42 protein-coding genes and 3 pseudogenes (2 of these 45 running past the window's edge) are annotated in these 57,671 nt (G+C 64.1%); 17 read left to right on the forward strand and 28 right to left on the reverse strand.

Going from position 1 to position 57,671, the window contains the following annotated elements; all coding sequences use genetic code 11:
* The 4 genes from NV401_RS14825 to NV401_RS14840 form a co-directional block, all read right to left on the reverse strand.
* Positions 1 to 405, reverse strand: the beginning of a protein-coding gene (locus NV401_RS14825) for a DUF4238 domain-containing protein (RefSeq protein WP_261295219.1). It extends 519 nt beyond the left edge of the window; only the first 405 of its 924 coding nucleotides appear in the window; the start codon lies at positions 403 to 405; its stop codon lies off the left edge, out of view.
* Positions 402 to 4,154 carry an ATP-binding protein gene (locus NV401_RS14830; protein ID WP_261295220.1) on the reverse strand — a complete coding sequence of 1,251 codons (3,753 nt, stop codon included), beginning with the start codon at positions 4,152 to 4,154 and terminating at the stop codon, positions 402 to 404. The genes NV401_RS14825 and NV401_RS14830 overlap by 4 nt, the downstream gene beginning before the upstream one ends.
* Positions 4,155 to 4,547: 393 nt before the next feature.
* Positions 4,548 to 4,835, reverse strand: a complete 288-nt coding sequence (locus NV401_RS14835) for a hypothetical protein (protein ID WP_261295221.1) — start codon at positions 4,833 to 4,835, stop codon at positions 4,548 to 4,550.
* 38 nt (positions 4,836 to 4,873) lie between these two features.
* Positions 4,874 to 6,730: a hypothetical protein gene (locus NV401_RS14840; RefSeq protein WP_261295222.1), complete on the reverse strand. Its 1,857-nt coding sequence runs from the start codon at positions 6,728 to 6,730 to the stop codon at positions 4,874 to 4,876.
* Here NV401_RS14840 and NV401_RS14845 point away from each other — a divergent pair.
* Positions 6,729 to 6,890 carry a hypothetical protein gene (locus tag NV401_RS14845; protein ID WP_261295223.1) on the forward strand — a complete coding sequence of 54 codons (162 nt, stop codon included), beginning with the start codon at positions 6,729 to 6,731 and terminating at the stop codon, positions 6,888 to 6,890. The two genes, NV401_RS14840 and NV401_RS14845, sit on opposite strands and share 2 nt — an antisense overlap.
* Positions 6,891 to 7,134: 244 nt before the next feature.
* Here the strand turns inward: NV401_RS14845 and NV401_RS14850 are convergent, their stop codons facing one another.
* The 13 genes and pseudogenes from NV401_RS14850 to NV401_RS14910 all read right to left on the reverse strand — a co-directional run bounded on the left by NV401_RS14850 (position 7,135) and on the right by NV401_RS14910 (position 24,222).
* Positions 7,135 to 7,887: an RlpA-like double-psi beta-barrel domain-containing protein gene (locus NV401_RS14850; RefSeq protein ID WP_261295224.1), complete on the reverse strand. Its 753-nt coding sequence runs from the start codon at positions 7,885 to 7,887 to the stop codon at positions 7,135 to 7,137.
* A gap of 631 nt (positions 7,888 to 8,518) precedes the next feature.
* Positions 8,519 to 11,218: a P-loop NTPase fold protein gene (locus tag NV401_RS14855; RefSeq protein ID WP_315369690.1), complete on the reverse strand. Its 2,700-nt coding sequence runs from the start codon at positions 11,216 to 11,218 to the stop codon at positions 8,519 to 8,521.
* Positions 11,219 to 11,419: 201 nt separating this feature from the next.
* Positions 11,420 to 11,578 (reverse strand): annotated as a pseudogene (locus NV401_RS14860) (GcrA family cell cycle regulator); the annotation flags it as partial.
* A 280-nt stretch (positions 11,579 to 11,858) separates the two neighbouring features.
* Positions 11,859 to 12,430 (reverse strand): annotated as a pseudogene (locus NV401_RS14865) (tyrosine-type recombinase/integrase).
* Positions 12,431 to 12,687: 257 nt separating this feature from the next.
* Complete coding sequence (locus NV401_RS14870) at positions 12,688 to 13,173, reverse strand: metallophosphoesterase family protein (protein WP_261295225.1); 486 nt, start codon at positions 13,171 to 13,173, stop codon at positions 12,688 to 12,690.
* Positions 13,170 to 14,249: an SPL family radical SAM protein gene (locus NV401_RS14875; RefSeq protein WP_261295226.1), complete on the reverse strand. Its 1,080-nt coding sequence runs from the start codon at positions 14,247 to 14,249 to the stop codon at positions 13,170 to 13,172. The genes NV401_RS14870 and NV401_RS14875 overlap by 4 nt, the downstream gene beginning before the upstream one ends.
* 371 nt (positions 14,250 to 14,620) lie before the next feature.
* Positions 14,621 to 15,025 (reverse strand): DUF3253 domain-containing protein, encoded by a 405-nt coding sequence (locus tag NV401_RS14880; protein ID WP_315369671.1) that lies wholly within the window; start codon positions 15,023 to 15,025, stop codon positions 14,621 to 14,623.
* A complete protein-coding gene (locus NV401_RS14885; protein ID WP_261295228.1) occupies positions 14,913 to 15,743 on the reverse strand; it encodes an aldo/keto reductase in 831 nt (276 codons plus the stop codon). The genes NV401_RS14880 and NV401_RS14885 overlap by 113 nt, the downstream gene beginning before the upstream one ends.
* A gap of 158 nt (positions 15,744 to 15,901) precedes the next feature.
* Positions 15,902 to 17,059 carry a CaiB/BaiF CoA transferase family protein gene (locus NV401_RS14890; protein ID WP_261295229.1) on the reverse strand — a complete coding sequence of 386 codons (1,158 nt, stop codon included), beginning with the start codon at positions 17,057 to 17,059 and terminating at the stop codon, positions 15,902 to 15,904.
* Positions 17,056 to 18,849 carry a glycoside hydrolase family 127 protein gene (locus NV401_RS14895; RefSeq protein WP_261295230.1) on the reverse strand — a complete coding sequence of 598 codons (1,794 nt, stop codon included), beginning with the start codon at positions 18,847 to 18,849 and terminating at the stop codon, positions 17,056 to 17,058. The genes NV401_RS14890 and NV401_RS14895 overlap by 4 nt, the downstream gene beginning before the upstream one ends.
* A gap of 10 nt (positions 18,850 to 18,859) precedes the next feature.
* A complete protein-coding gene (locus tag NV401_RS14900; protein ID WP_261295231.1) occupies positions 18,860 to 21,004 on the reverse strand; it encodes a formylglycine-generating enzyme family protein in 2,145 nt (714 codons plus the stop codon).
* A gap of 14 nt (positions 21,005 to 21,018) precedes the next feature.
* Entirely contained in the window at positions 21,019 to 21,981 is a 963-nt protein-coding gene (locus tag NV401_RS14905) for a ribokinase (protein ID WP_261295232.1), read from the reverse strand.
* A 33-nt stretch (positions 21,982 to 22,014) separates the two neighbouring features.
* Positions 22,015 to 24,222: a TonB-dependent receptor gene (locus NV401_RS14910; RefSeq protein WP_261295233.1), complete on the reverse strand. Its 2,208-nt coding sequence runs from the start codon at positions 24,220 to 24,222 to the stop codon at positions 22,015 to 22,017.
* 195 nt (positions 24,223 to 24,417) lie between these two features.
* Between NV401_RS14910 and NV401_RS14915 the strand changes: the two genes are divergently transcribed.
* Genes NV401_RS14915 through NV401_RS14930 form a run of 4 tightly spaced genes read left to right on the forward strand, consistent with a single transcriptional unit; the run spans position 24,418 to position 30,084 of the window.
* Entirely contained in the window at positions 24,418 to 25,239 is an 822-nt protein-coding gene (locus NV401_RS14915; protein ID WP_261295234.1) for an HpcH/HpaI aldolase/citrate lyase family protein, read from the forward strand.
* A complete protein-coding gene (locus tag NV401_RS14920) occupies positions 25,236 to 27,668 on the forward strand; it encodes a sodium:solute symporter (RefSeq protein WP_261295235.1) in 2,433 nt (810 codons plus the stop codon). Before NV401_RS14915 ends, NV401_RS14920 begins: the two co-directional genes overlap by 4 nt.
* 11 nt (positions 27,669 to 27,679) lie before the next feature.
* Entirely contained in the window at positions 27,680 to 28,549 is an 870-nt protein-coding gene (locus NV401_RS14925; protein WP_261295277.1) for a LysR substrate-binding domain-containing protein, read from the forward strand.
* Entirely contained in the window at positions 28,546 to 30,084 is a 1,539-nt protein-coding gene (locus tag NV401_RS14930; RefSeq protein ID WP_261295236.1) for a carboxylesterase/lipase family protein, read from the forward strand. Before NV401_RS14925 ends, NV401_RS14930 begins: the two co-directional genes overlap by 4 nt.
* A 164-nt stretch (positions 30,085 to 30,248) precedes the next feature.
* Here the strand turns inward: NV401_RS14930 and NV401_RS14935 are convergent, their stop codons facing one another.
* The 4 genes from NV401_RS14935 to NV401_RS14950 form a co-directional block, all read right to left on the reverse strand.
* Positions 30,249 to 32,405, reverse strand: coding sequence for a xanthine dehydrogenase family protein molybdopterin-binding subunit (locus tag NV401_RS14935; protein WP_261295237.1), 2,157 nt, complete (start codon positions 32,403 to 32,405; stop codon positions 30,249 to 30,251).
* Entirely contained in the window at positions 32,402 to 33,421 is a 1,020-nt protein-coding gene (locus NV401_RS14940) for an FAD binding domain-containing protein (RefSeq protein WP_261295238.1), read from the reverse strand. The genes NV401_RS14935 and NV401_RS14940 overlap by 4 nt, the downstream gene beginning before the upstream one ends.
* Positions 33,421 to 34,035, reverse strand: coding sequence for a (2Fe-2S)-binding protein (locus NV401_RS14945; RefSeq protein WP_261295278.1), 615 nt, complete (start codon positions 34,033 to 34,035; stop codon positions 33,421 to 33,423). Before NV401_RS14945 ends, NV401_RS14940 begins: the two co-directional genes overlap by 1 nt.
* Before the next feature lie 459 nt (positions 34,036 to 34,494).
* Complete coding sequence (locus NV401_RS14950; RefSeq protein ID WP_261295239.1) at positions 34,495 to 35,208, reverse strand: ArsR/SmtB family transcription factor; 714 nt, start codon at positions 35,206 to 35,208, stop codon at positions 34,495 to 34,497.
* A 138-nt stretch (positions 35,209 to 35,346) separates the two neighbouring features.
* Between NV401_RS14950 and NV401_RS14955 the strand changes: the two genes are divergently transcribed.
* Both NV401_RS14955 and NV401_RS14960 read left to right on the forward strand, forming a co-directional pair.
* Complete coding sequence (locus tag NV401_RS14955) at positions 35,347 to 35,676, forward strand: NIPSNAP family protein (RefSeq protein ID WP_261295240.1); 330 nt, start codon at positions 35,347 to 35,349, stop codon at positions 35,674 to 35,676.
* Positions 35,673 to 36,020: an antibiotic biosynthesis monooxygenase family protein gene (locus NV401_RS14960; RefSeq protein ID WP_261295241.1), complete on the forward strand. Its 348-nt coding sequence runs from the start codon at positions 35,673 to 35,675 to the stop codon at positions 36,018 to 36,020. Before NV401_RS14955 ends, NV401_RS14960 begins: the two co-directional genes overlap by 4 nt.
* 330 nt (positions 36,021 to 36,350) lie before the next feature.
* On the opposite strand, the gene NV401_RS14965 is transcribed toward NV401_RS14960, so the two are convergent.
* Genes NV401_RS14965 through NV401_RS14975 form a run of 3 tightly spaced genes read right to left on the reverse strand, consistent with a single transcriptional unit; the run spans position 36,351 to position 39,882 of the window.
* Complete coding sequence (locus NV401_RS14965; RefSeq protein ID WP_261295242.1) at positions 36,351 to 37,601, reverse strand: arsenic transporter; 1,251 nt, start codon at positions 37,599 to 37,601, stop codon at positions 36,351 to 36,353.
* Complete coding sequence (locus NV401_RS14970) at positions 37,598 to 38,722, reverse strand: metallophosphoesterase family protein (protein ID WP_261295243.1); 1,125 nt, start codon at positions 38,720 to 38,722, stop codon at positions 37,598 to 37,600. Before NV401_RS14970 ends, NV401_RS14965 begins: the two co-directional genes overlap by 4 nt.
* On the reverse strand, positions 38,719 to 39,882 hold the full coding sequence (locus NV401_RS14975) for an MFS transporter (RefSeq protein WP_261295244.1): 1,164 nt from the start codon (positions 39,880 to 39,882) through the stop codon (positions 38,719 to 38,721). Before NV401_RS14975 ends, NV401_RS14970 begins: the two co-directional genes overlap by 4 nt.
* A 480-nt stretch (positions 39,883 to 40,362) precedes the next feature.
* Here NV401_RS14975 and NV401_RS14980 point away from each other — a divergent pair.
* The 3 genes and pseudogenes from NV401_RS14980 to NV401_RS14990 all read left to right on the forward strand — a co-directional run.
* Positions 40,363 to 40,572: pseudogene (locus tag NV401_RS14980) on the forward strand (GMC oxidoreductase); the annotation flags it as partial.
* A gap of 640 nt (positions 40,573 to 41,212) precedes the next feature.
* Positions 41,213 to 42,265 carry a hypothetical protein gene (locus NV401_RS14985; protein ID WP_261295245.1) on the forward strand — a complete coding sequence of 351 codons (1,053 nt, stop codon included), beginning with the start codon at positions 41,213 to 41,215 and terminating at the stop codon, positions 42,263 to 42,265.
* A 42-nt stretch (positions 42,266 to 42,307) separates the two neighbouring features.
* On the forward strand, positions 42,308 to 42,598 hold the full coding sequence (locus tag NV401_RS14990) for a hypothetical protein (protein ID WP_261295246.1): 291 nt from the start codon (positions 42,308 to 42,310) through the stop codon (positions 42,596 to 42,598).
* A 529-nt stretch (positions 42,599 to 43,127) separates the two neighbouring features.
* Here the strand turns inward: NV401_RS14990 and NV401_RS14995 are convergent.
* Together NV401_RS14995 and NV401_RS15000 are read right to left on the reverse strand one after the other, a co-directional pair.
* Complete coding sequence (locus tag NV401_RS14995; protein WP_261295247.1) at positions 43,128 to 43,538, reverse strand: response regulator; 411 nt, start codon at positions 43,536 to 43,538, stop codon at positions 43,128 to 43,130.
* On the reverse strand, positions 43,535 to 43,933 hold the full coding sequence (locus tag NV401_RS15000; RefSeq protein WP_261295248.1) for a response regulator: 399 nt from the start codon (positions 43,931 to 43,933) through the stop codon (positions 43,535 to 43,537). Before NV401_RS15000 ends, NV401_RS14995 begins: the two co-directional genes overlap by 4 nt.
* A gap of 257 nt (positions 43,934 to 44,190) precedes the next feature.
* Here NV401_RS15000 and NV401_RS15005 point away from each other — a divergent pair, with 257 nt between their 5' ends.
* A complete protein-coding gene (locus tag NV401_RS15005) occupies positions 44,191 to 44,742 on the forward strand; it encodes a PilZ domain-containing protein (protein ID WP_261295249.1) in 552 nt (183 codons plus the stop codon).
* Positions 44,743 to 44,806: 64 nt separating this feature from the next.
* On the forward strand, positions 44,807 to 46,933 hold the full coding sequence (locus NV401_RS15010; RefSeq protein WP_261295250.1) for a putative bifunctional diguanylate cyclase/phosphodiesterase: 2,127 nt from the start codon (positions 44,807 to 44,809) through the stop codon (positions 46,931 to 46,933).
* A gap of 416 nt (positions 46,934 to 47,349) precedes the next feature.
* On the opposite strand, the gene NV401_RS18805 is transcribed toward NV401_RS15010, so the two are convergent.
* A complete protein-coding gene (locus NV401_RS18805) occupies positions 47,350 to 47,727 on the reverse strand; it encodes a response regulator transcription factor (protein ID WP_380815923.1) in 378 nt (125 codons plus the stop codon).
* 109 nt (positions 47,728 to 47,836) lie between these two features.
* On the reverse strand, positions 47,837 to 48,793 hold the full coding sequence (locus NV401_RS15015; protein WP_261295251.1) for a GlxA family transcriptional regulator: 957 nt from the start codon (positions 48,791 to 48,793) through the stop codon (positions 47,837 to 47,839).
* A 100-nt stretch (positions 48,794 to 48,893) separates the two neighbouring features.
* Between NV401_RS15015 and NV401_RS15020 the strand changes: the two genes are divergently transcribed.
* The 5 genes from NV401_RS15020 to NV401_RS15040 form a co-directional block, all read left to right on the forward strand.
* Positions 48,894 to 49,292, forward strand: a complete 399-nt coding sequence (locus NV401_RS15020) for a DUF6894 family protein (protein WP_261295252.1) — start codon at positions 48,894 to 48,896, stop codon at positions 49,290 to 49,292.
* Between the two features lie 177 nt (positions 49,293 to 49,469).
* A complete protein-coding gene (locus tag NV401_RS15025) occupies positions 49,470 to 51,269 on the forward strand; it encodes a sensor domain-containing diguanylate cyclase (protein WP_261295253.1) in 1,800 nt (599 codons plus the stop codon).
* Positions 51,270 to 52,313: 1,044 nt separating this feature from the next.
* Positions 52,314 to 54,506, forward strand: coding sequence for an alpha-galactosidase (locus NV401_RS15030; protein WP_261295254.1), 2,193 nt, complete (start codon positions 52,314 to 52,316; stop codon positions 54,504 to 54,506).
* A gap of 177 nt (positions 54,507 to 54,683) precedes the next feature.
* Positions 54,684 to 57,431 carry a TonB-dependent receptor gene (locus tag NV401_RS15035; RefSeq protein ID WP_261295255.1) on the forward strand — a complete coding sequence of 916 codons (2,748 nt, stop codon included), beginning with the start codon at positions 54,684 to 54,686 and terminating at the stop codon, positions 57,429 to 57,431.
* A 58-nt stretch (positions 57,432 to 57,489) separates the two neighbouring features.
* Positions 57,490 to 57,671: the beginning of an aldose epimerase family protein gene (locus NV401_RS15040; RefSeq protein ID WP_261295256.1), read on the forward strand. It continues 826 nt past the right edge of the window; the window shows 182 of its 1,008 coding nt (coding positions 1-182); its start codon is at positions 57,490 to 57,492; the stop codon falls past the right edge of the window.

Raw genomic sequence — 57,671 nt, forward strand, 5'->3', positions numbered from 1 at the left:
CAGTGCCGGATCGTCCTTCGCGAGGAGCGACGCCATGGCCTGCTTCATGTGGCCAACGCCCTCGGGGGTGCGAAACCACTGGGACATCAGGAACCTGCTCCACGCGCTGCGAAGCTTCTGCGGTAGCGCGACCTTGCCCTGCAGGAGCAGCTTATGGGCGTCCGCCGCCTGGTCGTCGAGCGCGGACATAAACTTCTCTTCGATCGCCTGCGCCTTGTCGGGGGCGGCGCCCGGGATCGAATAGAGGTGCTTCTGGTAGCCGATCTCGGCGGGCGCGACGCGCTTGATCGCGATCTTCCCTAGGTACGGGCTCGTGAAACGCCAGAGCTTGCCGTCGTCGCCGGTCCAGCCGTGCAGCAGGAACCGCGGCGTGTAGTGGTGCTTGACCGGTGGGTTCCTGCTCATTCGAAGAGGCTGTCGTCGGCGGCCTCGCGCTCGTCCCACCTCACGATGTTCGCCTCGAGGCGCTCGGACGCCTCCGCCGCCCACTCGCGGACGGTGTCGCTCTCGTTGGTCTTCATGGCAGCCACGAGCGGCCTGCGACGGACGAAGCGCAGTGCGAACGATCCGCTTCCGCCGCCCGAGAAGAAGCGGTGCTCGTACGTGCGCAGCACGGCCACCTTGTCGGGGCTGAGCGCCAGGAGGTCGAGTGCCATCGGCGACCAGTCGAGGCTGGAGCCATCGGCGTGTTTCGTCGTATACGGGATGAAGTTAGCGAGCTTGACCGCGCGCTCTGCCGGAGCCTCGCGCACCCAGTTGAACAACGCGTCCGCGTCGACGTCGACCTCGTTCGGCTCGAAGTCCTCGTCGTTGATGCGCCAACCACCGAAGAAGCCGCCGATGAGGTGTTCGTTGTCCGACTTGGCGACGATCTCGTCGAAGACGACCTGGGGATGGAGCCGTAACAGCGTTGAGGCGATGGGGCCGACGTCCGGATAGCTGTACGGCTTGTCCCGGGCGGCGGCGACCATGGCGCGACAAACGCCGCGGGCCGCCTGCTCGGCGCCGTCGCCGCGCAGCGCGGAATTGGCGATGACGTCGATGCCATGGTCCTGCCGCGCGAAGTCGTCCGAATAAATCTCCGGACGCGCGAGGAGGTCGCGCCCAAGGTCGACGAGCGCCTCGTCGACCTCCAGTCCGTCGCTCCGGTCGCCGTAAATGCGCATGTGGAGCACCTGCATCGCCGGAAGCTGCCCGCCCTCGTGGTCGAACAGTTCCCGCAGGAAGCGCGCCAGCCCCGGAGCGGGGATGGTCTGCGTAACGCCGCCGGCCATCAGCAACGCGAACCGGTCCGGAGCTACCCGTCCCTGCCTCAGCGCGGTCCGGAAGCGTTCGATGGCCGCCTCGTCCAGCGGTACGGCGGTGTGCAGCTCGACGAGGTGCTGCGAGAGCAAGGGGTCGTCGACGATGTCGTCCAGCTTGCCGGACACCCAGTCGGGACTGTGCAGGCGGGCGCCCTGCAGCATACCGTCCAGGATCGACGGATCGCGCTCCTTCGGGGCATGCGTCTCGAGCGCGGCGTAGGCCTGGTGCCACAGAGCTTCCGGATCTCGTGTCGCGCGCGCCAGGCCGACGCCGAACTGCCGGGCGCTGTTGTAGCCCCCTCGGCGCGCCGCGCGCGCGACGTAGGGGTTGAGGTCGACCCCATCGCGCACGAGGCACCTGCCCACGGCTCGCGCAAGCAGCCCAACCTTCCGGAACGGCGACCGATCGCGCCCGCTCGGATGCCAGTGCCTCCAAGGCTCGCCCAGCACGAAGGCCTCAAAGAGGTCGTCGACCGTACGCGGACGCATGTCCCGCTCCAGGCGGATCAGCGCGACTCTGTCCGCCTTGCCTTCGCGCCGCTTTTGAAAGTGGAGCGCGTCGTTCACGTCGCGCCAGCCTTCCTCCCAGAAGCCGTTGCCGCGTACCTGGCGCATCGCCTCCATGGCAAGATCCGCGAAGTCGGCGGAGACGTGTTCGCGGAAGTGCTGCGCGATCACCTGCCGCGCCCTCTCGGCAGGTGCGCCTTCGCCACGGGACACCGTGACGAGACGGTCGTACGCGGCCTTGAACCAGGGCTCATAGCCGTCGCCGTTGTAGGGCCGCCATTCGCTCAGCAGGGAACGCGCGCCGAACTCGAGGTTCAGTGACGAGTTGAAGCGCCCCGAATCCATCATGTGGTCCAGCGCCTCGACGCCGAGCGACCGAACCCGATCGTCCTCGCTGGCAATCATCGCATCTAGGGTGGACAGCCGTTGCGCCTGGTTGGCGTGGGTGAAGGAGAGGATCGGCCAGAACCGTTCGAGCAGATGGTTACGCGCTCGCAGTTCCTCGCTGACTTCCCCGTCCGCGAGCGTGAATGCCGCCAGGACGTCCACGACGCGTTGGAAGAAGCGGGCATCGTGCGCGATCTGCACGAGCAGCTGCGTGTAGTCGCGGCGCCGCTTGTCCGGGACGAGCAGGCGGTCACGGTCCGGCCCCGCGAGTTCGCGCTCGATCGCCGCGAGCGCGGCCTCCGGGTTGCACGGTGCGATGTGCACGAAGGCTCCGCTATCCACGTCGTCGAGGACGCCGGGGCGACCCAGGGTCCCACCGTCGTCCAGGAGGAGCCGCGCAATCTCCGCCGCTTCCGGGACGTCGTGCAGCTGACCGATCCGGCGCGCGAAGGACGCGAAGAGGCGGCGCGGGCCGGAGAGGAATTGACCGATCAGGACCGAAGGATCGCTCTGGCGGATCAAGGGGGCCGCCAGCATGTTGGCGAGCGGCTGCGGCATCACGGCGCGCTGAGGTCCGCGCTTCTGCACGATGCCCCAGTCGAGGAAGCGCGCGACGGCGCGGTGGAACTTGGCCGGCGTCGTCTCCGCGATCCCGGCGAGCGTCGCATACTCCGCGACATGGTTGCCGTGGTCCTTCACGTAGAACGCGTAGACCAGCGAGGCGACCGCAGCGCACAGCCGTGCGTCGTCGTCGGCGGCCTCGCGCTCGACCTGGAACAGGCGGTCTAGGAGCTCGGCGTCGTTCAGCTTGGAGAGATCGACGCCCGGTCGGCTGGCTTCCGCGATCTTCAGGGCAATGCGGGCGTTGCCGCCGGAGAACTTGGCGAGGTGGTCTCGCTCGGCCCGGCTGAGCCGGGGGAAGCGATGCTCGAGAAGGTCGACGAGGACGGTCTCGCTGTTGTCTGTGAGCGACACGAGCAGCCCGGCGGTACCTTCGCCTTTGACGTCATAGTCGATCGTGAGGAGGCTGGCCTGGCTCGTGTCGCGCTTGACGAGCTCCGCCAGCTGGCCGTGCAGCCGCTGCGAGCAGTTGTCGACGACGATGATGGCGGGAGTGCGGCCGGACGCGAGCTGCTCCGTCAGCAGAGCAGGGCTCACATCGGGCTTCAGGCCCGCGTCTGCGTAGATCGCGGAAGAGGATGGCAGTTCGGAACCGCTCTGCAGGCGTTTGTCGAATAACGCCTCCGCGAGGCGGGTCTTGCCCATTCCCGAGAGGCCGATCAGCCGGACCGCGTTCCTCGGCACCGCGAGATGGGCCCGGATGCGCGATATCGCCTCGACGACCGGCACGAATGCCCCGCCGACCTTGGCGCGGCTCGTCTCGTCGAGGACGTACCGACCGCCGGGTTCGGCGGCCCTCGACCAGTTCCCGTGCGGCTCCCAGCCGCCACGCGGCCGCCCGAGTCGCCCGAGCAACCACGCGGCGATGCCGACGTGCTCGTTCGCCCATCGCGCGATCCTGTCCGCGCCGTAAAAGTCGAGCGCGATGCGGTCGTTGTTCGGCACGTCCGCGATCGCCTCGCGCATAGCGTCGATCCGTGTGTCGTAGGCCGACGCCGACGGATCGTCGGTCGAGAAGATGATGTAGGAACCGCGCTTTTTGGCAAGCTCCGTGAAGATCGGCCGCGGCTCGCCGTTGCGCCGCATCTCCTTAGTGATCTTGGCGGGACCCATGGCCTCGGCCTTGGATTGGAAGATGTTCGTGCGGCGGGGCAGCCAGCCCTTCGGTCTGGGATCCCCGGTCCAAGCGATGGACGCGTCCACGCCGCCGTCCCCGGCGGTCTGATTACCGCCGACGGAGATCCCGGTAACCGCGATGCCGCGCACCTTAGCCTCCGTCTCGAGCAGATGCCGCAGGAGTTCGCGCAGGCCCTCGTCGGAAAGGCCGGCGACCATCTCCTTAGTGACGTCGAATGGTCCCAAGGTCAGCGGTCCCGTGCCCGCAATGCCGAGGCGCGATCAAACAGTTCCAACGTGGTCACCTGTATTCGGGGCGCCGAAAGCACTGGCAGCAAAAAAACGAGTCCACTGAGAGATGCAAGCGATCCATGCGGGCATCGTGTCAGCAGGTATAGATGTCCGCAATAGATAGATGGATCATAACGCGGCTCCGCTTCTTGACAACAGCGGTCATTTTGCCGCGGTTGGCCGAACGGCAGGTTTGTCCCAATTCAAGCCCATTTTGGGCAGCTGGCCGGAGCCGCCGAAGCGGTCGGTCCGCCCAAGTGAACGAGCGGCGGGTTTGGGGAAGCGTTGTGTCCGGCGTGAACGTCCGCAACTGGGTCGTTCCTACTGCCACCACGCATCACAACTCACTATCTGGGCGCCTTGGCCCTGGTCGTTGACGGTGAGCCAGATCCTGCCGGCCGTCGTCTCGGTTGCGCAGGCGCGGCGGCTCAGGTTGTACGCCGGGTTCTTGCCGTTCGTTCTTATATCCTTCGCGGGCTTGCCGAATAGGCGCCTTTCCACCATCCATTGGGGTCCGGCCGCTGCGCCATACGTGGTGGGGATGAGCAGCGCCAAAATCATTGCTAGCAGGACGCTGCCTATCGTCTTGAACATGTGCATCGTCAGCACTGCCGGGCGATCGGGTCAGACGGACGCTAGTGCGGCGCCTACGTATTCTCGGCTCCCTCGACTTCCTGCGCCGGCGGCGCCGGAGGAACGGTAGGTGGCTCCGGGTCGGCCACCGTCGGCGTACCGGGGCATTCCAGCGTGGCCGGTGCCGCCACGACGAAATACGGTTTGGCCGAACGTCGTTTCACGGCCTGCCATTCCGCTGCCGAGAGTTCGTCGGCAAGGCCCTTGAACTGTTCGACGGTCGTCTGATCGCTGACAGGGCAACCGAGATAATCCTCGATGAGCCTGTAGGATCTGCTTCTGTAAGCGGCTCCGGGCATCGGCGGCGCGCTTCGCTCGGCGTTGCCGCTCGCCTGGGCTTCTTCCTTCAGCGATCCGAGCTTCATGATCATCGCGCGAAGTCGGTCTGGACGGCGCATGTTCTCCACCCGATCGATGGCGAGCGCCAGCTCGGCGTCGACCCTGGTCGCCGTCAGCGCGGCGACCGCGTCCTCGCCGACGGCCTGGTTCGCCGTGAACTTGGTCTGCAGGTCTGAGATCCGCTTCGCGACGTCTGCAGCGACGTTGGCCGACTCCTTAGTGATCGAGAAGGTCACGAAGCTTGCCTCGAGGACACACTGTCCCCGGCTGCCGTCGGTGTAGACGCGTGCACCGCCGTACCGAACACCGTCCGGCGCGAAGCGGTATGACGGGAGCGCCGTGCCGATCCGCGCTCGGACGTTCGCCGATGGGTCCGCACAGCTTCCTCCCTCCTTCGCGCCCTCGTCAAAGACGATGAACTGCGAGGCATAGATGCGGGAGCCGAAGGTGTCGTCCAATCGCGTGTCGGGCGCTGGCGGCTGAACGATCAGCGCGCGCACCGCCTTGTTGAAGTCGTCGGACTGCGGAGCTTGAGCGCTCAGGTCCGGATGGACGCGGAGCAGCGTGCGTAGCGTGTACCGTCCGAGCTTGCCGTCTTGCTGCTGCCGGTCCAATCCCAGCTGGCTCTGGAGCGCCTTGACCTCGCTTTCTGACAGCGTCGCCCCGCTGGGCGGGGCTGGGGCTCGTGCGGCCGCGGCTTGCGCTTTCGCCGCTTCGTTGACGACGCCGCCCGCGATCTCCTCCTTGCGGCCATCATCCTGCTGCTCGTCCGGGAACAGTTGGAAGGACATGTCCATGATGGACCGGTTACGCGGGCCGGAGATGAGTTGGTCGGCGGCGCTGACCGCGGTGTCAATGATGGGGCCCGCGATCGCCGCGCCTGCAATGTATTGGCTGATCAGCGACGCCGCCTTCTTCACGGTCTCCAGGTTGCCTCGCAGCGCCGCGTCCTTGTCATCGCGGACGTCGTAAAGACGAACCCTGAAGCTCGGGGGGTAGCGGTAGAACCACTCGTTCTGCGAATAGATGATCTGGTTGATGAACTGCAGGTTGCTGTCCGGAGCGACGTCCTTCTGATAGAAGGCGACGATCGGCTTCTGGAGCGTGGCGCTGCCGTTAAAGTCGAGCACGACGGCCACGTCCCGCTTGCATCCCTTGGTGCACTTACCCGCCGCGTCGAACTTCGCGAGCCCGCCCACGCCAACCCGGTGCAGCCGCACGGTGATCGGGTCGCCGTTATCGATCCGGCGTGACCGGACGCACTTGAGCCGGTCAGCGGCCGCCGTGGCCGGATCGCTTTCTCCCACACCCGCCCGCCAGTCGCCCATGGCCGCCGGAGCATATAGCCTATAGGTCTTGTCGGGCGCCTGTCCGCAGAGATCGAGATAGTAGGGCACGCTGGCCGGCACGATCGAGGTCTGGACGCTCGCGGAGGACGATCCCACCGACTCATCGCTGCCAAGGCAGCCTCCAAGCATAAGTATCTGCGGGAGAATCGACAGATTGCGCAGGTATTTAGATGAAAACGCCATGCAAGCCTCCGTGCGGACGGTCAGTCAGGTGCGGTCCACTATGCGCACGGTGGACGGCGGCGGCAAGCAGTTGTCGCTGCATGTCGTAATTACAGCCATCAGCCGCACGATTTTTGCGGACGACTACTTACTGGCGACGCATTTCACACTAATAGATTAACCTCTAACATTTCAAGTATCTTCGCGTGGCAGGAATTCGCTTCGGCCCCGCTTCCGCGCTGCCAATATTCCCGATGCTAGTGCTTCTAGGCGGAAGATCACCCATGGTTCCACGCGCACCCGCTTGCTACCCGCTGGACCCCCCGAGTTTGTCGGAAGCCCCTTCCTCGCAGGAGTTGGGGCTTCCGACAAACCCCGGGGAACATCGTTTCAATGGCGACGCTTGAAGCAGAGCAGAGATCGCATCATTTGATGGCGTGCATTTTCTTCAGCTTCGCAATGATGGCTGGATCAGTCACACGATAGGCGGTGAAGGTGCTCTTGGGACTAGACTTCACGAACGGAGGCGGCGGAAGGTGGCTGAACCCGGTGAAAAAGTCGATGTGTGGATACTGGATGGCACCGCCGACATCGGCGCCGAAGACGTAACCGTCATGCACGAACGACATGCCATCGGGCGTCGTCTCTACGCCGCTATCGATGGTGAGACCGCGCAGGGCGGGAATGAAATACGCGCGACCAACGTGGGCCTTGTCCACGGCGATCGTCCGATAGGGTACCAAGCGATAACCGCCCATACCGAGTCCGTGTGGAGCGCCAGTTGGGACAGCGATGAAGGCCTGTCGAGAGAGCCTGGCGTTTACCCTAGGCGACAAGCTCTTGTAATTGCATTTGGCGCCGCTGTCGGTTGTAAGACCGTTGGCGTTAAACACAACGCTATTGGCGCCAGTCCGGACACGGACCGTGCCTTGTAGCGCGCCGAAGCAGAAGCGTTCGGCACTGACGCGGTATCCAAGCTTTGAGCCGTCTCTCGCGCGCATTTCTACGCCGTTCGGCACGGTATCGGCGGTGGAAACGTAGTAGTGCGTAGACCAAAGTTTTTCGGATGGACCCATCGAACCAGTTGCGGGAGCAGGAAGATTGAAATCGTCAGCAAGCGCAGCCGACGGCGACGATGCGAGCGTCAAAATACCGATCAGTATCGTATGTGCTTTCATGTTCCATCCCCTATTTGACACGCCGGCCGAGTCGGTGGCCTCGCTGACGGTAATACAGTCCGGGACGAAGAATATCGCTAGTCAGTGACAATACCAAGGACGAGGTCCACCGGATGAACGTCATCCTAAGCCAGCGGACTGGTTTGGTCAGAAAGTGAGCACGATATGACGACGCTCGCGTTCGTTAATTCAATCAAGGGGCTGGCGATATGATGGCGGGCAGCTCGATGCCAGGAGCATGTCGACGAGCAGGCGACGTTTTTACTATCGGCGATGTAGGCGTGCACCAACCTGCTGGCGGATGCGCTTGTAGTTTATCGGCTTGCCCGGTCCGGCAACCTGCAGGTGGCGCGCGATCCGCTATATCGCGTGCAGCATGACAGCCCGAACTACGATCAGACAGCGGTCGATCTTAAAGACGGGGCATCAGCTCAATCAAGCGAGGAACAGGTGGGCGGGTGATCACGCCGACGCCAAATGCCTGAGCGAACGGCTGCTCTTCGGCATGTCACGATATCCTCAGCCCCGAAATCGAGTTACGAAAACCAGCCATAGTGCGGAGATGAATGAGCGGCCGAAGTTAGGGAGCAGCGAAGGGGGCGCGAATGGCCGATTGTGGGTCGATCCTACATTAACACTCTATGCGGAAGGAGTATCTCCCGATCGTGTCGAGCGCGCGGACGAGGGCGCCGTGATCCGCGTCGATCTCCCTCTCTTCCAGCGCGGTCAGTCCCATACGCAGCGCCAAGCCGCCGCGCGAATTTGCGATGTCCAGCACGGCTTCGGTCGAGCTCGTCAGCTCGCGGAGCTCTGGTTCGTCGTAGATCCCCCGGTTGAAGGCAATGAGTCCTTCGAGGTCGCCTTCGGCGAGTGCACGGATGTTGGTTGCCAGCCCACCCATATCCTTTGTCGGGAGGCCAGTCTCGCATGCCAGGAGGAGGATAACGGCCCAGTAGGGTGGCACCTCGCTGCCTGCACCTAGATAGTCGCCCACGAGATGCTCGGGGATGGATACCCTAATTAGCCTGTAGATGTTGATCATCCGCTTCACCGCGCGCGGCGACCGAGCGGCGACTGGATGCATGGCCTCTAGCAGACCAATCTCCTTGCCCGTCAGCATTAGCTGCCGGCGCATGCCGGCGTGGGGATCAGCCAAGGAGGGCCTCTTGGGTTCGAGGCTCGGAAAAGCGCCCTGTGCGCCCCCGCCGACGTCCGGATTCTCACGCTCCTGCGTGGCGTCGGACGCATCGGCTGCCGCTTTGGTCTGCAGAAGCGTGTGGAGATACTTCACGTACCCGGCTGACTCAGTCTCTCCCGGGGTCATCGTGCGCACCCAGAACGGGATCTGGAATATCTTCTCAAGATAGTCGGCGGGATCGATGCTGAACTCCCCGTCCGACATCGCGCGGTGTTCCGTCGTGAGTGCCGAACGGAGCCACCGCACATCGACGGCCGCGACGACTACGAAGCATGGGAAGGCGAGCATGAGGTGGATCGCCTCGAGTATCTGCACCACCTGCCGCTCGCTGCAGCGGTCGAGGTCGTCGATGTAGATCACGATGCGCTGGATCTCGCTAAGCTTATCCCCCGAGTTCATGCGCTCGAGGATGTGGTTCAGTTGCTCGAAGCACCGGCGCACGGTTCCAAGAGTCCCCAGCCGCCCACGAAGAGAGGCGAGGTCTGCGGAGTCCTTGAGCAGGTATTTGAGCATCAGAGCGGGTGGGGGAGATCCGGCATCGCCGATGCCACTGTACTGCTTTACTATAGCTTCGCTGCGGTTGATCGAAGCCTCCGCCTCGCGCTTTGCATTCTCCCCGGCCCGGAGCTTTTTCTCCGCGTTCGTGAGCGATCCAACGTTGCGGTCACGCGCTTCCACGAACTTACGGCGGATCAGGGACGCGCCGCGCAGCATCGGCGCTGCGATAGAGAGCGTCAGGTAGGCGAACGGTGCGATCGCCAGCACGGTCGCTGATACATATCCGAGCGGGGCCCCGACCAGGCCAGTGACGGTCGGCCAGTTGCGGACGAGAAGTATGACCATCAGGGCGACGGCAGCGACGACGGCGGCCAGGATTACAAAGGCGCGCCTGGCCACCTTAGACCGGACCCAGGTTCCCGCGAACAGAAGGAACTCGGCCATTGGCGTGCCCGCTTCGGCATACTTCTTCGCGAGCACGCCGCCGGAAGCTGCGTCCACGAGAAGGGCCTCGCGGACGGCGTCGATCGCGATCTTGTCCTTTTCGGCTTTCCCAGCTGGCTTATTGGCGTCTGCGCCGTCGCTGTCCTGTCCAACATCGTCGTCCCCGCCGGACTTCTTGGACGACTTCTTGTCGCCCATCATCTCCGCGAAGGCGTCGGTGACGGCCAGCACGAGGCCGACGTGCTCCTTCTGCTTCGCCTCGCTGACAGCCAGCCTTGCTTCGGCGATTGCCCCTTCGCTCTCGTGCAGTTGCATTTTCGCAATCGTGAGCTCGCTGGCCTCGCGGCCAGTGAGCGCCGCGACTTCCGAGACGAGGCGCGTTCCGATGGCGGCAGAGGTCCTCTCGCTGCCGCCGGCTGCGATCTGGTCGAATAGCTCGGCGGTGAGCGAGGCCCAGAGGTTCTCGCTGTCAGCGAAGCTCCAAGCGTTGAACTCGAGCTGCATCACACCGGAGACGCGTGCGAGCCCGGGCTCGGACTGTTCAATGCCCGACCTCTGACGCTCAGTTTGGACCTGGCGGGCGATTTCGCGCTTCAGCTCGGCAATCAGTGTGCTCTTGCCGGAGCCCCAGGCGCCGAAGATGCCGACGGCGAGCGGTGGAGCGGCCGCCTCCAGCATGATAACGTCCGCAAGCGCCTTAGCGTCCGCCGAGGTTCCGAAGACGTCGCCGCCGACGGCGACGCGGTCGCTTGAGTATCCCGCCCGGCGATCGCCTTGTACGATGGTCGTCGCTTCGATCCTGGCAATTTCGCCCAGCCAGGCCGGCTCGGCTCCTCGACGGTGGGCGACGTCGCGAAGAATTGAGAGCGTCGCGCGTCTGAGCGGCTCCAGAGTTCCCACTGGCAGCACGTCCTGAAGCGCAAGGTTGCCAAGGGTGCTCGACGCGACGCCCGCGATCAGGTGGCTGTAGTCGATCGACCCTTTACCGACCATCGTCCGGTCGCGCAGCTTTGCTGCTTCACCGAGCAGCTCGACCGCGTCCCACCGTATTCTGGCGCTCTCGCGATTTGGCACCTCCAACCGAAGCGCATCGAGGGCGACCTCTGGCGAGTAGATAGCGGCGTCCCGCAGGTGATCCGCGATATTCTTGAGTATGGTGCTTGGATTTGCATCCAACGGGATGCCGATCATGGCGGCGACTAAGTCCGACGCGGTGATCAGGGGCGCTTGCGGTTCGCGTCCGGCTGCGATCTTGGCGGCGAGATCTGCCACTCTGTGAACGTCGCGGCTAAGGTAGCGCTGGCCGCCGGGCCAACTCCAGCGCGTGAGCGCGACGAGCGTCGTCGAGGAGCCAATGACATCAAGAATCGGATCGCGCGTGTCGACGCCCGCCTTCACCGGCGAGGGCCTAGACTGGAGTCCAAGCCGATGCGCCTTGGCGATCACGGCGTTTCGCGAGATATCGCCGAGCTCCTCGGCGATCTGGCTAGCCGTCACCCCGGAAGCCCACAGTTTCCTAAGCGTCTCCTCCCGCTCTTCCGTCCACGCCAAATCTGCGCCCCCCTTTTAGGATCGCAGCTTCGCGGCCCCCACACCGCTCGTCTAGAGGCAAGCGCTTCAAAACTGGCAAAATGATTCGACGCAGCGGTCCGGTCAGGTTCGTCCAAGGGCGCGAACATCATGTCGCGGGTCGCTCGTGCTTCTGCGAGTAGCGCTACCAGCTTGCGGAGAGCGCCCCCCAAGAGGGGATGAACGGTTGTAGCTGGAGATGAACAAGCGTCCGGAGTCGGGAAGGCGAAGAGGGGCCATGAACGTCTGGATTTGGGTCGTCTCAGACCTCGGTGCGTTCGGCTAACTCCAAAGCGTCTTCGACATCCACGCCGAGGTAGCGGACGGTACTTTCGATCTTCGCATGGCCGAGAAGGATTTGCACTGCGTGTATATTGCCCGTCGCCTTGTAGATGATTGAGGCTTTGGTGCGTCGAAGGGAGTGAGTGCCGTAATCCTCGGCTTGGAGGCCGATGCCAACAATCCACTCGCGAACGAGGCGGGCATACTGCCTCGTGCTCATGTGCCCCATATAGTTGTTACGGCTTGGGGAGACAAAAACGCTCAAGGTGCCGCCACGGCGTTCGAGCCAGGCGAACAAAGTTTTACGGGCAGGTTCGACGATCTCGAACTGCACGGGGCGTTTCGTCTTTTGCTGAACCACGATCGCGCGATCCCGAATGCGGCCACCGGCAACGATGTCCCCGATGCGAGCTCCTTGACATCGCAACCGCGCAGCTTGCTGTCGATCGCGAAGTCGAAGAGCGCTCGATCCCGCAGGCGCTGGTGCTGGTCGAGCCAGAAACGAATAGCCCAAACCTTTCGCGGTTTCAGTGCGCGCTTCGCGCCAAGCACTCGGCCTGCATTCCAAGGGCGGAGTTCTTGGAAAGCTGGATCTAACGAGGAGTGTCACATCGCTTGTCTCCAAGGTGCAAAGTGAGCGCCGCAGGATACATCGGGAAGGTAAAGTGGCCGTTTGCATCTATGGTTGGCGAGAGGCCGGTATACGGACGGCCGAGAGCGAGAAGTCGAAAGCGGGCGGCGTGCGGCCGCCTTTGGCCGTCGTCGCCGCAACGTGATGGCCAGGATGGGCCGGATCTGCGGCAAGACAGTTATCCCGTTGCCAAGTGCGTGAGCTCGATCGGGGCGAATCCGTTCGGATCCACGCCAACGTCGAACTGTCGCAGCATCGGTTTAAGCCGTCCGTGGCTATGGCCATGCAGGTTGATCGCGCCGCGATGCTGGCCGTTCCACGACCGGAAGGGATAATGGCATAGGACAAGCTTGCGTCCCTCGATCTCGATTTCCGCATAGTCGGCCACACTCGCCCAGCCGACTGCGGCGAGAGTTTCGTCGGGATCGTTGTTGCCGCGGATCAGGTGTTTGTGCCCGTTGAGGTGTTCGAGCAGGCCCGGCACATCACCGGGACGGCGCGCTACATCGCCCAGGTGCCAAACCTCATCATCGCGACTGACCACTGCGTTCCATTTGGCGACCAAGGCCGCGTCCATCTCCGTAACGGTTGCGAACGGCCGACGCTGAATGTTGATCGTCCGATGGTCGCCGAAATGCGTGTCGGCAGTGAAGAAGATGCTCATGTCCAGTAGAGTATCCGAGCCAGAGGCAGGACGTGCGCGATCCCGGCGGTGAACCAGCCGCGCAAGCGCTTCATCGTAGCCGTATCGTAGACCTGCTTCTCGGTGCCGAACTTGGTCCGCTTGGTCGTCCGCTGCGCCTTGGTCATGTCGAGCGCGGAGCCGGGATACCAGCTGTCCAGCACCGCTTTGGAACCGCCGGTGAAGCGATGCGTGATGAGTTCGATCGTCAGGTCGGCCGTATCACCGAGCAGCGCCGCGGCATCGGCGAGGAGCATGCCATAGGCCTCCTCCCACCCATCGGCCGCGATGATCGGCGCGATGGTCAGGCCCACGGGGTAACCGGCGTCGGCCATGCGTCGCAGCGCGGCGAGCCGCTGCGCAACCGGCGCTGTGCCGCCTTCGAAACGGGCGTAGCTGGCGGGATTGATCGACGCGCGCATGCGAGTTTTGCCGCCATGGTCGAGCGCCAATAGCGGTGCGACGTCGGCGAACTTAGAGGTGAAGCGCAACTGCGTCGCCGTCTCCGAACGGCCGAACCAGTCGATCATGCGCGACAGCGAGCCGGTGACGTGCTCGAGCGCCAGTGGATCGGTATAGCACGATGCTTCGAACGTCGTGCCCTCGTGCGCCCGCGCCGCTGATCGCGAGGTGATCGTGCCTTCGTTCATATAGCGCGGCAGAACGCCGAGGATCTCGTCGAGGTTGGCGTAGACGCGGGTGATCGGCGGCCCCTTGAGCGACCCCGCCAGATAGCAGTAGCTGCAATGCGCCGGGCAACCCGCAGCGAGATCGACCCGCCAGTCGGCGCTCGGCGCGATCGGTTCGAGCCTCAGCTTGGACGGCGGCGCCACGACGATGGCGAGCGTCGCCTTTGCATCGGCATAGGCGGCGCGCGCATCGAGCGGTTGCTCCCATACGACGCGATCGTTGGCGAGTTCGATGACCGGCACACCGAGGCCCGCAGCGCGCGCGGCGATCGCGCGGCCATGCTCAAACGTCCGCGCGGAACGGGTGATCAGGATGCGGCGGGGAAGCCAGTTCGGGCGAAGGCGATCGGAAGAAAGCGGAAGCGTCACGGCCTGTTAACGCACGATTGGCGGTGTCCGTTCATCACGCACGACAACGCGCGTTCTGGATGGTGCGCCGCCGCTACCCCGCGCCCATTGCCTCTCCGGCGTCGTCCGTTTGCATCATTTCGTCGAACCCCTCCACGAAATCGCTCACCGTATGGTATGACGGCGCCCACTGTGTCGGCGCGAGATCGCCGCCTTCCGTCCAAAACCTGTCGCCACCCCCACCTCAGCCGCCTTAGAGCTTACGGTAAGAACGAGATAAACGAATGGCCGGGGCTCGCGAGCGGCAAACCGCCCGACAATGATCAAAATCGGTCGTACCGGCGAGAGGCGGTTGGCAGCCTAGGGCGGAACTGTTGTCGTGCTTCTGCCAGTTAGATCTGCCTGATGCGATATGGCCCGGCGCGGGTCGCCAGCGCATCGCCCTTCCAGCTCAGGCGCACCACTCCTTCCGCCACCAGTTCGTCGACCGCAGCGTGAACGATCGGCATTAACGCTCGCCAATCCATTGCGTTTGTGTCCGCGTCCCGTTGGGCAGCCAGTGCGCGCGCTACTTCGCTAGGACAGATTGTCGCCCCGAGCGCGCGGCAGCCGAGCAGTGCCAGCGTTGCGTCGCGCGCACGCGGCTTGGCTACCTCCATCCGCAATATCTCTCTTGCCGACAGTTCATAGTATTTCGAGTGGGTGGCGGCGGGTTGGTCGCGGAAAAGCGGTATCAAGCGCCGCGAAATCTGCGTCGGATAGAATGAGGTCGGCAGCGGCGCGGTTTTCGTACACATGCGCCACCGTGCCCGCCTTGGGGATCGCGATGACGTTATCTCTGCGCATGGACCAGGCAAGCGCAACCTGTGCCGGCGTGGCGCCGATCGTATTGGCTACCTTCGCGAGCGTTGGATTGATGACCAGCCGCCCCTGTTCGACTGGGCTGTAAGCCATCGCTGGCATGGCATGATCGCTCAACCAATCGAGCAAGTCGTGCTCGGGGCCTCGGCGCGTGAGATTGTAGAGGATCTGGTTGGTCGTACAGCGCCTGCCGCCCGCAGCGAGCAACTCGATCATGTCATCTGTGTCGAGATTGCTGACGCCCCAGTTACGGATCTTGCCCGCCGACTTTAGCGCTTCCATCGCTTCTACCGTCTCGCCCAGCGGTACTGATCCGCGCCAGTGCAGGAGATACAGGTCGAGGCGGTCAGTGCCGAGCCTCTTCAGGCTGGCTTCACAAGCAGTGGCGAGGCGTCCGTAAGATGCATTCTGGGGATAGGCCTTGCTCACCAGGAACAGTTCGTTGCGTACATCGCCGAGGGCCTCGGCGATCAATGTTTCGGCAGCTCCCTCGCCATACATTTCTGCCGTGTCGATCAGTGTCATGCCCTGCTCGACACCGGCGCGCAGAGCTGCGATCTCAGCCGCCCTACAGTCGCGCCGCTCACCCATCATCCACGTGCCTTGCCCGAGGGCTGGTACCATCTCGCCATGAGGCAGGGTCACGGTTTTCATTATTGATCTCGCGAACGGAAGTTGATCGCTGTTTCAACTCCGGACGAATGGTTACGGTGCATCGATGCATGCAAAAAAAATCGGCGTGGTTCTTGGCGCGGCTGACCGGAATTACCCGTCGCGAGCAACGACCGCCCAAACGACGTGCACAATGCGTCCTACTGTACGTCCGGTTTCAGCGCCGCCCCGTCCTCGTCGAGCAAAGGCGCGGCGAACGGGTCGGGGCCGGGCGTGCGCGAGAATTTGATGGGCCGCGTGACACCATGATAACTACCGAGCGTCCGGTGAGGGATTGCGGCCATTAAGTGTTCAGCGGCGACTTGCGGATGCTCGAACATATCTTCGACCGCGCGCGCGACCGAACAGGGGACGGCGTCCGCGAGCAGCGCCTCCCATTGCTCAGCCGAACGGGTCAGCAAGACCGTGCGCAGCGCGGGAACCAGTTCCTTGGCATGCGCGGCGCGCTTTTTGACTGTGTCGTAGCGTGGATCGTTCGCAAGGTCGGCCAGGCCTGTGCGCTCGCACAACGCGCGCCAAAAATGCGCGGTGTTTGCGGAGAGATACAGCCAGCCGTCCGCGGTCGGATGCAACCCGGTGATCCCGCCCGAGCGCATGTCGCGCGCAATATCGTGGCGTTCGTTCTCGCCCTGAACCATCCGAGCCGATTGCATCGCCATCGCGCTCCGGAGCAGCGACACGCCCACATATTGCCCGACGCCGCTGCGCTCGCGTTCGTAGAGCGCGGACGCGACGCCGCCCGCGACCAAAGAGGCGGCGTAGTAATCGACCGGCGACCCGTAGATAAGTTCGGGCGGCCCGTCGGCAGGACCCTGCAGCCGGGTCATCCCGGTCATCGCCTGCAGCACCTGATCATAGCCGGCCTTGCTCGCCATCGGTCCGCTCTCACCATAGCCGGTGACCGCGCAATAGATCAGCCGCGGATTGAGCGCCGCGAGCGTCGCATGGTCGATCCGGAGCCGTTCCGGCACGCCTGGGCGAAAATTGTGCACGAGTACGTCGGCCTCGGTGACCAGGTTGAGCAGAACGGCATGATCGGCATCCTGCTTCAGATTGAGCACGACGCCACGTTTCGACCGATTGACGCCGAGAAATGCGCGGTTCTCGCCTTCCAGCGTGGACGGATATTGGCGCAGATTGTCGCCGGCGGGGGGCTCGACCTTGATCACGTCGGCACCCTGATCGGCGAGGATCGTGCAGCCGTACGGGCCGGCGATATAGGCGCTGAGATCGAGCACCTTGATACCCGTCAGGGGGCCGGCCGGGCCGGTGCGCTTTGGGCTGCGAAAAACGGTCATGCGGCATCCTCCGCGGCGTGGCGCAGCCAGGTCAGTCGCCAGGCGCCGTCCCGCCGGCCGCCGGCACGATAATAAGGCTCGAACCTGATCGGCGAGCGGTCGCGTGGCGACAGAACCAGTGCGTCGTCAGCATCGACCGTCACGACATCTGCTGCGAGCCGCACCGTCTCCTCGGTCTTGAAGCCGTCGATCAGGCCGGTCGCATAGACGAGCGGCCCGCGCGTCATCGCGACATAATCGTGCCGCAGCACTTCCTGCGCAACAGGCGTCCCATCGGGGGCGAGCGATTCCTGCACGTTGCGCAAGGCGGCGTGATGCAGGCGCGGCGGCATCGGCAGGGTCAGGACCACGCGATCCGAGGTCTCGATGCGGATATAGCTGTCCGGCACGAGGGCTTGATCCGTCCCGGCCAGCGTCGCGCCGTCCGCCCAATCGGGAATGCGCACGAGCAGCGGGACAATCTTCCCGCCGGCTTCCACCGATATCTCGACGCTGTCGGCGAAGGGGTAACCGGTGGTCTGCGTGATCGTCACCGGGCCGATCCCGGGCACATCCAGCAGCGCGGACGATGGCCCGAGCAGATTGACCGCGATCGCGCCGCCCGCCGTCACCCCGTAGGCGATGCCCGGCAGTTCCTCGATGGCGATCGCGCCGCTCGATTTGCAGCAGCGCCAGTAGGTGGTGTGGACACGCTTGCCGTTGGGAAAGCTGTAATAGCACCAATCCTCGCCATCGGCCGCCTGCGCCCCGATCAGATCGTTATAGGCGCTGCGCTCGATCGCCTGCGCAAATTTCGGCTCGCCCAGGATCGCCAGCAGTTCGCGGTTGAGCTGAATCCACGCCATCGTCGAACAGGTCTCGACATAGGCGTGCGGATCGAACGCGCCGGGCGCGTTGAACACTTCGCGCGAGCGGTGCGCCACGCCGCCCCAAGGTCCGCCGCCAAGCGTCAGATGATCGTCGCGGACCCGATCCCACAAGGCGTGTACCGCCGCCAGATAGCGTGGCGCGCCGGTCGCGCGGTGCAGCTTTGCCAGGCCGACGAGGTTCCACAGCAATTGATACGCCTTGCCGGTGGCGATCGCCGACACGTCGTCGCCGTTCAGCGCGGCGGTTAGGAACGCGCTGTGCGGATCTGCCTCGGCCTGGTCGAGGATCAGCAGCGCAAGATCAAGGTAACGCTGCGCGCCGGTCGCGAAATACAGTTCGCAGACGGGATCGATCAGTACCGTCGCCGACAGACCGAAATGATTGCCGAGATCGGTAATCCGCACGTCGCCTGCCTCGAGCGTCACCCGGACGAGGTCGCCGATCCGCGCGGCGGCGGCAAGATAACGGTCGTCGCCGATCGCGCGCGCGGCCTCGATCAGCCCGAGAATGAGATAGGCATGGGTCCAGATGTCCCACGTGCGAAGCGCCGGCTCGCCGTTCCAGCTGAACGGTTTGGGTGGTTGCGGGACCATGAAGCGTCGTGCCGGCGGGTAATTGCCGAGATAGCCTTCGGCATCCTGCAGCGACACGAGGTGATCCGCCACCGCCCGCACGCGCGGAAGCAAAGCAGCATCGCGCGATCGCGCGGCGGCGTACAGCCACTTGCCGGCATGCTCGCCATACCAGTCGCCGCCCTCGTTGGCGGCGACGGCGGCGGCATCGAAGATCGCGATCGCGGGGCTGTCGGGCCCGGTGACGAACGTCGCCAGCCGACCGCTCCGGTTCGCCGCGACGGCATCGCCGAGCGGCCCGCCGAGCGTCACCGTGCCGGGCGCGGCCAGGATCATCGCGCGGGACATGGCGGATGGCTCAGAGGTCAACGGCGCACCGGAAACCGATTCCGCCCGACCGATCCTTGGACGGGGCCATCAACAGATATTTGCCATGTTGGTCGAGCGCATAGCCTTGCGGGAAATACCAATGCGAACTGTGCGGCTGATACGGGCTGCCGCCGCGCAGCACGGCGGCGCGGACATGGCGGTCGCGATATTCGTCGGTCCATTGCCAGACGTGCCCGGTCATCGCCATCACTCCGAACGGGCTGGCGCCGGCGGGATGCGCGTCTACATCGGCCAGCGCGGGCATGATGCGGTCGAGCGAGGGCGGCGGCGCCGCATCCGCGCGCCAGTCATTGCCCCAGGGGTAGCGGCGACCGTCATCGGCTTGCGCGGCATAGTGCCATTCCCATTCGCGCGGCAGGCGCTTGCCCGCCCAGGCGGCATAGGCCCGTGCATCTTCCAGACCGACCCAGACGACCGGTTGCCGCTCGCTGCCGGGCGTCGGCCTTCCATCGGTCCAATGGCGCAGGAAATTGTGCGTGTCGGCCGGCGCGTAGCCGCTCGCGTCCACGAACGTGGCAAATTCTGCGTTGGTGACCGGGAAACGGTCGATCGCAAAGGCATCGATGGGCAGGCGATGGTGATGGAAGCGCCGCGCATTCGGTTCCCACGGATATTGCACGTCGACACCCTCGGCGGCGTAGCCCTCGATCACGATGCCATGCACCGCGAAATCGATGGTCGCCGCGGGAATCGCGACCATTCCGTCGGGCGCGGTGGCATAGGCCTTGGTCTGCATGACGGGCGTCAGTTGCTGTTGCGCCGAGGCCCAGACCGCCGAGCGTTCGGCAAGCGGCGTGGCAGCCTGGGCTGCCATCTCCGCGAGAAACGCGTCGAGACCGGCGCGATCCCCAGTGGCGGGCAACTGCAACAGCGCGGCGAACCCGTGCGCTTCCAGTTCGGTCTCGAAATAGGCCAGGCCGCCGGCGATGCGCGGCGTGACGGGCTTGCCGTTCCAGAGATCGACATAGGCTGCACCCTCGACATGCGCGACCGCGATCTGCTCGCCGGCCACCGCAAATTCCTGGCGATTGATCAGCGTCCACAACGTCGCGTCGGCACCGGGGAAGCGGCTGGCAAATACCCCGGCCTGCAGCGTGCGGTCATAGGGTATCCAATTGTCGGTCACCAGCAGCGGCGCGTAGCGGCGCTGGATCGCCGCCACCCGGCGCAGCGCAGCCGCATCGCGGTCGGTCAACTGATTGACGAACCCGAACACGTTTTCCCATGCGACATAGCCGATGCCGTTGAAGAAGGCGTGTTGCAGGTCGCTCCAGCGCTCGCGGCTCCAACGGTTCTCGATCTGCACGATATGGCGCGGCTCGACCCATTTGAGCTTCACGACCGCCGGGATCGATTCATTGGGAACGCGCTTGGTCCAGCTCTGCAGGTTCCAGCTGAGGATATGGTCGCCGGCCTGTGCGGTCGATTCGGGCTGCAGCACCACCGGCACGCCGCGCGCCTCGCACGCGACGTGGAAGGCGCGGGGCACGCCCGAATAGGTATCGCCGTTGATCCCGTCTGCCCCGACCGCGGCAACGATATCGGCCATCCGCTCCCAATCAGGCGCATCACCTTCGCGCGTGCCGTGATCCCATGGCATCGTCGGCAGGAATACCTTCACCCCACGGGCATGAAAGTCGGCGATGACCTGCTTCAGCCCGTCCAGCCCTCCGGGAAGATCGTGCACGAGATCGAACTGGCCGCGATCGTCGATTCCGATATTGGGATAGATGTACCACAACAGCACGCTGTCGACGCCCCCGAAGCGCGCCTCGAGATCGTCGAGATAGCGGCCCACCGTATAGCGTCCGGTGGCGGGATCGTAGAAGAACAGGTCTTCGACCATCGTCAGCGCGTGAACGAAATTGGCTTGCGACCAGGCGAGATCGGCGCGGGTGTACAGGCTGTCGTCCAGCCCGATCCGCAGGCGATGTTCGCGGCGCCATTCGCGGAGCCCGATCAGCCATTCGTCGGCGGCGCCCGCGACGTTGATCGTCCAGCGCCCCATTTCCTGAAACGGCCAGCCCGGCACCTTGCCGGGCGGTGGCAGATACGGACCGGTCAGCGCATGGCTGAACTTGATGTCGGACGTGGTGCGGTGGGGGGAGGTCATCGAAAGCCTGATATTCAAGATGGTTGTACGGTCACGCCACAATAAGCGGCAAGATCGGCGCTCGCCGTCGGATCGACAATCCCGCCGGCGATCAGTCGCTCGACCTCGTCGCGCACCGGGATGCTCGATTGCGCACCGGCCCGCGTCGTGGCGAGCGCGGCAGCCGCGCTGGCGAAGCGCATTGCCTCCGGCAGCAGCTGCCCCTGCCCAAGCGCGCCGGCAAGCGCGCCGCAAAAGGTATCGCCCGCAGCGGTCGTATCGATCGCGCGGACGCCAAAGGCAGGCTGCAGGTGAAAGACACCGTTGGCAAGCGCGCAGCTGCCGCGCGCGCCGAGCGTGACGATGGCAATGGACGTGCCGATCGTTGCCAGCCGGTCGGCGATCGAGCCGTCTTCACCAGCGACGCAAGCAAGCTCTTCCTCATTGGCGACGAGCACGTCGACCGCGGCCAGCAGTTCGGCCGGCAAGGCCCGGGCCGGGGCGGTGTTGAGCAATACCTTGACGCCCGCTGTTCGTGCGGCCTGGGCGAAGGCCGTCACCGTATCGATCGGTGTTTCCAACTGCAGCACCAGCCAGGCGATCCCGGCAAGATCGGGAAGGTCCGTCGGTGCCAGCGCCATATTTGCGCCGGGCGCGACGGTGATGGCGTTCTCGCCGGTCTCCGACACCGTGATCAGCGCAGCGCCAGTCGGCGAGTTGCTGCGGACGGCGTGCAGCAGCACTCCCGCGCCGGCGAGCGAGCGTTCGAGGGTCTCCGCCGCCGCGTCATTGCCCAGGGCGGCAAGCATCACCGTCGCTGCACCGCTGGACCGTGCCGCTGCGACCGCCTGGTTGGCGCCCTTGCCGCCCGGCACGATCGTCAGATCGCCGCCGAGCACCGTCTCCCCCGGTGTGGGGATATGCGGTGCCCGGACGACATAATCCACGTTGGCGGAGCCGGCGACCAATACCTGGCCGCCGGCGTTCGACAGGATCACGTCACGCCCCCCTTGGTCCGCGCCCGCGCGCAATCAGAAATCGCTGCGCAGCGACAGCGTCACCGTGCGACCGCGTCCGGCAAAATAGTTCTGAAAGAAATCGATCTGCGAGAACGCGAGGAAGTAGAATTTGTTGAAGACGTTTTCCGCGCCGAGCGAGACCGTGCCCACCCCATCGATCTTGTAGCGGGCCGTCGCGTCGAACAGCGTCCGCCCCTGGGTCCGTTCGGTGACGACCGATCCGGTCCGCACGGTCCGGTCCATCGTCGTGTCCATGCCCACCGACAAGGACGATTCAGGGGTCGGCAGCACGGTCGCGGTCAGGTTCAGCTTGTCTGGCGCGATGTTGGTGATGCCGAGCTGAACATTGAGCGGCCGGGTCACGTTGTTCCCAGCGCTCGTCATGCCCTTCACGTGGCTGTACAGCGCATTGAAACGCAACCACGAGGTCGGGCGGAGTTCCGCCGTCGCATCGACGCCGGTAATCCGAACCGGCCGCCGGTTGAGCACGAAGTCGAGCGTTGCTGGGTCGACCGACAGGTTTGCGCCGAGCTTCGAATAGGAGCGGTAATAGGAGCCGCCGATGCTGCCCCAGCTGCCGCGCCAGTTCGCGCCGACTTCCTTGTTTTCGAAAATCACGGCCTGCAGATCGACGATCCCCGCGACCGACTGGCCCGGCGTGCTGATGTTGCGCAGCGGAATGCCGACGTTCGGCAGCGTGAACCCTTCGCTGTAGGAAGCGAAAGCGGAGAAGCCGCCGCCCAGCCGCGCGATGATCCCGCCGTTGAGCAGGTCGTTCTTGTACTTCAGCGTGCCGCCGGTGACGAGCGTGCGGTTGCGCCGGAACAGCGTCCGGTAATCATCCACCTTCACCCGGCCATCCTCATGCCGGATACCGCCGGTAACGGTCACCGGGCCGATATCGTAGGACAGCTGCGCATAGGGGCCGAAGCTGGTATATTTGAGCGGCGGCACCAGTACGCGATCGGTCAGCGCCAGGCGCTGCTCGGTATTGTCATACACCGCATCGATGCCCACGCGCACTTCCAGCCCCTTGAGGAACTCCGGCAGCGTGTAGGACGTGCGCAGCCCGTATTTCTTCGAATTGATCTCGGATTGATCGACCAGGGTGCCGATCGGGGCGATCAACGGATCCTGGCGATCGTCGGTATTCTCGCCGCCGAAGCGCATCGACTGCCGTGCATAATAGCCCGTGGCGAGCAGACTGCCGCCGAACAGGTCGGTGTTGCTGTAGTTCAGTGCCGCTTGCTTGAATTCGTTGAATTCGGTGCGCAGCACGTCCTGCCCGTTGACCAGCAGCGGGCCGGGCTCGGACGTATCCGGAAGACCCGTCGTCTGATCGGTACCGGCCGGTGGCCGCCGCCCCGCGACATAGTGATAATTGCCGTTGCTCGCGAGGCGGAAATAGTTGCCGGTCAGCTCCAGCCGCTGGGTGCCGCCGAATTCGAAACCCGTCTTCAGGAAGAAGTTCTTCTGCTTGGTATCGGCGAGCGAGCTCGACGAACTGAGCCCGATGCGGCGCCCACGCGCGTCGTACGTGACGCCGCGATCGACATAAGCGGCGGCGGCGAACACGTCGAACGCTCCGTCTTTGTAGGAGACATCGCCCTTGATGCCCCAGATGCCGCTATCGTCCTCGAACTGCGTGCCGAGCCGGCCGCCGATATTGGCGTGGAGGCCTTCGCGGGTCGCGCGCTTGGTGATGTAGTTGATGACGCCGCCGGCCGCACCGATGCCTTCGGAGGCCGACGCGCCGCTGATCACCTCGATCCGCTCGACGATCGACATGTCGGTGAAGGTCGCGTTGCGGCTGCCGTCGCGCAGCGGGGTCGATTGGGGAATACCGTCGAACAGGTAGAGCGTGGCGCGGCCCCGCAGCGTCTCGCCCAGCGTGTTGAGCGTCTGGTTGGATTCGGAATAGCCCGGAACGGTCTTGGCCAGCACCGCCGTATTGTCCTCGGTCAGCGCCAGCGAGCGCTGCACTTCGGCCGGGGTGACGATGGTGACCGCGCCGGGGATCTTGTCGATCGCCTTGGGCGTGCGGCTGCCGGTGACGATCACGTCGCGATTTTTGTCTGCGGCCCCATCATCGCTGGTGGCCGCCGCATCCTGGGCGACCGTCGGCTCGGCCGGCTGCGGTCCGGCCTGCTGCGCCGTGGCGCCGGTCCAGGCCGCCGACAGCAGAAACGTGCCGACCGTGGCGCGCGCGAAGTTTTTCATAATCCCCTCCCTTGTTTTTTGTCGTTGTATTTGGCCGGAGTGTATCGCCGTGCCGCTCGGCGGCAAAACGGGCAGCCCTGCGTTCACACCACACATTTTACGTGGTGTCGCGATCATGCTTGCGTGCCAAGCCTGATACACGATAGCTTTCCTGTGTTCCGACCCGCGTCGACGGTAGGACGTAGGGAGAGATCGTTGCGCAGTAAGTTGTTCGTCCCTGCCGCGCGTCCCGACTTCTTCGCCAAGGCGTTGATGGGCGAGGCCGATGCGATTTCCTTCGATCTGGAAGACGCGGTGCCGGCGGACGGCAAGGCAGCGGCGCGCGTCCGGCTGGCCGAATTCCTCTCGGCAGACCTAGCACGAGCCAGCGACAAGACGATCATCGTTCGCGTCAACGGCATCGATACGCCGCATTTCGCCGCGGACGTGGCAGCCCTTGCCGAGGCCCGCGTCGATCTCGTCAACCTGCCCAAATGCGATACCGTCGCCGACGTGCAGGCCGCTGCCACCGCCATCGGCAATGTCCGCTTGCTCGCGACGATCGAGACTCCGCGCGGGCTCGCGCGTGCTGCCGAGATCGCTGCGCATAGCGCGGTGGCCGGGTTGCAGGTCGGGCTGAACGACCTCTTCGCGACGCTGAACATCGATCGCCGTTGCGCGACAAACGTTCATGCCGCGCTGTGGGCGATCCGGCTCGGTGCAGGTGAAGCAGCGCGCTTCGCGATTGACGGCGCATGGCCCGATATTGCGGATGAGGCAGGCTTTCGCGCCGAGGCCGGGCTCGCACGCAGCCTGGGCTATCTCGGCAAAAGCTGCATCCATCCCAAGCAGGTCGCGCTGGCCAATGCCATATTCGGGCAGGACGTCGCGACCCTGGCACGCGCACGGCGGATCCTCGCGGCGGCAGATGCGGCGGCGGCAGCAGGGCGCGGCGCCTTCTCGCTGGATGGCGAGATGATCGACCGGCCCATGATCGAACAAGCGCGCAGATTGCTGGGCGAAGAGGACGGGCGATGACGCGCACGACGATCACGAAGCTCTGTCGCACCCGGTTGCTGGCAACCATCTGGCTGGCATTGCTGGCCTGCCTGGCGACGCCTGCAGCGGCAAAGGAGGGGGGCGTGACGGTCGTCCGATCGCGGGCACTTCCCGCGGCCGTGCTACCCGGGACTGGCACGCCGGTCCTGATCGCGATCGATGGCCAACCGGTGGCGGTTCGCGGCGGCCGCGCTGCGGTGCTGCGCGATGACACGCGCTGGGATACAGTGTCGGCAGCGGGATCGGAAACGGCACTTGGCGGCGTGACCGATGGCCGACATGGCGCACTATTGCTGGGGTCCGCCGGGCGCATCGATCGCGCTGCCATGGCCACGCTGGACGGAGGCGCGTTGCGCCTCCGCGCCCTGGCGCCGCTCCCCGCCGCCCTGACCAGTGCACAGGCCGCCTTGCTGCCCGACGCGCTGCCCACCGCGTTGGTCGTGGCAGGCATCGCTGCGGACGGCACGCCCAGAATGCTGCGCGCGACCGCCGGACACGCGTGGCGCGCGATGGCGGGCTGGCCTGGCGGCGGCGCGCCGGTGGCGCTGGCCGCGCGCGGCGACGCCTTGTTTCTCACCGTGCGTAGGTCCGCCGGCGACCGGCAGATGCGCTGGACCGCGAAGCAGGGCTGGGTCGGGCGCACGGCGGCGCCTGGCCCGGTCGTCGCCGGATCGTCGCGGGCGATCGGGCAAGCCGCATTGCTGTACATGGTCGGCAGCGGCCGCGATATCGGCTGGTACAGCTACAGCACGATCACCGATGCCTGGGCACCGCTCGGCCTCCGCCTGCCCCGGGGCAGCGCAACCGCCCCCTTCGGCAACGGCATCGTCGCGATCGGTGCCGATGGCGCCGCCTCGGCGGCGGAGCTGGAGCTGCAGCAGCGCGCGCTCGGCTGGCTCGATTGGGCGATCATCATCACCTATCTGGCGGGCATGCTCGGCATCGGCTTCTATTTCTGGAAGCGATCGCGGATGGGCTCGACCAGCGAATTCTTCCTCGGCAATCGTGCGATCCCGTTCTGGGCGGCGGGCATCAGCATGTTCGCGACCAACACCAGCTCGATCAGCTATCTTGCCGTGCCGGCCAAGGCGTTCGATACCGACTGGCAATATCTGATGTCGAAGATCGTCACCGTTTTCGCGTTGATGGCGGTGGCGTTCTGGGTCATTCCGCTATTCCGGCGGCTGAACCTCGTGTCGGTGTTCAGCTATCTCGAGACGCGTTTCCACCCCGTGATCCGCATGCTGTCATCGGGCCTCGCCATTCTGATGCATGTCGGCGGGCGGATGGGCGTGGTGCTGTTTCTGCCCGCGCTGGCGATCGGCACGATCACCGGCACCAATGTGATCCTCTGCATCCTGGTGATCGGGCTGTGCACGATCGTCTACACGGCGCTGGGCGGGATGAAGGCGGTGATCTGGACGGACGTGTTTCAGGTGATCGTGCTGATGTCCGGCGCGATTTTCGCGATCGCGTTCATCGTCCATGCGATCGGCTTCACGCAGATCTACGATACGGCGATGCAGTTCGACAAGACGAAGCTCGTCAATGTCAGTTTCGATTTCACCACGCCGACGCTGTGGGGATTCATCATCCTCTACACCTTTGATACGATCCTCACCTTCCCCAAGGATCAGGTGCTGATGCAACGCGTGCTGTCGACCTCGTCGGAAAAGCAGGCGAGCCGATCGGTCTGGTTCTTCGCCGCGATCCTGCTGCCGGCAGGCATCCTGTTCTACATCATCGGGACGACCTTGTTCGCCTATTACCGCGCCAATCCCGGCCGGCTGGACCCGTTGCTGCCGATCGACGCGGTCTTCCCGAGCTTCATCGGTACAGAACTGCCGCACGGCATCACCGGACTCATCATTGCCGGCCTTTTTGCGGCAGCGATGGGCACGCTGAGCGGCACGATCAATTCCGTCGCGACATTGCTGTCGGTGGACTTCTACGAGAAAATGCGCCGCACGCCGCCGACGCAGAAACAGGCGGTGCGCTTTGCCGAATGGATGACGGTGCTCGTCGGGTTGGTCGGGGTCGGCATCGCGATCATCCTGTCGCGGATGGAAATCCGCTCACTGCTCGATCTGACGATCGAGCTGTTCGGCCTGCTCGGCGGCAGTTGCGCGGGTGCCTATACGCTGGGCATGTTCACCGTACGGGCGAACTGGCAGGGTACCGCGATCGGCATCGTCGGCGCGTCGTTGCTGACGCTGTTCGCCTGGATCTTCGGACTGGTACATCCTTATTTCTACCTTGCGATCGCGATCGTCGCGTCGATCGTGATCGGCTATATCGCCAGTTTCTTCTTCCCGCCGCCGAGCGCGGAACAGATCGACGGGCTGACCGTGTTCACCGGTGGCGGGCGGAAGGGGCGGGCGGACATCGAACCGGAGCGGCTGGCATAGACATCCATTTCCTGAGGACGTTCGTCGCCGTCGTCGACCAGGGCTCGATGGCCGCCGCCGCCCGCCTGCTGAACCTCAGCCCGTCGGCGATCGCGCAGCAGTTGCAGGCGCTGGAGCGCGAACTGAACGCACCGCTGATCGTTCGCGTCGGGCGGACGGTGCGAATGACTGAACAGGGCGGGCGGATCCTCGTCCATGCCCGCCAGTTGCTGCGCGACGCTGCCGATCTGAAGAGCATCGCCAATGACGATGCGCTGAGTGGCGAACTGCATCTCGGTGCCTGCACCACACCGCTGATGGGGTTGCTGCCCGAGATCCTCGCCCGCGTCAGCGCCCGCTTTCCCGACATCACCGTGCATATAGAATCAGGCAATTCGGCGCAGCTCTACGCGCAGGTGGAAGCAGGTAATCTCGATGCCGCCTTCGTGCTGGAGGCGCCCTATCCGCTGCCCAAGACGAGCGACTGGAGGGTGCTGCGCGAGGAACCGTTGATCGTGCTCGCCCCCGCCGCCCAGGCGCACCGCGCGGCGCATGATCTGCTGACCAACGAGCCGCTGATCCGTTATGACCGCAACCAGTGGGGCGGGCGCCATGCCGACGAATATCTGCGCAAGGCCGGCATCCACCCGCACGAGCGCTTCGAGCTGAACGCGCTGAACGCCATCGCCGTGATGGTCGATCGCGGGCTCGGCGTTTCGCTCGTGCCGGATTGGTCGCCGCCCTGGCCGGAGGGGATCAACGTCGCGCGGCTGCCCTTGCCGACACCGGAAATCGGGCGGCGGATCGGCGTGGTCTGGTCGCGCAGCACCGTGCGGCTGCGGCTGGTCAATATCTTGCTCGCAGAAGCGGTGGTCGCGTCGCGCGCCGCCGTCCGCCCATGACCGTCACGCGGCGGCTGGTGCTCGCCGGTGGCGTCTTGCTGCCGGCGGGGTGGGGTGCTTTTGCCCAGGGATCTGAAGCGCTGGTTGCCTGCCCGGCGGGACGGTTTATCGGCAAGCGCATCGACGGCATCGCGAGTTTCTCTGGCATCCGATACGGCCGCGCGCCACGCTTCCTAGCGCCGATCGCCACACCGCCTGCGAAGGAGACGGTCCGCGCCCTCGAATACGGTCCGGTTTGCCCGCAAGCCAGCAACCGCCGTCCCCAGTCGGAAGACTGCCTGGTCCTCAACGTGTGGACGCCCGATGCGCGACGCGGTGCGCGGCTGCCGGTGATGGTCTATATCCATGGGGGCGGTTACGCCTTCGGCAGCGGTGGCGATGCGATCACCGACGGCCGCCATCTCGCCCGGCGCGACGTGGTCGTCGTGACACTGAACCACCGGCTCAACGCGCTTGGCTATCTGTATCTCGCGCGGCTGTCGTCGCGCTTCCCCGATAGCGGCAATGCCGGCCAGCTTGATCTTGTGCTGGCGTTGCGCTGGGTTCGCGACAATATCGCAGCTTTCGGCGGCGATCCTGCGCGCATCATGGCCTTCGGGGACTCGGGCGGTGGCGGCAAGGTGACGACCTTGCTCGCCATGCCGGCCGCCGACGGCCTAATTCACCGGGCCGCGACGATCAGCGGACAGCAGGTGACGGCATCCGGCCCACTTCATGCCACGCGCCGCGCCGAGGCGTATCTGGCGCGATTGAAGACCGATGCATCGGGCGCGGCGTCACTCCCGGTCGAGCGGCTGATCGAGGCGCTTGATACGGCGGATCCGATTTCGGGCGGCCCGATCTATATGGGCCCGGTGCTCGACCAGCGTGCGCTCGCGCGCCACCCTTTCTGGCCCGACGCGCCGTCGCAATCGCTGCGCATTCCGATGCTGAGCGGCAATACGCGGGACGAAATGCGCGCGTTCAGCGACCCCGACAGCGATTTCGTACGCACGATGGACTGGAACAATCTCGCGCCGCGCATCGCCGCGGAGCTTCCGGTCGATGTCGCGCCCGAACATATCGTCGGCGAATATCGCCGTCGGTTGCCGGCTGCGGACGCGGCGGAAATTTATTTTCGGGCCACAACGGCGGGACGCAGTTGGCGCGGGCAGCTAGAAGTCGCCGAGGCGCGCGCACGTGCCGGTGCGCCGTTATGGCTGTATCAGGTCGATTTCACGTCTCGCGCCGATCCTTGGCGGGGGGCGTTCCATTGCATTGATGTGCCGCTGGTATTTGGGACGATCGATGCGCCCGGTGCGGGAGCGGGTAACGATCAAATCGTTCGGGCGGTGTCAGGTGCGTTGCAGGACCGTTTCGTTGCCTTTGCTCAGACTGGTGATCCTGCGGTTCCCGGGGCAGATCGATGGCCAAACTACGATCTGACGCGCCGCGATACGCTGATCGTGGATGTGAGAAGCCGGGTTGCTGCTGATCCTCGAAAGTGGGAGCGCGAACTCTTCGCCAAAGCACCTTATCTTCAGCCGGGCACCTAAAGATGAGGTGCGCGTTTTTACAGGCTGGTCCAAGCTAGGCAGTGCCGAAGGATTGTTGAGCGCGGCGAGGTGTGTTTCCATGCTTGGTTGGGGGAGGCCGGCTTAAGCCGGGGCGGGCTCCGTCAGCCAATGCACTGTTTGTCAGGCGGTCAGGGGTAAGGCATCTATAGCAGGTCTTCGATCCGGAAGGGCATCTCGCGCAGACGCGTGCCGGTCGCGTGAAAGACGGCGTTGGCAATGGCCGCCGCGCAGCCGGTCATCGCCACCTCGCCCAACCCCTTCGCGCCAAGCGAATTGAACTGCATGTCCGGGCGATCGATGAACCCAACGTCGATCTCACCAATGTCGGCGTTCACCGCGACGACATAGTCGGCGAGATCATTGTTGAGCCAGCCGCCAAAGCGCGGGTCCACTTCGGTCGCTTCGCGCAGGCAGGCGCTGATGCCCCAGACGACGCCACCCCGGACCTGGCTTTCGGCAGTACGGGGCGAGACGACGCGGCCGCAATCGGCGATGCTGACGACACGCGGGACGCGGATGCGCCGGGTATGCGGTTCGACATGCACCTCGACGAAATGGGCGATATAACTGAAGCTGGTGAATGCGGGGTATTCTGGCCCCGAAACGGCCATGCCGCCCTGCCGCAGCCGCGCCACGTCCTTGTCGCCCTGGCCCGGTCCGACCGTCGTCACCTCGACCTGTACGAACGGACGGCGCACTGCGGCCAGCTGACGATGGAGATTGCCGCCGGGGGACCGCCCGGCGAGCAGTTCGGCGATCGCCGCCTTGAGCTTGGCGGCGGCCTGTTCGGCGGCGGGCACCACGCTCGCCGTGCCCCACGATCCGGCGGTGACGTGCTGTGGCGCAACCGAAGTGTCGCCGATCGCGATCTCCAGCCGTGCCGGATCGATCGCGAGATCGCGCACCAGGATCTGCTCGATCGTCGAGCGGATGCCCTGGCCCATTTCGTGCCCGGCGGCGGCGAAGCGCGTCGTGCCGTCCGCGCCGACCCGCAGCGTCGCGATATTGGGGTGGACGTTCGCCGGATAGGCGCCGCAGCCGACCCCCCAGCCGACCTGGGTGCCATCGGGCCGCACCATGGCGCCCGGTGCGAGCGGGCGACCCTTCCAACCGAAGCGGCGTGCGCCTTCGCTCAGGCACTCGTGCAAAAAGCACGAGGAGAACGGCTTGTCGTCGATCGGATCGCGGGTCGCGCGGTGGCGCAGCCGGAAGGCGACCGGATCGACGCCGAGCTTCACCGCCAGTTCGTCGACGGCGCTGTCGAACGCGAATGACGACGGATGCGGAGTCGGCGCCCGCATATAGCCTGGCGCCTGCGTATCGATGCGGATGTTCGCGGCAGTGCCGTGATAGTCGGGGATGCCGTACATCATCGGCGGTGTTTCATGATAGTTGGGCGGGAACTGTCCCTCGCGCGACTGTTGCTGATCGGCGTCGTAGCGCACGGCGATCATCTTGCCGGCGGCGTCCGCGCCGATCTCGATCCGGTGACGATTCTTCGGGCGGAACGATGCGTTGTGGAAGATCTGTCCGCGCGGCACCACCAGCTTGACCGGTCGACCCAGCAGCATCGCCGCGCGCGCGACCAGCGCGGTATGACGCTGGGCGCCGCCCTTTTGCCCGAAGCCGCCGCCGACTTGCGGGCTTTTCACCACCACCTGTTCGGATGTCAGCCGAAGGTTGCGCATCAACGCGCCCTTGACCGCATTACTACCCTGCGTGCCTTCGTAGACGGTCAGCACGCCGCCCTCCCACACTGCCGTGGTCGACAGCATCTCCATCGGATTGTGGTGTTGAGCGGGACTGACATATTCGGCGCTGTGGCGTGTCACCGCCTGCACCATTGCCGTTGTCGCGTTACCACCGACCGTCGGCTGGACCGGCTGGCGCACCGCACCTTTGCCGTCGATGGTCGCGGTGAAGGTGGCATCCGCGGCGTAGGTTGGCCGGATCGCCTCGGCCCCCTGGATCGCCGCCTCCAGCGTTTCGGCCACGACCAGCGCGACCGGCTGGCCGCGATAGGCGATATCCCGGGTGATCGTTGCCGGGGGCGGCGGCGCGCCTTGCTGAGCGGCGGGCGGCGGCGGAAAATCGCCAGCAGTCAGCACCTTCACAACACCGGCCACGCGCATGGCGGCATCGATGGAGAGCGCGGTGACCCGCCCCTTGGCGATCGTCGCGGGGACCTGCATCGCATAGAGCAGATTCGGCAAGGCATAGTCCGCGGCATATTTGGTCGCGCCGAGCACCTTGTCGAGCGCATCGACGCGTGGGCGGTTCGGGAAAGGAGCGCTCGTCATGCCGGTTTCCTCTGCGCCGCGATCATCAGCGCATCCGCGACGGTGCGTGCGGCAAGCTCGATCTTGAAGCCGTTGTGGTCACCTGCCTTGGCGCCGGTCAGTGCCGCGCGTCCGGCGATGATGGCCGTTTCGCGCGTTAGCTGCTTTCCGGCCAGTTGCGCTTCCGCCGCTACCGCACGCCACGGTCGCGTCGCCACGCCACCAAGTGCGATCCGTGCCTGCCGCACGGTGTCGCCCGCCATGTCCAGCGCCACCGCGGCGGATGCCAGCGCGAAGGCGTAGCTCTCGCGATCACGGATCTTGTGATAGGTGGATTGGCGTCCGGCAGCGGCTTTGGGCACGACGATCGCCGTGATGATCTCGCCCGGCGTTAGGGCAAATTCCAGGTGCGGCGTGCCGCCCGGCAGCCGATAGAGATCGGCGACGGGCAGCGACCGCGTTCCCTGCCGACCAAGGATCTCGACATAGGCGTCGAGCGCGACGAGCGCGACGGGCCAGTCCCCGGGCGATACCGCAGTGCACGACCGGCTCTGTCCCAGCACCGCCTGACCGCGATCAAGGCCGCCGATTGCCGCGCACCCTGACCCCGGCTCGCGCTTGTTGCACGGATAGGTCATGCCGGCGGATACCCCACCCGCGCCGTTGCGGAAATACAGGCACCGGGTCCGCTGCAGCAGGTTGCCGCCGACCGTCGCCATGTTGCGCAATTGCTGCGACGCGGCCTTGGCCAGCGACTCGGCCAGCACCGGATAGTCGCGCAGCACGACGCGGTTGATCGCCACCGCGCTCATCGGCGCCAGCGCCTCGAACCGCAGACGGTCGCCATCGGTCTCGATTCCGTCGAGCCCGCGGATCGCGGTAACGTCGATCAGATGTTCGGGCCGCTCGATATCGAGCTTCATCAGATCGTAGAGCGAGGTGCCCCCGGCGATGTAGCGGGCACCGGGGCCAGCGGCGGCAAACGCCTCGATCGCCGCTTGGGCGCTGTCGGGGCGGACATAGGTAAACGGTCGCATCAGACCCGCCGTCCCTTGCCCGCGACGTCCGCAATCGCATCGACGATGCCGACATAGGCACCGCACCGGCAGATGTTGCCGCTCATCGCCTCGCGGATCGAGGCGCGGCTCGTTGCCTTGCCTTCGCGGATGCAGGCGACCGCGGCCATGATTTGGCCGGGCGTGCAATAGCCACATTGGAGCGCGTCATGATCGATAAACGCTTGCTGCATCGGGTGAAGCCCGTCGCCATCGGCCAGCCCTTCGATCGTCGTCACCGCGCGCCCGTCGGTCTTGGCGGCGAGTGTCAGGCACGAGGCGACGCGGCGGCCATCGATATGGACGGTGCACGCGCCGCACTGCCCGTGGTCGCAGCCCTTCTTCGCGCCGGTCAGTCCGAGCAGCTCGCGCAGGAGATCGAGCAGCGAGGTGCGCGGATCGATCGTGACCGGGGTCACGCGGCCGTTGACGATCGGCTTGATCAAGAGCGTGGCGCCGGGCGGCGGGGCAGGCGCGGCCGACACGGCAGCGCCTGCGTCGATAAGCACGGCGGCGGCAAGTCCCGCGGTGCCGCCAAGCGCCGTTCGGCGCGTGATGGTCGAGGAGTCGTCCCCGGATCGTTCGCCGCCGTCCATCTGCTGCACCCTCTATCGTATCGTCGTGTAACACGAGGCCAGCAAGCACGTTGGCCTGCCGACTTGGATGGTTCACGATAGGTGCTGCCTTGGCAAGCGCTCTTCGAACAGAAAGGTAAAGACACTGAGCGGTGTGGCAGCGCCATGACACGGAGACGTTGCTGAGACGCAAACATTCCTTCGCGAACGATCACGGTCAGCCTATTAATTGCGCCAGCGCGTCAGCTTGCGGTCCAATGTGTTTTGGTTAAGCCCTTCTTATTACTTAATCGGGACGAGGTCTGATGGCCGGAGTGGCCGTCGGAAGAACGCTTTGGCGCCTGATGAGCAGGAATGGCCCGAGGCACCTGCCGACATACGGGAACAGATTTCAGTAAAACCGTCGCCGTGCACGGCGGCGGTAGCTGCTACCGGCAAACTATTTCTTCGAAGGTTCCTAATTGGGAACGAAACAGCCTGCTATTCCTCGCCTGATTTAATCCCGAAATTGCTGTTTAGCGCGAGCGCCCCGGTACGCGTGATCGAGATTGCCCGCGAACCGTCTGTGCGGCGCATCCAGTCGTGTTCGAAGCACGCATTCAACAACGCTGCGCCAATCGTACCGGCGATGTGCGGGCGACGTTCGCTCCAATCGAGGCAGGGGCGACAAAATAGCTTGCGTGCCGTTGTGCGGTTTAACGCGGTATCGACATCGACGCCGATCGATCGGAGGAACACCACGCCTTCGGCGGATAGCTCGCCACCAGCAGCCAGATCGGTGATATATCCCCGCTCGCCCATTCGATCAGCGACAGCCACCGCAATGCTGCCGGCAAGGTGGTCGTAACAGGAGCGGGCACGGCGCACCGCCGCGTCGCGAGGCCCTGTTCTCACCTTGCGTTTGGTCCTGTTTGCCGGCTCGGCAGCGACCGCCATGATACCTTCGATCATTGTGGCAACGGTCGAGGATGCGAGCCGATGATACCGATGGCGTCCCTGCCGTTCGACCGCCAGCAGCCCCGCAACCGTCATTCGCCCCAAATGACTGCTCGCTGTCTGGGGCATTATTCCCGCAACGTTGGCAAGTTCGGTTGCGGTGAGCGCGCGCCCGTCCATGAGCGCAACCAGCATCGCGCTTCGGGCAGGGTCACCGACAAGGGCGGCGATTTCGGCAATTCCGGTCGTGGTCAGCATCTATCTTTCACTGGGAATACGCCCTCTTGCAGGCCTCGTCGCATATATGGCTCCCTTCATGCTTCGATGGCGGCCGAAGCATCGATCGCTGCCTGCGATCTACGATGGCCCGGTTACGACAATCCCGGGAGGCCAGCTATGATCACGTGTTTCATCCGCTACGAAATCGACCAGTTCCGCGTCGATGCGTTCGAGGAATATGCCCGCAATTGGGGACAGGCGATACCGCGTTGCGGGGCCGATCTGATCGGCTATTTCGCGCCGCACGAAGGGTCAGCCACGACAGCCTATGGACTCTACAACATCGCAGACCTCGCCGCCTACGAGGCATACCGCGCCCGACTTCGCGATGATCCCCTGGGCCGTAGCAATTACGAGTTCGCGAAGCGGGAGCGTTTCATCCTGCGCGAAGATCGGATGTTCCTCCGGCTTGCTTCTGCACCCCATGCGCCGCTGGTAAAGCCATGATCGCCGTCATCTTCGAGGTCGAGCTGGCCGAAGGACGGATGGATCGATATCTCGCGCTCGCCGCGGCACTCCGCGGCGAGCTGGAAATGATAGACGGCTTCCTGTCTGTCGAGCGATTCCAAAGCATGTCCACGCCAAACAGGATGGTGTCGCTCTCCTTCTTTCGGGATGAGAAAGCTGTTCAGCAGTGGCGAAACACGGCCGCGCATCGCGCCACGCAGGCCCGAGGGCGAGCGGGCATCTTCACAAACTATCGACTGCGTGTTGCGAATGTCATCCGCGATTACGGAATGGTCGATCGCATTGAGGCACCGGCGGACAGCGTCGCTATTCATTCACTGTAGGGCACTCGGTCGGGCGGCGGAAACACGCCGCCCTTCCTTTTTTGCGCTCTAAACCGGGTTTCGGGACGCCTAGCAGCTTCTCGAAATACCATCCTTTTCGGGCCGCTCGCGAATGCAGCTCCCGGTCGAATCCCCCGTTTGGCGAAATCTTCGCGAACGGGGGCTTTGTCCTAAACAGCGTCATTGAGCTTGGAGATCAGCAGCTCCGATGCGGTCGCTCAAGCGAGCTGAACGAACGGCTGAAGTTGGGGATACGAAAAGGGTTTGCGAACGACCGTGATTGGGTCCTTTCGCTGAGGCTGGCATCCTTCTTATACCCCATTGGCTCCGTTATCCGATCAGAATGCGTGCGGCGAGCGCCGCGGCCAGCGCCAGCGGCATGGCGACCGCACCGACCTTCAGGAACCTCCAGAACGAGACGTCTTCGCCCTCGCGCCGGATCGCTTGAAGCCAAAGGATCGTCGCCAGGCTGCCGGTGATCGACAAGTTTGGGCCGAGATCGACGCCGATCAGCAGTCCGTCAACGACCAACCGCGGTGGTTGTGCCTGTGCGACCGCGGTGCTCGCAACGAGTCCGGCGGGAAGGTTGTTCATGAGATTCGATCCGAACGCCAGGATCGTGCCGAACACGGCCGAAGCGTGGGCCGGATCTGCCGATGCAGTGCGAATGGCTTGCGCCACCCACCCGATCACACCGGTTAGGTCGAGCGCCTCGACCAGCACGAACAGCCCCGCAACCAGCGGTAGCACGCTCCACGAGATGTCCCTGAGCAGCGGCAGCGGTGACGTTCGTGCGATCAAGCAGACCGCCACCGTCGTGACGATCCCGGCAATCGCGGTCGGCAGGCCCAGTTCGATGTCGAGCGCGGACACGACGAGCAACAGACACGCGGTGACGACGATGCCGGCGAACGCAGCCTTGCCGCCATTGGTCAGCGGTGTGCGTTCGACGCCGCTGAGGCAGGCACCGGCAAGGCGCTTGCGCTGGGTCCAGCGTAGCACAAGGAAGGTGACCAGGATTGATGCGAATGACGGCACCGCGAACGATGCGAACCACTGTCCAAGCGGCGGCATATGCCCGCCGTACAGCACCAAGTTGGCGGGGTTCGAAATCGGCAGCACGAAACTCGCGGCATTCGCGATCAGCGCACAGGCGAACAACAACGGCAGTGGATCGGCCTTCGCCTTCCTGGCGGCGGCGTAGACCGCTGGTGTGAGCACGACGGCGGTAGCGTCGTTCGACAGGAACGTCGTCGTGATGATCCCGGTGACGTACACCAGCGCGAACAAGCGCGCGGTCGATCCCTTCGCATGGATTGCCGCCGTTGCCGCCACCCAGTCGAACAGTCCTTCCGCGCGAGCCACTTCGCTGAGCAACATCATGCCGATCAAAAAAAGATAGACGTCCATGCCCTTGGCGACTGCGCCGATCGCAGCGGGGAAGGGCATCAGGCCGAACAGCAGCAAAAGCGCCGCGCCTGCGACGGCCCAGATCGCTTCGGGCCAGCGGAACGGACGCGCGATCACCGCGGCGGTGGAGGCGGCGCAGATCCCCCAGGTGGCGCCGGTTGCCAGGATCACCAGCGCTTGCCGTTCTTGTTTGGCCCGAGCTGGCCGCCGGGGATGCCATGCGCGGGCCAGGCACCGATGCTGTGAATGTCGCGGCCCGGCGCGATCGGCAGACCGCTGCGGGGGATGTCGGCCTCGCTGCGAACCAGCAGCTCGATCACGTCGCGGTCGCTGCCGACGCTCGCTTCGATCAGATGCAAGCCTGCCGACAGCGACACGTGCGCGGTCCACAAGCCGATATCCGTGTCGATCATCGGCTGGGCTGCGCCGCCATCGACCGATAGCATGACCGGCTCGTCGGCGCTGCCGAACAGTTTGGCAACGATCTCGATCGAGCCGGGGCGCGGCACCTGGGTTGGGTCGGCGGGGCGGGTGACGAGGCGAAGATCCGCCGGGGACACGATCTGAATGAACGGCCAGGCGCCGCCCGTTTCCTTGAAGCGCCAGCTAGGCACGCGACCGTGGACCGTGACGATCGAGAAGCCGGGCCGGCCGCCGCCCTCCTCGATCTCGCTGGTCGAGCGCGTCGCGCCGTAGACGACGCGGCCATCGTTGAGCAGTTCGTTGTAATGCGTGTGCCCAGTGTCGACGAAGGCAACACGTGCATCGGCGAAGATCCGCGCGATGTCCTCGCCATCCGCCGCCAGGTCGCCCGGAAAGGCGTGCATGAACACGAGCGGGACCTGCCTCTCGGCTTCGGCGCGCGCGAGTTCGGCGAGCAGGCGGTTGCGATGGTGCATCGTCAGCCGGAAATCGGGGCCGCCCGCGCCCGCCGAGACGATGTCGACATAGATGCAGCGATGTCCCGCGACGACTTCCATCTCGGGGCGGTTGGCCTCGGGGAACGCGGCGTCATAGTTTGCAAGATCGCCCAGTTCGAAATCGTGATCGCCGGGGATGACGCGATACGGCAGTCTCAGCGGGGCGAGCGTCTCGACGATGACGCGGTATTGGTGGACCGTGGCATGGTTCGCATTGTCGCCGGGGAGGTAGACGAACGCCGCAGCGTCGCCGACATGCTCGTTGATCTCGGCGACGATCGCGGCGAGCCGGCCCCGGCTTTCCCAATCGGTCGCCTCGTCCATATGAAGGTCGCCGATATGGACCCAGCTCAGCGAGGGCGCGCCCGTCACTTGCGCGTCTCCGGCATCGCGACAAGATACAGCACGAATCCGGCGGCGGCGATCCCCGCGAGCGTCAGGAAGCTGGCGGTATAGCCCGCCCACACGATGATCGCTCCGGCGAGCGTCGCCGACAGCGCGGCACCCAAGCCGAATATCGCCGAGACGACGCCCTGACTGACGTTGAAGCGCCCGCTGCCCTTGGTCAGGTCTGCGACGATCACCGGGAACAGCGCGCCGAAGATGCCCGCGCCGATCCCGTCCAGCGCCTGCACCCCGACCAGCCACCACGGGTCGTTCGACACGGTGTAGAGTGCGCCGCGCGCGGCGAGGAAGCCGAACGCGACGAGGAACGTCGGCTTGGTACCCCAGCGCTCCGTGTGGCGCCCGACGACGATCGCGACCGGCACCATCACCAGCTGCGCGGCGACGATGCAGGCCGCGGTTAGCGAGGTAGCCTTGTCGGTGCCGACGGTGCGCCCGAGCAGCTGGCTGACCGAGGTCAGCATGGCCGCGTTCGACAGATGGAAAGTGAAGGCGGCGGCCGCGAAGATCATCAGCGGGCGGTTTTCGAGCAGCGTCCTCCAGCCGCTCGGCTCCTCGCAGCCTTCTCCGGGCTCGCAGTCGAGGCCGCGTGCGACGGCATTATCGATGTCGTCGTTATCGATCCGCATCGACACGACGACGCTCGCGATGGTCAGCCCCGCCATCAGCCAAAACACGACGACGGGTCCGAACTTCCACGCCAGCACGCCGGCGACCGCCGCCGAGACCGCGTTGCCGGCGTGGTTGAACGCTTCGTTGCGGCCGACGCGCTTGGCGAACATCTTCGGCCCGACGAGCCCAAGCGAGATCGCCGAGATCGCAGGGGCGAACAGCGCACCGGCGGCTGCAGCGAGAGACTGCGTGACCGTCACCATCGTAAAGCCGGAGACGACCGGTAGCGACAGGCTGCTGAGCGTCACCAGCAACGCTGCGATCATCACGATCCGTGGCTTGTTCTTTGCTCGATCGATCAGGCCACCCGCCGGCGTCTGCGACAGCAGTCCGACGATTCCGGCGATGGTCAGCACCATCCCTACGGTCGCCTCGTCCCAGCCGTGCGACGGTCCTCGCACGACCAGCAGGTAGATGGCGAGATAAGGTCCCAGCCCGTCCCGGACGTCGGCCAAAAAGAAGTTCAACGCATCCAGGGTACGCGTCGCAGGCGGCTGGTCAGGGGACGTCGCCCGGCCCGGGTTAGCTGCCACAGTGGCCATCGACGTTCTCCAGGATTGGCTCGAGCGGATGAACCGCGCGGTCGCCCTAGAGCGCACGAGCGACGCGGAGCTGAACGGAATTGTTCAGCTTCGGTTTCCTGCTCGTTGCGAAATGTTTCCATCGGGGCGACAGCGGATAAGTGATAGGCTTGCTTTGCCATGCCCATTGTCTGCTTTTGATAACCATCAGGCAAAAGGGCGCCAATCTTGGCTGTGACGAAGCGCTGGTAGGCCTCGCTCAAGCCTTCGGGTCTTCACATGAACGAGCGGCAGGTATCGGGCAGCAAGAAGGAGCGCACGAATGGCTGGGATTGGGTCTACCATGCCGCGAAGCAGCCGGACGTCTTCTGCCAGTGCTGGCTTTGGTCATCCCAACAACGGCGGCACCTCAATCATGAAATGGGTGGTGCGCGAATGGGGATCGATCCGACGACATCGGTGCTCAATCGCTGGAGCCAAGCCCACGACGTGCCGAACCTTTTCGTGACCGACGGGGCGCAGATGAGCTCTTCGGCCTGCCAGAACCCATCGCTTACCTACATGGCGCTTACTGCCCGCGCCTGCGATTATGCAGTCGGCCAGTTGCGCGCGGGCGCGTTGTGATTAACACCCCGGCAATATGGGTGGAGAGTGGATTAGGATAGAGCGCAAGGCTACCGACGATAGGGTCAATGCAGAACCCCAAACACACGCCATACTATTTTTTGTCCGCGCCGAATCCTCACCGCGCTCATCGCCGAACGCCGTGCACTTCGGTGGGGTTTGGTGGGGAACGGAGTGGCCGCTTTTGAGCGACGTTCGCCGTAACTGGCCTTTCGTTCAGGCGCGACGGCCGACGTTCGCCGCCGCGCGGGATATGCTCGGGAATAGTTGACGGGTACCGGCCTTCTTTGCACTGGTCAGTGAACAGGTCGCCATCCGGCGAGCAACCATCTGATGGCTGCCGTTACACACATGGCGATCAGGCGAAAGGTTGTTCCGGCGCATCCCGCCTTCGGCATCCTGCACAGAGATTCGTTGCTACAGCGGCGTTCGGCTCCTTCTCGTTCGGTTCGCCGTGCCATAGACTCGCCTCGACTCTGTTGCTCGGGCCAGCTCGATTGACGAACATCGCCTCGACGATCGCCTGCATCAGCACGCCCCGGCGCGCAGCATGTTGTGCCGGCGACTGGGAGGCCGAACCTATCCTCGACACTGCATCGCAACTGCGGCACGCGTGCCGGTTCACACGGGAGGCGACAACATGGGATGGCTGATCAGGCTCGTCAGCGCGGTGGCGATGGTCGTTGCCTCGCCGGCACTAGCGGATAGCTGGCTGCCGCCGGAACCCAAGATATACCTTTCGCCTGACAAGGCGACGCGCCTGACCGTGGTCCCGCGCGATCTGGAGAATCAGCTGGCCTACTTCTCAGACAAGGTTGATGGCAAAGAGCCCGCCGGTCAGCGGCACAGCGGCGAAACGCGCGCGCTCGGCATCGTAGAGCGGCGCTCAGGTGCGGCTTGGATCAAAGTCTGGGAAGCTCCGCTTGTCAATGAGGTCGCACCGGTCAGCGCTCTGATCGCGGACGGCGGTGGACACGTCGTGACCTTCGATAACTGGCATTCAACCGGCTTCGGCGACAACGTTGTGGTGATCTACCGCGGCGATGGATCGCTGGTGCGGGCGATGAAGCTGACCGACATCCTGCCCGAGAATTATGTTCGCGCTCTGCCAACGAGTGTGAGTTCGATGTGGTGGAGCGGCGAGCACGTGCTGTCGCGCGATGGCCGGCAGGTGGTGCTGAAAGTCGTTGTGCCAAACGGTGGCGGTTCGATCGGTTCGTCGCGCGGCTTTGTGGACGTCACCATCGATCTTGCGACAGGGATGGTCGCGCCGCTTACGGGGCCGGCGTGGGACCGAGCGATGGCGGCCGCTGCGCCCCTCGTGGCGCGATCAAAGGCCGAGGAGGCGATCTGGAGGGCGCGCTTCATCGCTCCTCTCGCTCCGCCGACGGGAACCAAGGAGTTCGATTGGAACCGGTATCTCTATCAAGCGGTCAAGCGCCTTGCTCCGATCGGCGCGCAAAGGGGATTCGATCTGGTCTGGATTCTTCCGGCGCCAGGTACACCCGAGTTCGCAGAGCGGGCTAAGGACATCCGCGAGGTTATCACCGGGTGGGACGAAAAAAGTGACCTCGCCTTCGCAAGTCCCTCCGCTCCCGAAGCTCTGGCGCGCGTGCTGACCGAGAGCGCGAATGCAACGTCAGCCGGCCGCCTCGCGGGATCGCGACTGTTCGTCGCCTTGCCGCCGGCGTAGGCAGAGGTGGTCGGCACCGCGCTGGGCCAGACAGGCGCGACAGTGATCGTGTTCGATCCCGCCGTTCCCATTCCGCAGCGGACGGAGGCGCTGCGTAAGATCGGCATCGATCCCGACCAGGCCGTCACGGAGGCAGCCCGCGCGACCGCCGACGCACAGCGGCTTGAAGTAGAGGCGGTGCGCCTCGACGCGTTGGCGCCGCCCGAGCAGAAGGCAGCGAACAAGGACGCCAAGGAAACGGAAGAAATGGCGGATCGGCTAGAGCAGGCCGCGAGCCAACTTGAGCTAGAAGCGGCGAACGCCGAGGCGCCAGCTGGTGGCAAGCCCAAATAGGCCCGCGGCGGCGTCAGGACACGAACATCGCTTCGACGATCGCTTGCATGAGGACGCCACGTGGCACCGGCACGCTCACCGACGTGTATCCCTGGTTCGCTGCCCGCCGCGTCCTATGCCGCCCGATCCACTACCGACCATGTTGGCGCTAAGCGCGCTGTAGCGACGGCGCTGGTAGCAGCACGCACCTTGCCGCCGGCGCATATGCGTAGGCGATGACGTCGCAGGCGAGCGACTTCTGCACCGCAGCGGTTGACGCTTCGTATCCACATCGCGGGCATGCGGACTCGTCTCGTCCACCGTCAGGAACTGTATGAAGCGCAGGATCGACTCGTACTTGTTACCCACCGGATCCTGGCGCTCGAAAGCCTCGACGCCCTCTGATCGAGGGTGGCGGCGCTTGCGGCAGCACTACGGCGCACTGTCGGTCTGATGCAGTGGCGTTGACCGGTTACGGGCGCCACGCGACGGTAGCGAAAAGTACTTTTGCTGGTTGGCTTGATTCACCGGATCCGGCGCACGCAAGAGCTCAACGCTCACTGTTGCGTTGCTGCGTGGCGCGGCGTTGGATGATGTAATCGACCACGCTGTCCGGCTCATACGGGCGACCGAGATGCGGCCCGCCGTCGCACAGATTGGCCGCCGCCTTCGCTGCCCCTTCGACGCTCGCGGTCAGCTTGACCTCTAGCTCCGGCCGGTTCTGGCGCACCCACGTCGCCAGCTCGAACCCCGATTGGTGGCCCGCTACCGCCACGTCGCACAGGACGACATCGACACTCAGGCTGGCCTCGGCAAGCGCCAGCTGCGCTTCGTCGCTGCTCGCCGCCTCGACCACCCGGTAGCCGCAATGTCGCAGGTAGTCGGCCAAGGCATGCCTTACGATGATGTCGCTATCGACGATCAGCACCGATGCGCTGGCATGGTCGTTTTGCCCCGTCACCGGACGACCGGCAGTTTGGCGCTGACCAGCGCGGCGAGTGTGCCCAGCGGATAGGGCTTGACCAGAAAAGCGGTCGCACCCGCTCCCATCGCCGATCCCGGATCGAAATCACCGGACGTGACGATCACCGGAACGTGCGGCACCGTCCGCTGCGCGAAGGCCAGCAGTGCCATACCGTCGACCTCACCGGGCATCCGCACGTCGGTGAAGATCATGTCAACGATGGCGCCGGATTGAAGGAACTCTAATGCCTCGACGCCGTCTGCAGCCTCGACCACGTTCCAGCCCTCGTCGCGCAGCGCATCGACCACGGTCATTCGGATGATCCATTCATCCTCGACGACCAGGATCACCCGGGCGCGCTGCTCTGCAGCCGACTTGTTATTTACGGCCATGTGCAAGTCACTCTTCCTCACCACCCGACCCTCCCGCCACATGGTTGAGTTCCTGAACAATCGGTTTGCCGATTAGTATGGATTAGTCTCTGCTCAATCGCACGACTGGGCGCATCGTCGTACTTCTACGATCTTCGCAGCGACCCGGCGCTAGCGCACGGTGTGCAGGCAGTATGCCGGGGGGGCGCACCATGTTGCTGGACAGAATTCGCTGCTATTTCGCGCCAGAGACAGCACCGCGGGCCGATCGTCGGCGAATGCCGCGCAAGGCGGTTTACTTGCGCGCCACGATCTACCCGATCGACGTTTTCGCCGATGCCCGCATTCAGGATTTGTCAGCGACCGGCGCGCGGGGGCGGGCCGATGTCGAACTGGCGATCGGCCAGACGCTGCACCTGACGCTCGACGAAAGATCCTACCACACCGGCCAGGTGAAATGGACGCGGAACCGGAATTTCGGCTTTGCGGTGCCGCACGCCGCCGCCATTTTCGGCATCCTGCCGGCCGATATGGATCACGGCAGCGTCGAAGGGCATCGTCCGCGATCGCCCAGAATCAAGGTCGACATTGCGGCGCGTCTCGTCGGCGGTCGACCGCCTCAACCGGCCATTATCCGCAACATATCCGCCTCCGGCATATTGCTCAATACGAGCCCTGGCATCAGCCCCGGGCAGCACCTCGTCGTTCAGGTGGACGACGCTCCGACCCTCTATGGCAGGGTACAGTGGAGCGACGCCGGACGGATCGGCCTCAAGACACAGCAGACGCTGTCGGAGACGATACTTGCCCGGCAGCAGGCCGCGCCGTGAACCCCCGTCCGATCCGCGCCTGCCCGCAATCCGTCGATGCGCGGCATGCAACTGTCGGGCAGGATTGCGGCAAACACCAGCATCGGCGGCGGCGCTGCCAGCCACGACCAGTATCATCGAAACACGACAATCTCGATCCCTGTCGCCCGCTGCCCCACGCGCACCCCTATCCACGGCCTCGCAGCGCCGTGCGAATAATCAGTCAGGCCAAGTAACAATGGTATCCCGTACACCAGCCGCTAAACCCCCCGCGTCAACCATTCCGCGGTCACCGCAGCGCGCGCGGTCGCGGCGGCAGACGGCGATCGCGCGGTATAAGATATTGGATAGCGCCTCGGAGGCCGATTTCGACAATTTGGCGATGCTTGCCGGGCGCATCTGCGGCACGCAATCCGCGGCGATCAGCTTCATCGACGGCGAGCGGCAATGGTTCAAAGCGCGGTGCGGGATCGACCAGTCCGAGACACCGATCGCCGTTTCGTTCTGTGCCCATGCCATTCGCTGGCCCGACATCTTCGAGGTCCGGGACGCATCGACCGATTCCCTTTTTGTGAACAACGCGCTTGTCGTCGGCGCCCCTTTTATCCGTTTCTACGCGGGCATGCCGATCCTCGCCGCCGATGGCACGCCGATCGCCTCGCTATGCGTTTTCGATCCGGTGCCACGTCCCTACGGATTGACGGAGATACAAGCCGTAACGCTGCGCGTGCTGGCATTGCAGGCCCAGTCGTTGCTCGAATTGCGCCGGTCGAACATCGAACGCCAGGCCCAAGCTGCGGCAAAGTCGGCGCTGTCGAAGGAATTGCGACACGCCGCCGACCATGACGTGCTGACCGGCCTGCCCCATCGCGGCGTGTTTAACCGGCGCTTGGCCGCCGCCATGCGCGACGCTGAAAAGCACGATACCCGCGTCGCGCTGATGCTGATCGACGTCGATCACTTCAAGCAGATCAATGATTCACTCGGGCACGACGTCGGCGATGCCATGCTGTGCAATTTCGCGCAGCGACTGCACACGGTCGTGCGCAAGACCGATACGGTGGCGCGCCTCGGCGGCGACGAATTCGGTATCATTCTGCCCGGCATCCGCCGCACCGGTCAGATCACCGCGATCGCCCGCTCGCTGAACGAGCGGCTGCAGGAGCCGATTGAACACAAAGGTCGATCGATCGACTGCCGCGCCAGTGTCGGCGTGGCAATCTACCCCGATCATGGCGCCACACCGGCGAGGCTGTCGAAATGCAGCGATTTGGCATTGGCCGAAGCGAAACGGACGCGCGGCTGCACGGAGATTTTCCGGCCGGCAATGGCCGAGGAGTTCGAGCGCGATACGCAGATGCTGTCGGTCGCGCGGGCGGCCATTCAAGAACAGTGCATCGTCCCGCATTATCAGCCGAAGATCGATCTGCAATCTGGCACCCTGGTAGGGTTCGAAGCGCTCGTGCGGTGCGACCGGAGTGGCAACCCTCTCATCCTGCCTGAAATGTTCGCACTGGCCTTTGCCGACCGCGAACTGTCAGTGGCGATCAGCCGGCAGATGATCGCGCGGGTCCTCGCCGATATGCGCGGTTGGATGGAGCAGGACCTGGCGTTCGGCCATGTCGCGATCAACGCCAGCGCGGCGGATTTCCAGGCCGACGACTTTGCCGAGCGGCTCCTGGAAGGGATCGCGGCACATGGGCTGACCCCGGCGATGATCGAGCTTGAGGTCACCGAAGGGGTCTTTCTCGGCCGCGGTGCGCACCATGTCGCGCGTGCGCTGGCGTTGTTGAGTGAAAACGGCTTGCGCGTCGCGCTCGACGATTTCGGCACCGGCTATGCCTCGCTCACCCACCTCAAGCAGTTTCCGGTCGATGTGCTGAAGATCGACCGATCCTTCGTCGGCGGGATCGGCGGCAATCCCGACGATACGGCAATCGTGCGCGCGGTGATCGGCCTGGGCAGCAGCTTGGGCGTCGCAACCGTCGCGGAGGGTATCGAGACCCAGGCGCAGGCCGATTTCCTGTTGTCGCATGGCTGCAGCGTCGGTCAGGGCTTCCTGTTCAGCGCGGCGGAGCCGGCGCAAAGCGTGCCCGCCATGATCGCCCGCTTTGGTGCACAGCCCTCGCCGCCAGCCCCGTGGCAGTGGCGGAATTGCCACTTAGCCGGCCCACCGACCGAGCATCGTCGCGGGCAGGGGCGGCGGAAGTGATGATCCACGCTCCGCGCGACGTCTCTCGGCTCCTTGGGCTCAAAACGTGATGTGGTTACTCCGCCTACGAGCTTAACGTAGCGTCTTCCGACAGAAGGGCTGTAGCCACGGCTCGCCTTCGTGTTCGGTACGCCAACGCGAGGCCACATGATCGACAGGACCGCGCTCGGCAAATCGCCTTTTTGGATCGCGTTCGCCGGAAGTGCCAGACCTGGCGCGCTCCGCATGTGGAAGTTGAGAGTTACGGAAGGCGACGCACTGGCTCTACGCGCCACCTTTTGCAATGGCGTAATTCCACTTCGTCGCACAACCGCTACCGTCGATTGGGCGTGCGGCCTTCTCACTAATCATCTTGTGGCGATGCGCCACGACCATCAGTATGGCGTCGCGACACCGTGTGACGGGCAGGCCGCGCCTTAGCCAAGCGACATGGGATCGCAGGGCGTCAGCCCAGCCATGAAAGCGATGTATAGCGTCTGCGCCAGCGTTCGGACGTGGAGCCGACTCATCATACTCGCGCGATACACTTCAACGGTCCGCGGACTGAGGCTGAGCAGATGGGCGATCTGCTTGTTGCTGTTACCGGCAACCATCGCGGCAAGGACATCGCGTTGGCGCGGCGTAAGTCTATCCAGGGCGGAGCGGCATTGCTCCGCAGTAAGCACGGGTTTCGTGTGCCGGTCGCATATCGGTGCAATCTTTGTGGTGCGCGAGGCGGTATTTGATGATGCCGGACCGCGGGGCATGACGCTCGGCCAAGCCATTGGCGGGAACTCGTCGGGTAAAACGCGCATGTGTCGTGACCTCCGACCAGGATAATGAGGTCATCGTGCCGATGTCTCAACACCGGCGAAGCGGCTCTTCAGGACAAACTGGCGGCGTTTTCTTCTTCGTAAGTCTTCTTTAACCGCTCGACTGAAAGCGGACCCGATATTGCTGCGGCGTGACGTCCATCCGCCGCAGAAAAGCACGCCTGAGCGTGGTCGTTGATCCGAAACCAGCGGCAAAGGCGACCATTTTGATGGGCGCAGCACTGTCTTCGAGCAAACGCCGGGCGATATCGAGTCGCGTAAGTTCGACATAAGCGAGCGGGTTCATGCCCAGTTCGGCGCGGAACAACCGCGAGAGATGACGGGGGCTGACGCTCGCCACGTCGGCAAGCGTCTTGAGGCTCAGCTTAGCGCGTGGGTTTTCGAGGATGTATAGCCTTATTCGATCGATCGGGCCGGTGGTGGCGGTTTGGGCGGTCAACGCGGCACTGAACTGCGATTGACCGCCCGGGCGCTTGAGAAAGACCACTAGGCGGCGCGCCACCCAGAGTGCCAGAGCCCGCCCATGATCTTCTTCGATCAACGAAAAAGCGAGGTCGATTGCCGCACTGACGCCGGCCGAGCTGAACACCGGCCCGTCTCGCACGAAGATATCGTCAGCTTCGACCGAGATGTCGGGAAAGTCCGCGGCCAGGCGTTCGGCATATTGCCAATGGGTCGTCGCGCGGTAGCCCGACAATAGCCCCGCATGCGCCAACAGAAAGGCGCCGGTGCACGTCGAGCCGTAGCGCCGTGACTGTCGTGCCTGCTCGCGCAACCAGTGCTGCACGGCGTCGCTGGGCCGCATGGGAAGCCCGTAAGGCCCCGCGACGATCAGGGTGTCGCAAGGCTCGACGGCAGCGTCGATCCCTGCGTCGGGCACATAAATCGTGCCCGACGCGCTCTCTTCGGGAATACCATGTTCGGTTACCAGCCGAACGCGATAGCGGTCGCCTGATGCCACCTTGCAATTTGCCTCGAAGAGCGCGTCGCGCACGCCGGCGATTTCGAGGAGATGGACATTGCTTGGGGAAAAGATGGTGATCCGCATGGCCGCGCTCCACTTGGCAGCGGCATCCGGTCGCTGGTTGCGCACAGGCTAGGCGCCTCGGGCCCGATCACCTAGGACCAACGGAAGGATTCAAGGTGTGATGGCACACGACGCATGTCTGCGCGGTGACCTGACCAAGAAAATTGCGCGGCGAAATGCCGCAAACCTTCCGACGCTCCTTGCACAGCTAACGTACAAAACCGGACTTACCGCACTCGCCAATCGGCAGCATGCTATGACCGTCATGCCGATATTATATTTTGATCTCGTGAGCGGTGCCCACCGACTGACCGACCCGGAAGGCGTCGAGTGTATCGATCTCGCGGGCGCTAAAGAAATCGCGCTTTCAGCGGCGAGAGACATCGTCTCTGCCGATGCCGCGCACGGGAAGATCGATCTAACCCTTCGGATCAATGTCCGGGATGCAGACGATCGCGAAGTCCATTCGCTCCCCTTCAAGGACGCGTTTGGTGTCAAGATCGACGCGCCCGAGGCATGAGCTGGACATCAATACCGACGTGCTGCCTGAAACGCCGGCCACGCGCCGATAGATCGACTCGAGCAGGCCCGCCTCCATTCTGCACGCGCCTTCATGGAGTGGATCGCGCGCTGGTCAGATGACACTCGACAGTAACGGCAGGAAATAATCTTAACCCTCTGGCTTTACGCCTGTCTGATGCCAGATGTTCGGAATGGCCTTGTACATGCGTTAGGTTTGGTCGCACCGCCAATCGCGACCGGGATCGGCTATTATGTCGTCGGTCTTGCGTCGCTTCTGCTGACCCGCGGCGGCCTTGGTATCGCGACGATCTGGCCGCCAAGCGGCATCCTGTTCGCCGTCCTGCTGATCGTACCCCGACGCCGGGCCGGATGGCACATTGCTGCTGTGGCTCTCGCCAGCCTCGGTGCCAATCTCGGGTCAGGCACCGCGCTGTTCGTGTCGATCGGGTTTACCGTCGCGAACATCACCGGATCGGCCTTGGCCGCCTGGTTGGTGCGAGCGCACGGCAGAAGCGGTGTATCGTTCACCGAGCTTACCGGAATGATCCGCTTTTGCATGGCCGCCCTGATGGGAACGATGGTGAGCGCGACGATTGCGGTGGTCGTATCACCAGCTACCTCGGCCAACTTCTGGGTTTCCTGGTTTTCGCCCGACCTGGTTGGTGCGCTCGTCGTGACACCTCTTATCCTGATCGGATATGATGCGTTCAAGAATCGCCTGGTCCCATGGCGAAAGGCCGCGCCGAGGATCGTGACGGTGCTGGGTCTTGTCGCGTTGGTCAGCGCGCTCAGCTTCGGACAGTCGAACTATCCCCTTCTTTTTCTGCCGATGCTTGCGGTCATCATCGCGGCGTTCAGCTTGGGGTCGCTCGGCGCCGCGGGAGGCGTGCTGATCGTCGCCGTGATAGGCTCTGCCGCAGTCAGCCTCGGAATAAGTCCGCTCAGCCTTATTCATGCGGACGCGCTGAAGCAGAGCCTGTTCCTGCAATTCTATTTGCTGACGCTGTTGGGCGCCGCACTACCGATCGCGGCGCTGCTGGCGACGCGCGCACGGATCGCACGTCGGCTTTCCGATAAGATGCGCCTTCTCCAACTTGCGGAAAGCGCCGCGCATTTCGGTCATTGGCGGTTCGATATTGCAACACAGACCGTAAGTTGGTCACCGGAGGTGTTTCGCATTTACGGCGTCGATCCGGATATCATGCCGTCGTTGGATGGTGTCATTCGAGGTTTCCATGCCGAGGATCGGGCGGCCGTCACCGCGATCATCGAACGATCGATCGAGCACCGTGCAGCTTTTCAATTCAACGCGCGCCTTGTTCAACCGGGAGGCGAGATATGTCACGTCTATTCCCGGGGAGAAATCGATCACAACGCCGATGACAGTTCGTTCGGTCTGTTCGGCATTATCCAGGATATCACCGTGCAGGTCGCCCATGAAGCAGCGATCGAGCATGCCCGTATCCGTGCGGAGGAGGCTGCGAGAGCGGCGACGGTAATGGCAGAAACCGATCAATTAACGGGTATCGCAAATCGACGCCGCACACATCTTGTGCTCGAACAGGCGATTTCGCTGTCGCGGCGGTTGGGTGGGCCGTTGTCCGTCGCCATTTTCGACGTCGATCACTTCAAGCGCGTCAACGACACATGGGGGCATCAGGCGGGCGACGAAGTGTTAAAGCGTATCGCGACCGATGCCGAGGGAGAATTGCGCAACGGCGATATGGTGGGACGCTTCGGTGGTGAGGAGTTCGTGATCGTGCTGCCGGACGCGACCGCTCAAGTTGCGCTGCTGGTGGCTGAGCGCGTTCGTATCGCGATCGAAGCCGGGGGAAGCAATCCTTGCGTGACGATCAGCATCGGGGTGGCAGAACTCACGAACGGCGAAGCGGGCGATGCGTTGTTGCGCCGTGCTGACCAAGCTTTGTACGTGGCGAAAGCGGAAGGGCGTAATACGTTGCGCTTGGCCGCATAAGATCCGGCGCCCGACGCGCAGCCATTTGCCGATGTTGATACTTCCCGCAATTGCCGATGTGAACGGGCGAACCGGGGTCTTAACGTCCGGCGTAATGCCGGCTGGATGCGCCGCCGTTCTCGGCGGACTTGTTCTGATGACTGTGCAGTGAGCTTCCCGACTTCCTAACTATGCCCATCTGGGCATGGCTGCGCGCGGGGGCGGCTAGCTCCAGCCGCATAGAGATGCGTAGACCTGTTGAAGGCTGCGACCAATGGCCACTGCGTCGGGCGGTCCGAATAACTTGGCGCCCAGCCTCAAATTGGCCGCCGCCGCGTAGATCAACAAAGGGCGGGTTTCGGGAAGCCGTCAAGCCGCTGTGAACGACCGGTATTGGGTCCTTGCCACCGGGAGCTGCCGGTCGGCAGTGCGCCTGAAATACCGTCGTTCGTGGCTGCCCAGATGCATACTGAAAGCTGCCGTACCTTTATACGCGACATCGATGTCGGAGATGGCGTCCATTGGAATCAACCGCCCTTCACAACCCCGTGAGGAAGTCAGTTTCCGGCAGAAGCGGACGCCATCGAGGTACCGCTGGCGGCCGCGGCGACCTCGGCAAGAGTTCTATGAGGGGGCAAAGAGCTACCCAACAGACCCCGATTCTCGATTGCTCTGATCGGCGGTCCAATACGTCTCGGCCATACTTTGCGTTACGGAAGCGCAGCAGGCTACCGAAGTTGCCTTGATAAGTTCGGCAGCGTTGGGCGTTCTCGCTCCCCGCAATATCTCTGCTTGGCCGACTGGGGGCTATTCTGCGCAAGCATGTGCTCTCGCTGCTCCGGGGAAGGAGCCGCCCTGCGAAGGATTTCGCGCCGACAGCTACAAGCCAGGCGTCTGGGGCAATTTGTAGCCTTGCACGAGACGATGGGCCGCTTAGCCAGGCCATCCTGCTTAGTAGCAGAGGTCGGCAGAACCTTGCGGAATTAAATATGACTTTATAGGGTGGGCTCATTAATCGTGTACAGAGGAAGCAAGATGGATAACCGGCAGCGATTCGATGTTTGGATGCGAGCGCTGTGTGCCCTCGGCGCGATGGGCACGCCGGCGACCGCCTTCGCCCAAGCGCGCTACGACAAGGAGAACAAGATCTTCCGGTTGGATGGTGGTGACGTCACCTACGCATTCAAGGTCAACGTGGCGGGCATTCTGCAGTCGGTCTATTGGGGCAAGCGCCTGCCGGATCGCGCGCCGCTCGCCGCGCCGGAATTGTCCGGGCTGAGCGGATTTGACGTTACTACAAACGTGGTGCCGCAGGAATATGCCGGCCAAGGTGGCGGACTCTACGCCGAACCGGCGCTGAAGGTCAGCTATCCGGACGGTAATCGAGACCTAGTCCTCTATTATCGAAGCCACGTCGTGTCGGGCGATACGATCCGGGTGACGATGAGCGATCTCGACCGGCCGTTGTTCGTCACGCTAAGCTACACGATCGACCGTGCCACCGGGGTGGTGGCCAGATCGGCGGTAATCGAGAATCGTGGCGCCGGCGATGTCCGCGTCGACCAGGTCGCCGCGGCGGGGCTGACGCTGCCAGTCGCGTACGATTATCGCCTGCATTATTCGACCGGGCGCTGGGCGGCGGAATGGACGTTGCAGGATCGCCCGCTCACGGCCGGCTCAACCGTGCTCGAAAGCCGCCGCGGCTCGACCGGCAGCCAGAATAATCCATGGTTCCAGATCACGCGCGCCACCACCACCGAGGAGGATGGCCCGGCATGGATCGGCGCGCTGGCATGGAGCGGTTCTTGGCGCCTGAGCTTCGATCAGGACGTTACCGGCCGGATCCGTATCGTCGGCGGCTACAATCCGTTCGACTTCGCGTATCGCCTGAAGTCCGGCGCCACGCTGGCCACCCCGACTTTCTATATCGGCTTCTCCGATCATGGGCGCGGTGGCGCCTCGCGCGTGTTCCACGCCTTCCAGCGAGATCGCATCCTTCCGCAGCACGATGGCCACGTGCCGCTGCGCAAGGTATTGTACAACAGTTGGGAAGCGACCGAATTTGACGTTAACGAAGCGGGCCAGATCGCACTGGCCGAACGTGCGGCTACCTTGGGGGTCGAGCGCTTCGTGATGGACGACGGCTGGTTTGGCGCGCGCAACAACGACAAGGCCGGATTGGGCGACTGGACGGTCAACCCGACTAAATTCCCCAATGGGCTCACCCCGCTGATCACCCGCGTCAAGACCTTGGGAATGGATTTTGGTCTGTGGGTCGAGCCGGAAATGATCAACGAAGACAGCGATCTGTTTCGCGCGCACCCCGATTGGGCGATGCAGTTTAAGGGGCGGCCGAGAACGCAGGGGCGCAATCAATTGGTGCTCAATCTCGCGCGCACGGATGTCCGCGATCATGTTCTCGAACAGCTCGACAATCTGCTGTCGAAGAACGACATCGCGTTCCTCAAATGGGATTATAATCGCAATTGGTCCGAGCCCGGTTGGCCCGATGCCGACGTGAACGACCAGCAGACCATCTATGTCGCCTATGTCCGCAATCTCTATTGGATTATCGACGAACTGAGGAAGCGGCATCCGGGGGTCGAGATCGAGAGCTGTTCGGGCGGCGGCGGGCGCGTCGATCTCGGCATCATGGCCCGCACCGATCAGGTCTGGCCGTCGGACAATACCGATCCGCTCGATCGCCTGTCGATCCAGGACGGCTATACCCAGGCCTACGCACCGGGCGCGATGATGGCGTGGGTCACCGACAGTCCGAACTGGGTGAACAAGCGCCAGACGCCGCTGTCCTTTCGTTTCCTCTCGGCGATGCAAGGCGGTCTTGGCATCGGCACCAATCTCAACAAATGGCAGGATTGGGACTTTCTCGTCGCACGACGGTACATCCAATCGTACAAAAGGATCCGCCAAACCGTTCAGCGCGGCCAGCTTTACCGGCTGAACCGCGCCAATGAGGCCGATCGGCGCTGGACAAACCTGTATGTGGCGGCCGACCGCAGCCAGGCGGCGCTGTTCACGTTGATCGGGTCGACCCAGAAACTGGACGTGATGCCGACAATCGCGCTCCGCGGTCTCGATCCCGAAGCGAAATACCAGATCGAGACGATGGACGGCGCCGCGCCGCCCGTGACGATGCCGGCGGTCGCCAGCGGCGCCTATTGGATGAACCACGGCGTCGATGTGACGCTGCAGGGCGATTTCCAGGGCGTCGGATTCATCCTGACACGACTGCGCTAGGTCGCACAGCCGTATCGGCAAAAGAATTCATCTTAGCACCGCTTTTCGCTAGACAGGATTTAATGTCATATTTATTCCATCCTCAGCTAGAAAATCTGGATGGGGAGAATCGCTGTGAAGAGGCTGCATCGTCGGATCGTTATTTTGTTGTCGGGGGCATGTCTTACCATCCCGGCCTTGCCAGCCTTTGCCCAGTCCGGCGATGCTGCGCCGAGCTCTGGGGGACAGGCAACAGATCCAAACGCCGGGGCACAGCCCGCCGGCGCGCAGATCGATCCGAACGCGGCAACGACGGAGGAGAGCGGCGACATCGTCGTTACCGGTATCCGCGCCAGTCTGGCCAGCGCGCTCGAAATCAAGCGCAGCACGATCGGGGTGGTCGATGCCATTTCGGCGAAGGACATCGGCGACTTTCCGGATGCCAACATCGCCGAATCGCTGCAGCGCATCAGCGGTGTCTCGATCGATCGTGTCAACGGCGAGGGCCGCGGCATAACGGTCCGCGGCCTGGGGCCGGAGTTCAACACCGTTCTGCTCAACAATCGGCTGTTGTCGACCGAGGCGGGCGGGCGTTCCTTCTCGTTCGACATCCTGTCGTCGGAGCTGATCACCGGCGCCGAAGTCTACAAATCGTCGGAGGCGCGGCTGCAGGAAGGCGGCATCGGATCGACCGTGATCCTGCGCACCGCCCGCCCGACCGACCGCGCCGGCCTGCATCTCGCCGGCAATGTCGCCGGCCGTCACGACAATACGTCGGATAAGATCACGCCGTTTGCGTCGGGCGTGCTGAGCGGATCGAACGAAGACCGCACGTTCGGCGCCTTGGTCAGTTTCGTGTATGACAAGCGCAAGTTCAACCTTACCAACATCAGCACCGACGGTTGGATCACCAATCAGACGATCGATACCAACGGTGACGGGATCAAGGACCGCACCGGCGTCGCGCTGCCGCGTACGACCAACTTCACCGCGACCGAAAGCGAGCGCGAGCGGATCGGCGGCACCTTCGCCGTCGACTGGAACGTGTCAGACACGCTGAAGTTGAAGCTGGACGCGCTCTACACGCAGCAGAAAGTGCAGAGCCGCACCAATCAGCTAGGCTATTATACCGACCCTGATCGCATCACCACTGCGACGGTGAACGAGAATGGTACTGCGACCCAGTTTACCGTGCTGCCAGCCACTGCCACGGCCGGCCTCGCCTCGGACAATATCGTCTCGACCGCGCCGCAGGACGCGCGGACCTACCAGATCGGCTTTAATGCCGAATGGAAACCAAACGACGATCTGACTTTGGTTTTCGACGCCGCACATTCCAACTCGCGCGATGCCGCCGACCAACTCTTCTACGTCGTCGGCACGCGCCAGGTGGGCGTGACGCCGACCTTCACCCTCGATGGCCCGGGCGGGCTGCCGTCGATCACCAACACGCTGGCGACAAACGACAAGTCGGCGCCGCGGCTGCACTGCTGCTCGGAACGCGGCGGACGCAACGGCGACACGGTCAACCAGGGAACAATCGATGCGACCTGGGATTTCGGCGGCCTGCTCAATAAGTTGCAGGGCGGTGCGCTGTTCACCAACCGCAAGAAGATCACCGTCTCGCGCGAGTCGCCGGAACCGCTCGGCTGCTTCTATTGTGGGTATCAGGCCCTGGCCCCGGCCAGCCTGTTCACCGATTTCAGCGCCAACGTGCAGGGCCAAAAGCTGACATGGCTCGATTACGATGCCGCCGCGCTGGTGCAATATTACGGGTCCGCAGCGGCGGTCAACCAGGTCGGCGGAACATCGCAGGATGCGATCGACGCGCGCAATCGCTTTTTGGCGGTCTATGCCGGAAACAATAACAGCCTAGATCCGATCGATCGAGACCGTGGATCGGGCACGGTGCGCGAGAATACCTATGCAGGTTATTTGCAGGCGTCATTCGGCGGCGACATGGGCGCGGGTCGCTGGTCGGCAATGGCCGGCGCTCGGCTGATCCATACCGACCTTTACGCCACGGGATATTCCGTAACACTGACCAATATCATCCAGAATCCGGCGGATCCAACGTCTGCGGTCCCGGTCTACAGCCCGACCGTCGCGGTCGACGCCGAGAATTCCTACACCTATCTGCTGCCGACACTGAACTTCCGGCTCGACGTGAACGACGCCTTGTCGTTGCGCCTGGCGGGATCGCGGACCTTGACGCGTCCGACACTCAGCCGGCTCGGCCTGTCGCAGGACTTCACCTTCCGTCCGCCCAATTCCAATACGATCAGCGGCGGCAACCCGTATCTGAAGCCGTTCCTGGCGTGGAACGCGGATGCATCAGTCGACTATTATTTGAGCCGCACCAGCTATGTCAGCTTGGCCGGTTTCTATAAGAAGCTTGAGAACTTCATCATCTCTGGGCAGCAGCCGGAAGAATATTTCGGTCTGACGTTCCTGGCCAATCGGCCTTTCAACTCGCAGAAGGGCGAGGTCTACGGGCTCGAGGCCTCGGCGCAGAGCACGTTCGATTTCCTGCCCGCGCCCTTTAACGGCTTAGGCGTGACGGCGAACTATACGCTGGTGAAAAGCTCGATCCGTTTCGATCCTTCGCTCAGCAACCAGACCTTCAACGTCGAAGGACTGTCGGACACCGCAAACTTCGTCATGTTCTTCGAAAACAATCTGCTGCAGCTGCGCGGCGCGTATAATTGGCGTGCGCCGTTCCTGCGGCAGACGTTCGGGCCGCAGAGCGAGCCGGAGAATATCTTTGGCTACAGCCAGATCGATCTCAGCGGATCGATCAAGCTCAACTCGAACGTGTCCTTCTATGCCGAAGCACTGAATGTGACGAACGAGAAGTTCCGCAGCTATTCGCGCTTCAAGGAGCGGCTGATCACCGTTTCGGATCAGGGCCGCCGCATCACCGCCGGCGTGCGCTTCAACTTCTGATCTCTGAGCGGCCCGCATTTGCGCTGACGCGTGAATGCGGGCCGGCTACGGCGCTCGCATGTCCCATGCCCATCTTCCGGCAACAGCCGTCACTCTGCGCGCCCCGAACGGTGTCACTGTCCGCCTGACCAATCTCGGCGCGACGCTGATGGCGATCGAGACGTCCGACCGCTCAGGCCGGTTTGCCAACATACTGCTCGGCTATGACGATCCGTCCGATTATCCGGCGGCCGGCGGCCC

The organism is Sphingomonas hylomeconis (genome assembly GCF_025370105.1).
In the GTDB taxonomy this organism is placed as follows: domain Bacteria; phylum Pseudomonadota; class Alphaproteobacteria; order Sphingomonadales; family Sphingomonadaceae; genus Sphingomonas; species Sphingomonas hylomeconis.

Bases quoted from the DNA above. Each gene is read 5' to 3' on its own strand.
- NV401_RS14830 (WP_261295220.1), bottom strand. From the start codon at position 4,154: ATGGTCGCCGGCCTTTCCGACGAGGGCCTGCGCGAACTCCTGCGGCAT.
- NV401_RS14845 (WP_261295223.1), top strand. From the start codon at position 6,729: ATGCAAGCCTCCGTGCGGACGGTCAGTCAGGTGCGGTCCACTATGCGC.
- NV401_RS14840 (WP_261295222.1), bottom strand. From the start codon at position 6,730: ATGGCGTTTTCATCTAAATACCTGCGCAATCTGTCGATTCTCCCGCAG.
- NV401_RS14850 (WP_261295224.1), bottom strand. From the start codon at position 7,887: ATGAAAGCACATACGATACTGATCGGTATTTTGACGCTCGCATCGTCG.
- NV401_RS14855 (WP_315369690.1), bottom strand. From the start codon at position 11,218: ATGATCGGCATCCCGTTGGATGCAAATCCAAGCACCATACTCAAGAAT.
- NV401_RS14870 (WP_261295225.1), bottom strand. From the start codon at position 13,173: ATGAGCATCTTCTTCACTGCCGACACGCATTTCGGCGACCATCGGACG.
- NV401_RS14880 (WP_315369671.1), bottom strand. From the start codon at position 15,025: ATGTGTACGAAAACCGCGCCGCTGCCGACCTCATTCTATCCGACGCAG.
- NV401_RS14885 (WP_261295228.1), bottom strand. From the start codon at position 15,743: ATGAAAACCGTGACCCTGCCTCATGGCGAGATGGTACCAGCCCTCGGG.
- NV401_RS14890 (WP_261295229.1), bottom strand. From the start codon at position 17,059: ATGACCGTTTTTCGCAGCCCAAAGCGCACCGGCCCGGCCGGCCCCCTG.
- NV401_RS14895 (WP_261295230.1), bottom strand. From the start codon at position 18,849: ATGTCCCGCGCGATGATCCTGGCCGCGCCCGGCACGGTGACGCTCGGC.
- NV401_RS14900 (WP_261295231.1), bottom strand. From the start codon at position 21,004: ATGACCTCCCCCCACCGCACCACGTCCGACATCAAGTTCAGCCATGCG.
- NV401_RS14910 (WP_261295233.1), bottom strand. From the start codon at position 24,222: ATGAAAAACTTCGCGCGCGCCACGGTCGGCACGTTTCTGCTGTCGGCG.
- NV401_RS14920 (WP_261295235.1), top strand. From the start codon at position 25,236: ATGACGCGCACGACGATCACGAAGCTCTGTCGCACCCGGTTGCTGGCA.
- NV401_RS14930 (WP_261295236.1), top strand. From the start codon at position 28,546: ATGACCGTCACGCGGCGGCTGGTGCTCGCCGGTGGCGTCTTGCTGCCG.
- NV401_RS14935 (WP_261295237.1), bottom strand. From the start codon at position 32,405: ATGACGAGCGCTCCTTTCCCGAACCGCCCACGCGTCGATGCGCTCGAC.
- NV401_RS14940 (WP_261295238.1), bottom strand. From the start codon at position 33,421: ATGCGACCGTTTACCTATGTCCGCCCCGACAGCGCCCAAGCGGCGATC.
- NV401_RS14945 (WP_261295278.1), bottom strand. From the start codon at position 34,035: ATGGACGGCGGCGAACGATCCGGGGACGACTCCTCGACCATCACGCGC.
- NV401_RS14950 (WP_261295239.1), bottom strand. From the start codon at position 35,208: ATGCTGACCACGACCGGAATTGCCGAAATCGCCGCCCTTGTCGGTGAC.
- NV401_RS14955 (WP_261295240.1), top strand. From the start codon at position 35,347: ATGATCACGTGTTTCATCCGCTACGAAATCGACCAGTTCCGCGTCGAT.
- NV401_RS14960 (WP_261295241.1), top strand. From the start codon at position 35,673: ATGATCGCCGTCATCTTCGAGGTCGAGCTGGCCGAAGGACGGATGGAT.
- NV401_RS14985 (WP_261295245.1), top strand. From the start codon at position 41,213: ATGGGATGGCTGATCAGGCTCGTCAGCGCGGTGGCGATGGTCGTTGCC.
- NV401_RS15000 (WP_261295248.1), bottom strand. From the start codon at position 43,933: ATGGCCGTAAATAACAAGTCGGCTGCAGAGCAGCGCGCCCGGGTGATC.
- NV401_RS15005 (WP_261295249.1), top strand. From the start codon at position 44,191: ATGCCGCGCAAGGCGGTTTACTTGCGCGCCACGATCTACCCGATCGAC.
- NV401_RS18805 (WP_380815923.1), bottom strand. From the start codon at position 47,727: ATGCGCGTTTTACCCGACGAGTTCCCGCCAATGGCTTGGCCGAGCGTC.
- NV401_RS15015 (WP_261295251.1), bottom strand. From the start codon at position 48,793: ATGCGGATCACCATCTTTTCCCCAAGCAATGTCCATCTCCTCGAAATC.
- NV401_RS15020 (WP_261295252.1), top strand. From the start codon at position 48,894: ATGGCACACGACGCATGTCTGCGCGGTGACCTGACCAAGAAAATTGCG.
- NV401_RS15025 (WP_261295253.1), top strand. From the start codon at position 49,470: ATGCCAGATGTTCGGAATGGCCTTGTACATGCGTTAGGTTTGGTCGCA.
- NV401_RS15030 (WP_261295254.1), top strand. From the start codon at position 52,314: ATGCGAGCGCTGTGTGCCCTCGGCGCGATGGGCACGCCGGCGACCGCC.